Origin of the sequence: Micromonospora globosa (genome assembly GCF_000717585.1) — a bacterium.
In the GTDB taxonomy this organism is placed as follows: Bacteria; Actinomycetota; Actinomycetes; order Mycobacteriales; family Micromonosporaceae; genus Micromonospora; species Micromonospora aurantiaca.
In genome coordinates, this window is sequence record NZ_JNZR01000030.1 from 1 (window position 1) to 57,154 (window position 57,154).

The 57,154-nt window shown below is 73.3% G+C and carries 50 protein-coding genes and 1 pseudogene (1 of these 51 cut by a window edge); 33 read left to right on the plus strand and 18 right to left on the minus strand.

All coding sequences use genetic code 11. The features are described 5' to 3' along the window. The 5 genes and pseudogenes from IF06_RS0124585 to IF06_RS0124605 all read left to right on the plus strand — a co-directional run. Positions 1-398, plus strand: a 398-nt coding sequence (locus IF06_RS0124585; RefSeq protein ID WP_030273834.1) for an oligopeptide/dipeptide ABC transporter ATP-binding protein, incomplete at its 5' end; no start/stop codon positions are given. Positions 399-429: 31 nt separating this feature from the next. Next, positions 430-1,317: pseudogene (locus tag IF06_RS0124590) on the plus strand (ABC transporter ATP-binding protein); the annotation flags it as partial. Beyond that, positions 1,314-2,321 (plus strand): ABC transporter permease, encoded by a 1,008-nt coding sequence (locus IF06_RS0124595; protein ID WP_013288443.1) that lies wholly within the window; start codon positions 1,314-1,316, stop codon positions 2,319-2,321. The pseudogene IF06_RS0124590 and the gene IF06_RS0124595, both read left to right, overlap by 4 nt. An 11-nt stretch (positions 2,322-2,332) precedes the next feature. Further along, entirely contained in the window at positions 2,333-3,319 is a 987-nt protein-coding gene (locus IF06_RS0124600) for an ABC transporter permease (RefSeq protein ID WP_013288442.1), read from the plus strand. Between the two features lie 108 nt (positions 3,320-3,427). Then, positions 3,428-5,170, plus strand: a complete 1,743-nt coding sequence (locus IF06_RS0124605; RefSeq protein ID WP_013288441.1) for an ABC transporter substrate-binding protein — start codon at positions 3,428-3,430, stop codon at positions 5,168-5,170. Between the two features lie 88 nt (positions 5,171-5,258). Here the strand turns inward: IF06_RS0124605 and IF06_RS0124610 are convergent, their stop codons facing one another. Then, entirely contained in the window at positions 5,259-7,403 is a 2,145-nt protein-coding gene (locus IF06_RS0124610) for a S9 family peptidase (RefSeq protein ID WP_030273838.1), read from the minus strand. An 85-nt stretch (positions 7,404-7,488) separates the two neighbouring features. On the opposite strand from IF06_RS0124610, the gene mshB reads away from it, so the two are divergent. The 3 genes from mshB to IF06_RS0124625 all read left to right on the plus strand — a co-directional run bounded on the left by mshB (position 7,489) and on the right by IF06_RS0124625 (position 9,454). Next, positions 7,489-8,412 carry an N-acetyl-1-D-myo-inositol-2-amino-2-deoxy-alpha-D-glucopyranoside deacetylase gene (gene mshB, locus IF06_RS0124615; RefSeq protein WP_176921719.1) on the plus strand — a complete coding sequence of 308 codons (924 nt, stop codon included), beginning with the start codon at positions 7,489-7,491 and terminating at the stop codon, positions 8,410-8,412. 17 nt (positions 8,413-8,429) lie between these two features. Beyond that, complete coding sequence (locus IF06_RS0124620; RefSeq protein WP_412535472.1) at positions 8,430-8,903, plus strand: hypothetical protein; 474 nt, start codon at positions 8,430-8,432, stop codon at positions 8,901-8,903. Positions 8,904-8,989: 86 nt separating this feature from the next. After that, on the plus strand, positions 8,990-9,454 hold the full coding sequence (locus tag IF06_RS0124625; RefSeq protein ID WP_013288437.1) for a hypothetical protein: 465 nt from the start codon (positions 8,990-8,992) through the stop codon (positions 9,452-9,454). Positions 9,455-9,466: 12 nt separating this feature from the next. Here IF06_RS0124625 and IF06_RS0124630 read toward each other — a convergent pair whose 3' ends face one another. After that, a complete protein-coding gene (locus tag IF06_RS0124630) occupies positions 9,467-10,477 on the minus strand; it encodes a GNAT family N-acetyltransferase (protein WP_013475232.1) in 1,011 nt (336 codons plus the stop codon). Positions 10,478-10,556: 79 nt separating this feature from the next. Here IF06_RS0124630 and fdxA point away from each other — a divergent pair, with 79 nt between their 5' ends. The 5 genes from fdxA to IF06_RS0124655 are packed head-to-tail and all read left to right on the plus strand — an operon-like array spanning position 10,557 to position 14,304. Continuing rightward, complete coding sequence (fdxA, locus tag IF06_RS0124635; protein WP_007464872.1) at positions 10,557-10,883, plus strand: ferredoxin; 327 nt, start codon at positions 10,557-10,559, stop codon at positions 10,881-10,883. Then, the gene (gene dapC, locus IF06_RS0124640; RefSeq protein ID WP_013288435.1) at positions 10,880-11,989 is read left to right on the plus strand and encodes a succinyldiaminopimelate transaminase; all 1,110 of its coding nucleotides are present in this window, start codon (positions 10,880-10,882) and stop codon (positions 11,987-11,989) included. The genes fdxA and dapC overlap by 4 nt, the downstream gene beginning before the upstream one ends. Position 11,990: 1 nt before the next feature. Further along, on the plus strand, positions 11,991-13,007 hold the full coding sequence (locus IF06_RS0124645) for a prephenate dehydrogenase (protein WP_030273844.1): 1,017 nt from the start codon (positions 11,991-11,993) through the stop codon (positions 13,005-13,007). A gap of 5 nt (positions 13,008-13,012) precedes the next feature. Continuing rightward, positions 13,013-13,657 (plus strand): SIMPL domain-containing protein, encoded by a 645-nt coding sequence (locus tag IF06_RS0124650; RefSeq protein ID WP_013288433.1) that lies wholly within the window; start codon positions 13,013-13,015, stop codon positions 13,655-13,657. After that, on the plus strand, positions 13,657-14,304 hold the full coding sequence (locus tag IF06_RS0124655; RefSeq protein ID WP_030273846.1) for a nucleoside/nucleotide kinase family protein: 648 nt from the start codon (positions 13,657-13,659) through the stop codon (positions 14,302-14,304). Before IF06_RS0124650 ends, IF06_RS0124655 begins: the two co-directional genes overlap by 1 nt. Before the next feature lie 47 nt (positions 14,305-14,351). Here IF06_RS0124655 and IF06_RS0124660 read toward each other — a convergent pair whose 3' ends face one another. Further along, positions 14,352-16,937 (minus strand): hypothetical protein, encoded by a 2,586-nt coding sequence (locus tag IF06_RS0124660; protein ID WP_030273848.1) that lies wholly within the window; start codon positions 16,935-16,937, stop codon positions 14,352-14,354. An 83-nt stretch (positions 16,938-17,020) separates the two neighbouring features. After that, complete coding sequence (locus IF06_RS0124665; RefSeq protein ID WP_030273850.1) at positions 17,021-17,587, minus strand: sugar O-acetyltransferase; 567 nt, start codon at positions 17,585-17,587, stop codon at positions 17,021-17,023. 161 nt (positions 17,588-17,748) lie between these two features. On the opposite strand from IF06_RS0124665, the gene IF06_RS0124670 reads away from it, so the two are divergent. Next, complete coding sequence (locus IF06_RS0124670) at positions 17,749-21,078, plus strand: S8 family serine peptidase (protein ID WP_198039685.1); 3,330 nt, start codon at positions 17,749-17,751, stop codon at positions 21,076-21,078. A gap of 57 nt (positions 21,079-21,135) precedes the next feature. Here IF06_RS0124670 and dapD read toward each other — a convergent pair whose 3' ends face one another. Continuing rightward, positions 21,136-22,095 (minus strand): 2,3,4,5-tetrahydropyridine-2,6-dicarboxylate N-succinyltransferase, encoded by a 960-nt coding sequence (dapD, locus tag IF06_RS0124675; RefSeq protein ID WP_013288428.1) that lies wholly within the window; start codon positions 22,093-22,095, stop codon positions 21,136-21,138. Between the two features lie 102 nt (positions 22,096-22,197). Here dapD and dapE point away from each other — a divergent pair, with 102 nt between their 5' ends. Next, entirely contained in the window at positions 22,198-23,271 is a 1,074-nt protein-coding gene (dapE, locus tag IF06_RS0124680) for a succinyl-diaminopimelate desuccinylase (protein WP_030273854.1), read from the plus strand. A 48-nt stretch (positions 23,272-23,319) separates the two neighbouring features. On the opposite strand, the gene IF06_RS34025 is transcribed toward dapE, so the two are convergent. Further along, complete coding sequence (locus tag IF06_RS34025) at positions 23,320-23,481, minus strand: hypothetical protein (protein WP_013288426.1); 162 nt, start codon at positions 23,479-23,481, stop codon at positions 23,320-23,322. Between the two features lie 173 nt (positions 23,482-23,654). On the opposite strand from IF06_RS34025, the gene IF06_RS0124690 reads away from it, so the two are divergent. The 7 genes from IF06_RS0124690 (at position 23,655) to IF06_RS0124720 (ending at position 34,642) form a co-directional block, all read left to right on the plus strand. Then, positions 23,655-24,518 (plus strand): TIGR00730 family Rossman fold protein, encoded by an 864-nt coding sequence (locus IF06_RS0124690; RefSeq protein WP_013475238.1) that lies wholly within the window; start codon positions 23,655-23,657, stop codon positions 24,516-24,518. A 3-nt stretch (positions 24,519-24,521) separates the two neighbouring features. Continuing rightward, positions 24,522-25,067 carry a TIGR00730 family Rossman fold protein gene (locus tag IF06_RS0124695; RefSeq protein WP_013288424.1) on the plus strand — a complete coding sequence of 182 codons (546 nt, stop codon included), beginning with the start codon at positions 24,522-24,524 and terminating at the stop codon, positions 25,065-25,067. A gap of 243 nt (positions 25,068-25,310) precedes the next feature. Continuing rightward, the gene (locus IF06_RS0124700; RefSeq protein ID WP_084588847.1) at positions 25,311-29,015 is read left to right on the plus strand and encodes an ATP-dependent helicase; all 3,705 of its coding nucleotides are present in this window, start codon (positions 25,311-25,313) and stop codon (positions 29,013-29,015) included. Further along, positions 29,012-32,416, plus strand: coding sequence for an ATP-dependent helicase (locus IF06_RS0124705; RefSeq protein ID WP_013288422.1), 3,405 nt, complete (start codon positions 29,012-29,014; stop codon positions 32,414-32,416). Before IF06_RS0124700 ends, IF06_RS0124705 begins: the two co-directional genes overlap by 4 nt. A 204-nt stretch (positions 32,417-32,620) precedes the next feature. Next, the gene (gene cspE, locus IF06_RS0124710; RefSeq protein ID WP_013288421.1) at positions 32,621-32,824 is read left to right on the plus strand and encodes a cold-shock protein; all 204 of its coding nucleotides are present in this window, start codon (positions 32,621-32,623) and stop codon (positions 32,822-32,824) included. Between the two features lie 178 nt (positions 32,825-33,002). Beyond that, a complete protein-coding gene (locus tag IF06_RS0124715) occupies positions 33,003-34,256 on the plus strand; it encodes a DEAD/DEAH box helicase (protein WP_013288420.1) in 1,254 nt (417 codons plus the stop codon). Positions 34,257-34,456: 200 nt separating this feature from the next. Then, positions 34,457-34,642, plus strand: coding sequence for a hypothetical protein (locus IF06_RS0124720; protein WP_013288419.1), 186 nt, complete (start codon positions 34,457-34,459; stop codon positions 34,640-34,642). A 174-nt stretch (positions 34,643-34,816) separates the two neighbouring features. Here the strand turns inward: IF06_RS0124720 and IF06_RS0124725 are convergent, their stop codons facing one another. Genes IF06_RS0124725 through IF06_RS0124740 form a run of 4 tightly spaced genes read right to left on the minus strand, consistent with a single transcriptional unit; the run spans position 34,817 to position 37,976 of the window. Continuing rightward, complete coding sequence (locus tag IF06_RS0124725; RefSeq protein WP_030273860.1) at positions 34,817-35,260, minus strand: RrF2 family transcriptional regulator; 444 nt, start codon at positions 35,258-35,260, stop codon at positions 34,817-34,819. Positions 35,261-35,264: 4 nt separating this feature from the next. Next, positions 35,265-36,149: an ABC transporter permease gene (locus IF06_RS0124730; RefSeq protein WP_013288417.1), complete on the minus strand. Its 885-nt coding sequence runs from the start codon at positions 36,147-36,149 to the stop codon at positions 35,265-35,267. Then, the gene (locus IF06_RS0124735; RefSeq protein ID WP_030273862.1) at positions 36,139-36,918 is read right to left on the minus strand and encodes an ABC transporter ATP-binding protein; all 780 of its coding nucleotides are present in this window, start codon (positions 36,916-36,918) and stop codon (positions 36,139-36,141) included. The genes IF06_RS0124730 and IF06_RS0124735 overlap by 11 nt, the downstream gene beginning before the upstream one ends. Next, positions 36,915-37,976, minus strand: coding sequence for an ABC transporter substrate-binding protein (locus IF06_RS0124740; RefSeq protein WP_030273864.1), 1,062 nt, complete (start codon positions 37,974-37,976; stop codon positions 36,915-36,917). The genes IF06_RS0124735 and IF06_RS0124740 overlap by 4 nt, the downstream gene beginning before the upstream one ends. A 148-nt stretch (positions 37,977-38,124) precedes the next feature. Between IF06_RS0124740 and IF06_RS0124745 the strand changes: the two genes are divergently transcribed. The 3 genes from IF06_RS0124745 to nudC are packed head-to-tail and all read left to right on the plus strand — an operon-like array spanning position 38,125 to position 41,704. Further along, a complete protein-coding gene (locus IF06_RS0124745; RefSeq protein ID WP_030273866.1) occupies positions 38,125-39,435 on the plus strand; it encodes a M16 family metallopeptidase in 1,311 nt (436 codons plus the stop codon). Continuing rightward, positions 39,432-40,760 carry a M16 family metallopeptidase gene (locus IF06_RS0124750; protein ID WP_013288413.1) on the plus strand — a complete coding sequence of 443 codons (1,329 nt, stop codon included), beginning with the start codon at positions 39,432-39,434 and terminating at the stop codon, positions 40,758-40,760. Before IF06_RS0124745 ends, IF06_RS0124750 begins: the two co-directional genes overlap by 4 nt. Further along, positions 40,757-41,704: an NAD(+) diphosphatase gene (nudC, locus tag IF06_RS0124755; RefSeq protein ID WP_030273869.1), complete on the plus strand. Its 948-nt coding sequence runs from the start codon at positions 40,757-40,759 to the stop codon at positions 41,702-41,704. Before IF06_RS0124750 ends, nudC begins: the two co-directional genes overlap by 4 nt. Before the next feature lie 842 nt (positions 41,705-42,546). Here the strand turns inward: nudC and IF06_RS0124760 are convergent. From IF06_RS0124760 to IF06_RS0124770, 3 genes are all read right to left on the minus strand, one after another. Continuing rightward, positions 42,547-42,816, minus strand: coding sequence for a hypothetical protein (locus IF06_RS0124760; RefSeq protein WP_013288411.1), 270 nt, complete (start codon positions 42,814-42,816; stop codon positions 42,547-42,549). 196 nt (positions 42,817-43,012) lie between these two features. Further along, a complete protein-coding gene (locus IF06_RS0124765) occupies positions 43,013-43,252 on the minus strand; it encodes a DUF397 domain-containing protein (RefSeq protein ID WP_013288410.1) in 240 nt (79 codons plus the stop codon). A 71-nt stretch (positions 43,253-43,323) separates the two neighbouring features. After that, positions 43,324-44,304, minus strand: a complete 981-nt coding sequence (locus tag IF06_RS0124770) for a helix-turn-helix domain-containing protein (RefSeq protein WP_013288409.1) — start codon at positions 44,302-44,304, stop codon at positions 43,324-43,326. 203 nt (positions 44,305-44,507) lie between these two features. On the opposite strand from IF06_RS0124770, the gene IF06_RS0124775 reads away from it, so the two are divergent. Further along, positions 44,508-45,761 (plus strand): MFS transporter, encoded by a 1,254-nt coding sequence (locus IF06_RS0124775; protein ID WP_030273871.1) that lies wholly within the window; start codon positions 44,508-44,510, stop codon positions 45,759-45,761. A gap of 57 nt (positions 45,762-45,818) precedes the next feature. Here the strand turns inward: IF06_RS0124775 and IF06_RS0124780 are convergent, their stop codons facing one another. Continuing rightward, complete coding sequence (locus tag IF06_RS0124780) at positions 45,819-46,061, minus strand: mycoredoxin (RefSeq protein ID WP_013288407.1); 243 nt, start codon at positions 46,059-46,061, stop codon at positions 45,819-45,821. A gap of 91 nt (positions 46,062-46,152) precedes the next feature. Here IF06_RS0124780 and IF06_RS0124785 point away from each other — a divergent pair, with 91 nt between their 5' ends. From IF06_RS0124785 to IF06_RS0124790, 3 genes are all read left to right on the plus strand, one after another. Next, on the plus strand, positions 46,153-48,276 hold the full coding sequence (locus IF06_RS0124785; protein ID WP_013288406.1) for an ATP-dependent DNA helicase UvrD2: 2,124 nt from the start codon (positions 46,153-46,155) through the stop codon (positions 48,274-48,276). 129 nt (positions 48,277-48,405) lie between these two features. Continuing rightward, positions 48,406-48,660, plus strand: coding sequence for a hypothetical protein (locus IF06_RS33225; protein WP_013288405.1), 255 nt, complete (start codon positions 48,406-48,408; stop codon positions 48,658-48,660). 133 nt (positions 48,661-48,793) lie between these two features. Beyond that, complete coding sequence (locus IF06_RS0124790; protein WP_013288404.1) at positions 48,794-49,159, plus strand: WhiB family transcriptional regulator; 366 nt, start codon at positions 48,794-48,796, stop codon at positions 49,157-49,159. 322 nt (positions 49,160-49,481) lie between these two features. Here the strand turns inward: IF06_RS0124790 and IF06_RS0124795 are convergent, their stop codons facing one another. From IF06_RS0124795 to IF06_RS33690, 3 genes are all read right to left on the minus strand, one after another. After that, positions 49,482-50,828: an ABC1 kinase family protein gene (locus tag IF06_RS0124795; protein ID WP_013288403.1), complete on the minus strand. Its 1,347-nt coding sequence runs from the start codon at positions 50,826-50,828 to the stop codon at positions 49,482-49,484. Between the two features lie 10 nt (positions 50,829-50,838). Then, on the minus strand, positions 50,839-51,951 hold the full coding sequence (locus IF06_RS0124800; protein ID WP_141722597.1) for a hypothetical protein: 1,113 nt from the start codon (positions 51,949-51,951) through the stop codon (positions 50,839-50,841). A 178-nt stretch (positions 51,952-52,129) separates the two neighbouring features. Further along, the gene (locus IF06_RS33690; RefSeq protein ID WP_007464795.1) at positions 52,130-52,297 is read right to left on the minus strand and encodes a DUF5679 domain-containing protein; all 168 of its coding nucleotides are present in this window, start codon (positions 52,295-52,297) and stop codon (positions 52,130-52,132) included. A 473-nt stretch (positions 52,298-52,770) separates the two neighbouring features. Between IF06_RS33690 and IF06_RS0124810 the strand changes: the two genes are divergently transcribed. Together IF06_RS0124810 and IF06_RS0124815 are read left to right on the plus strand one after the other, a co-directional pair. Further along, the gene (locus tag IF06_RS0124810; protein ID WP_013288401.1) at positions 52,771-53,292 is read left to right on the plus strand and encodes a M48 family metallopeptidase; all 522 of its coding nucleotides are present in this window, start codon (positions 52,771-52,773) and stop codon (positions 53,290-53,292) included. A gap of 112 nt (positions 53,293-53,404) precedes the next feature. Further along, on the plus strand, positions 53,405-54,040 hold the full coding sequence (locus tag IF06_RS0124815) for a hypothetical protein (RefSeq protein ID WP_030273874.1): 636 nt from the start codon (positions 53,405-53,407) through the stop codon (positions 54,038-54,040). 222 nt (positions 54,041-54,262) lie between these two features. Here IF06_RS0124815 and IF06_RS0124820 read toward each other — a convergent pair whose 3' ends face one another. Further along, complete coding sequence (locus tag IF06_RS0124820) at positions 54,263-55,534, minus strand: zinc-dependent metalloprotease (protein WP_082171395.1); 1,272 nt, start codon at positions 55,532-55,534, stop codon at positions 54,263-54,265. Between the two features lie 115 nt (positions 55,535-55,649). On the opposite strand from IF06_RS0124820, the gene IF06_RS0124825 reads away from it, so the two are divergent. Together IF06_RS0124825 and IF06_RS0124830 are read left to right on the plus strand one after the other, a co-directional pair. Further along, on the plus strand, positions 55,650-56,663 hold the full coding sequence (locus tag IF06_RS0124825) for a PDZ domain-containing protein (RefSeq protein ID WP_030273878.1): 1,014 nt from the start codon (positions 55,650-55,652) through the stop codon (positions 56,661-56,663). Between the two features lie 127 nt (positions 56,664-56,790). Then, positions 56,791-57,154, plus strand: partial view of a UPF0182 family protein gene (locus IF06_RS0124830; RefSeq protein ID WP_232236766.1) — the 5' portion only. It continues 2,627 nt past the right edge of the window; only the first 364 of its 2,991 coding nucleotides appear in the window; the start codon lies at positions 56,791-56,793; its stop codon lies off the right edge, out of view.

Sequence of the window (57,154 nt, forward strand, 5' to 3'; positions counted from 1 at the left end):
CGCATGACCTGGGTGTGGTCAGTCAGGTGGCTGATGACGTGTTGGTGATGTATGCGGGCCGGGCGGTGGAGCACGGGAGTGTGGAGCGGGTGTTGCGGGCGCCGCAGCATCCGTACACGTGGGGGTTGTTGTCGAGTGTGCCGTCGTTGCACGGTGACGCGGACGCGGACCTGCTGCCGATTCCGGGTAACCCGCCCAGTCTGATCAACCTGCCGTCGGGGTGTGCGTTTCATCCGCGGTGCCGGTGGGCCGACGTGAACGGCGACCGGTCGCGCGCCGAGGTTCCGGAGCTGGTTCCGGCGGGGGCGGCAGGGCATCTGGTGGCGTGTCATCTGTCGGCGGGGGATCGGGAGCGGATCTACCGCGACGAGGTAGCCCAGGTGGGGGTGGCCCGATGAGTACCGAGACCGAGCCGCTGCTGTCGGTGCCAGCACGGGTGCGGTGCGGGCGGTGGACGGGTTGGACTTCGACGTGCGGCCGGGCGAGACCCTCGGGCTGGTGGGGGAGTCGGGGTGTGGGAAGACCACGACCGGGCGGATGCTGGTCCGGCTGTTGGAGCCCACCGCCGGGTCGATCACCTTCGCGGGGCGGGACATCACCCACGCGGGGCGTGGTGAGCTGCGCGGGTTGCGGCAGGACCTGCAGATCATCTTCCAGGACCCGTACGCGTCGTTGAACCCCGGCGGCGTCAAGAAACGCGTCCAGGAGCTGCTGGAACTCGTGGGCCTGAATCCGGAGCACTACAACAGGTACCCGCACGAGTTCTCCGGCGGGCAACGCCAGCGCATCGGCATCGCCCGCGCCCTCGCCCTCAAACCGAAGCTGATCGTGGCCGACGAACCCGTCTCCGCCCTCGACGTCTCCATCCAGGCGCAGGTCATCAACCTGCTCCGCAGCCTGCAACAAGATCTCGACCTGGCGTTCGTGTTCATCGCCCACGACCTCGCCGTCGTCCGGCACTTCTGCCACCGCGTCGCCGTCATGTACCTCGGCAAGATCGTCGAGATCGGCGACCGCGACACCATCTACACCCGCCCCCAGCACCCCTACACCCGGGCGTTGCTGTCGGCGATCCCCGACGTCACCACCCTCGGCCCCGCCGGACGCATCCGCCTCACCGGCGACGTGCCCACCCCACTCAACCCGCCGTCGGGCTGCCGCTTCCGCACCCGCTGCTGGAAAGCCACCGACCGGTGCGCCACCGAAGAACCCGCCCTGACCACCCGCGACGACGGCAGACAGCTCGCCGCCTGCCACTACCCGGAGAGCGGACCGGTCGGCGTGCCGACCGGCGAACCCGTGGAGGTGTCCCAATGAGCCTGTCGCCGGTCGAGGGCGTCGCGCTCGCCGAGATCGAGTCGCCCGGCGAGGGCGACGAGAGCGGCAAGAAGGAGTTCGTCGGCCGGTCACCCGGCCAGCTCGCCCTCGCGCGGCTCAAGCGGGACCGCACCGCGCTGATCAGCGGCGGCCTGCTGGCGTTCTTCGTGCTCGTCGCGCTCGCCGTGCCGCTCATCGAGGCGCTGTACGGGGTGGGGCCGAAGGAGCAGTTCCAGAGCCGCCTCGACGGCTACGGCATGCCGTTGGGCTACGCCGGCGGCGTGACCGGTGAGCACTGGTTCGGCCTGGAACCCGGTCTCGGCCGGGACATCTTCATCCGGATGGTGCACGGGCTGCGGACGTCGCTGTTCATCGCGTTCGCGGCGGCCGTGCTGACCGCGGTGATCGGTGTGACGCTCGGGACGCTCGCCGGTTACCTGGGCGGCTGGCTGGACACGGTGATCAACTGGATCACCGACCTGACCCTGGCCATGCCGTTCCTGATCATCGCGCTGGCCCTGATGCCGACCGTCGCGCTGCGCTTCTACGGACAGCGCGAGGCCGTGCCGGCGTACTTCCAGATCGGTGTGCTCATCGCGATCTTCGCCCTGTTCGGCTGGACCGGTACGGCCCGGCTGGTCCGGGGTCAGATCATCGCGCTGCGCGAACGCGAGTTCGTGGAGGCGGCGCGGGCCAGCGGTGCGGGCCTCGGGCACATGCTGTTCCGCCAGTTGCTGCCGAACGCCTGGGCGCCGATCCTGGTCGCTTTCTCGCTGGCGGTGCCGCAGTACATCACCAGCGAGGCCGCGTTGTCGTTCATCGGCGTCGGCCTCACCGACGAGACGCCGAGCTTCGGCCGCATGATCTACCGCAGTCTCGACTACCTGCAGACCGACCCGGCGTACGTCTTCTTCCCGGGCATCACCATCTTCGCGCTCGTGTTCGCCTTCAACCTCTTCGGTGACGCGCTGCGCGACGCGCTCGACCCGAAGTCGTCCCGGTAGGAGGCCGGCCCATGACGCGATTCCTCATCCGCCGGCTGCTGTCCGCCGCGCTCACGCTGTTCGCGGTGAGCGTGCTCAGCTTCCTGATGTTCTTCGCGCTACCCCGCGACCCGGTCACCGGCATGTGCCCGAAGAACTGCAACCCGGAGCGACTGGAGCGGGTCCGCCAGGAGCTGGGCCTGCGTGACCCGCTGATCAGCCAGTACGCCGGCTACATGAAGGGCATCTTCACCGGCCGGGACCTGGGCAGCGCCCAGGGCGGCCGGTGCGACGCCCCCTGCCTCGGCTGGTCGTACGTGTCGAACGAGGCGGTCTCCGACACCATCGCCCGGGTGCTGCCGGTGACGCTGAGCATCGTCATCCCGGCGGCGATCCTGTGGCTGCTGCTCGGCGTCGGCCTGGGCATGCTCTCGGCGCTGCGCCGGGGCAGCTGGCTGGACCGGGCGGCGATCGGCTTCTCGCTCACCGGCGCCTCGTTGCAGCTCTACTTCGTCGGCGCGGTGCTGCTCATCGTCTTCGTCTACAACCTGCGCCTGCTGCCGGTGCCGAGCTACACCTCGTTGTTCGACAATCCGTTGAAGTGGACGAGCGGGCTGGTGCTGGCGTGGGTGGCGCTGGCGTTCCTCTTCTCCGCGATCTACGCGCGACTGTCCCGGGCGCAGATGCTGGAGACACTCTCGGAGGACTTCGTCCGGACCGCGCGGGCGAAGGGCCTGGCCAAACGCAAGGTGTACGGCCGGCACGCGCTGCGCGCCGCGATCACACCGGTGGTGACGATCGCCGGTCTGGACGTGGGCGGGGCGCTGGGCGGCACGGTGATCACCGAGACGACATTCGGTCTGAACGGGATGGGGCGTACCGCTGTCGACGCGGTCCGCTCGGGCGACCTGCCGACGATCATGGCGACCGTGCTGATCGCGGCGGTCTTCGTGGTGCTGGCGAACGTGGTGGTGGACCTGCTCTACGCGGTGATCGACCCGCGGGTACGGCTCGGCTGAACCGCGACGAAATTTATCGACAACTGTTATCCAACTCGTAGCTTTTCTTCTTTACGATCCTCGGGACGTCGGCGGATGCGCTCGGCGCACGGGTGGAGGAGGTAGGACATGCGACCACGCGCAGCGGCCGCCGCTGGCGGCGCCATCGCACTGGTTGTGGCACTCGGTGCCTGCTCGGAGAACACGGGCGAAGGCACCAAGGTGGACGGCAACCGGCAGCAGACCGGGGTCATCGCGACCGACCCCAAGGACTCGCAGGGACCGGCCGCCGAGATCGACGGCGCGGCCAAGGGCGGGACGTTCACCATCATCCGGGAGACCCCCATCTCCCACCTGGACCCGCAGCGGACGTACTCGTTCGCCGGTCTGATGGCCAACCCGCTCTTCGCCCGCTACCTGACCACCTGGAAGGACGACGGCAAGGGTGGCCTGGTCCTCGTGGGTGACCTGGCCGAGACCCCGGGCAAGAACGTCAACAACGACTGCAAGGTCTGGGAATTCACCATCAAGGACGGGGTGAAGTTCGAGGACGGCAGCCCGATCACCTCGAAGGAGATCGCGTACGGCATCGCCCGCTCCTTCGACCCGGACCTCACCGGCGGCCCCACCTACATCCAGGAGTGGCTGGCCGACACCGCGCAGTACGACACCAAGTGGGACTTCAAGAAGAACAAGACGTCGCTGCCGCCGGGCCTGACCACGCCGGACGACAAGACGCTGCGCTTCGAGTTCGCCAAGCCGCGCTGCGACCTGCCGTTCGCGGTCTCGCTGCCCACCACGGCGCCGCTCAAGCCGGAGAAGGACACCGGGGTCAACCTGGACCAGAAGCCGTTCTCGTCCGGCCCGTACAAGATCGCGAAGAACCAGGTCGGGGTGCAGCTCACGCTCGACCGCAACCCGAACTGGGACGCGAAGACCGACCCGGTGCGGCACCAGTACCCGGACCAGTTCGTGTGGAGCTTCGGGCCGACCGCCGACGCCGCCAACAACCGGGTGATCGCGGACAACGGCGCCGACCAGAGCGCGCTGGCGTTCAACTCGGTGCCTGCCTCGCTCGTGGCCAAGGTCGCCGGTGACCCGGCGCTGAAGTCCCGCACGCTGCTGTCCCCGACCCCGAGCGCCAACCAGCTCGTGATCAACACCCAGCGGGTCAAGGACCTGAAGATCCGCCAGGCGCTCAACTACGCGATCGACCGCGAGGGCCTGGTCAAGGCGCTCGGCGGCCAGACCGTAGCGCAGCCGATCACCACGCTGATGCCGCCGTCGACCATCGGCTACAAGGCGTACGACGCGTACCCGGCCGGCGCCAACGGCAACGTGGAGAAGGCCAAGGAGCTGCTCGGCGGCCAGACGCCCGAGCTGGTCCTCGGCGTCGCCGACAACACGACCGAGCAGGCGGAGGCGGTCCAGCTCAAGGGCAACCTGGAGCGCGCCGGCTTCAAGATCACCGTCCGGAACATCCCGGACGACGCGAAGCTGGACGAGGTCAAGAAGAAGAACAACCCCTGGGACCTGTACATCGGTAACTGGGCGGCGGACTGGCCGAGCGGCGCGTCGATCCTGCCGGTGCTCTACGACGGCCGGACCATCAAGGCCGAGGGCAACAGCAACCAGTCGTACTTCAACGACGACGCGATCAACGCCGAGATGGACCGGATCCTGGCGCTGCCGCCGTCCGAGCAGGGCCCGGAGTGGGGCAAGCTCGACGAGCGGATCATGAAGGAGCACGCTCCTGTGGTGCCGCTCTACGTGGACGTGGCGTACAACGTGCACGGCTCCAAGGCGGGCGGGGTGTTCATCTCCTCCGTGTTCGGCTACCCGAACTTCGTCAACGCGTACGTCAAGCAGTAGCCCGTAGGTGAAGGAAGGGCCCCTTGTTAACGCCTCGCGTTAACAAGGGGCCCTTCCTCTACCGCAGGCGTTAAAAGGGGGCCCTTCCTTACAAGTAGCGGCGGAGGAAGTCGAGCTCCAGCCGGAGCAGGCGCTCGGACACGCCGCCGGCGGCCAGGTGGCTCGCGCCGGTCAGCGGCAGCACCGCGTGCGGGCGGCCCGTCGCCAGCAGCGCCGCGGACAGCCGCAGCGTGTGCGCGGCCAGCACGTTGTCGTCGGCCAGGCCGTGCACCAGCAGCATCGGCCGGGCCTGCGCCGGATCGCCGAGCGGCTCTGCGGCCAGCTCGACCAGCGAGTGGTGGGCGTACACGTCCATCCCGTCGTCCGGCATGCCCAGGTAGCGCTCGCTGTACGCCGTGTCGTACAGCGCCCAGTCGGTGACCGGCGCGCCGACGATCGCGCACTTGAACAACTCCGGGTGCCGCAGCACCGCGAGCCCGGCCAGCCAGCCGCCGAACGACCAGCCGCGCACCGCCACCCGTCCCAGGTCCAGATCCGGGTGCTTGTCGGCGAGCGCGGTGAGCGCGTCCACCTGGTCGGTGAGGATCACGTCGGCGACCCGCCTGTGGATCGCCTTCTCGAACGACGGCGCGATGCCCGGCGTACCCCGGTTGTCGATGGTGACCACCGCGAAGCCCTGCTCGGCCCACCACTGCCGTTCCAGCCAGACGCTGCGGGCCGCGACCACCTCCTGGTGGCCGGGGCCGCCGTACACGTCCAGCAGCACCGGCAGCCGGGTGCCCTTGACGTGCTCGGCCGGGTAGAGCACCGCGCTGGGCAGCCGCCGGTCGGTCACCCGGACCATCGTCGGCCGCGGCGCGTACGAGCAGGTGGCGGCGAACGAGCGCAGTTCACCGACCTCGCGGTCGCCGTGCCACACCCGCCAGCGGACGCCGGCGTGCTCCAGCGAGGCGATGCCCACCGCCAGCGTCGACCCGCCGATCGAGGCGGTGTGCCAGCCCGGGTCGCTGCCCATCCGGCGGGCGTCCATGCCGCCGCCGATCGTGGTGCGCACCCGGTAGAGGTGACGCTGGCTCGGTTCGCCCTCGCTCGCCTCCACCAGCAGGTCGGCCGCCGCGTTCGGGCCGTTCGGCAGCCGCCCGACCACCCGCCGCACGTACAGCGACGGCGGGGTGAGCAGCGTGCCGTCGGCGAACAGGCAACGCGCGTCGTACCCGTCGTGGGCCAGCTCGCCGCCGACCAGGACCCGCCCGTCGGGCAGGTGCGCCGGGGTGCCGGGGATCGGCTCCACCCAGCGCGGGTCGGCCAGCTCGGCGTGCACCTGCGTCTCCCCGGTGCGCGGGTCCACCGCGAGCACCAGGCCGTGCTGCTGCGAGCGGCGCAGCACGGTGATCAGCGGCCCGCCCTCGGTCCAGTCCACCGAACTCAGGTACGGATAGGTCTCGCGGTCCCAGTGCACGTCGACCCAGCCGCCGTCGAGGTCGAGCAGGTGCAGGCTCACCTCCGCGTTCGGCCCACCCGCCACGGGGTACGCGAGCGACGTCGGCGGGCTCGCCGGGTCGGCCGGGTCGTGCAGGTACCAGCGTTCCAGGCGTGATTCGTCGACCCGGGCGGCCAGCACGCTGCGCCCGTCCGGCGCCCACCAGTAGCCCCGGTAGCGGTGGAACTCCTCGGCCGCGATGTGCTCGGCCAGACCCCAGGTGACGCCGCTGTCCTCACCGGCGAGCAGGTTGTCCGTACCGTCCGGCTCCACCACCCGCAACTGACCCCGGCGCACCCCGTCGGCGGCGTCGGTGACGTACGCCAGCCGCTCACCGGCCGGGTCGGGCCGCGGGTCGATCACCGGCCCGATCGCTGCCACCTCGATCACGTCGCCGTGCACCAGGTCGGCCCGGAACAGCCGCCCGGCCAGCGCGAACGCGGCGACCCGGCCGGCCGAGTCCAGCGCGTACGAGCCGATGCCGCCGGAGCTGAGCCGCAACCGCTCGCGCAGCGCCCGTTCCCCGGGAGCGAGGCGGGCCGGCTCGGCGTCCGTGCCCAGCAGCACCGCCGGGTCCGCGACCAGTCGTTCCTCGCCGCTGTCGACGTCGAGCAGCCAGAGCGCGTCGGCCGGGTCCTCCGGTCCCGCGGAACGCAGGAAGATCACCCGGGCGCCGTCGCCCGCGACGGTGACGGCACGCGGCGCCCCGTGGCTGAACCGACGGGTACGGGCGGCCAGCTCGGGAAAGTCCACGCCTGCAGAGTAGGCGGGCGCCGGAGGTGATGTGGCCGACCTGGGCGGACGCATCACCGTCGAGCGGGCAGGACCGCCGGTTAGAGTGACGGGCGTGACGACCCTGCCCGACCGACGCCTTCTGCTGGTCCACGCGCATCCCGACGACGAGTCGATCGGCACCGGCGCGACGATGGCGCACTACGCCGCCACCGGCGCCCACGTCACGCTCGTGACCTGCACGCTGGGCGAGGAGGGCGAGATCCACGTCCCGGCCCTGGCGCAGCTCTGCGCGGCCGAGGCGGACCAGCTCGGCGGCTACCGGATCGGCGAGCTGGCGGCCGCCTGCGCCGTGCTCGGCGTGACCGACCACCGGTTCCTCGGCGGTGCGGGCCGTTACCGTGACTCCGGCATGATGGGCCTGGCCACCAACGAGCACCCCCGGGCGTTCTGGCAGGCCGACCTGGACACCGCCGCCGGGTACCTGGTGGAGGTCATCCGCGAGGTCCGTCCCCAGGTTCTCGTCACGTACGACCCGGACGGCTTCTACGGCCACCCCGACCACATCCAGGCGCACCGGGTGGCGATGCGGGCGGTGGAGCTGGCCGCGGCCGAGGGGATCGCCCCGGCGAAGGTCTACTGGACGGCGATGCCGCGCAGCGTGCTCGACGCGGGCCTGGAGACGTTCACCGAGTCGTCGGACAATCCGTTCGCCGGCATCGAGAGCGCCGACGAGCTGCCGTTCGGCACGCCGGACGCGGAGATCGCCGCCCGGATCGACGGCACCGACCAGCACGCCGCCAAGGAGGCGGCGATGCGCGCCCACGCCACCCAGATCCCGGCGAACTCCTGGCTCTACTCGATCGCCGGCAACTTCGGCGGCGAGTTCATGGGCGTCGAGTACTTCACGCTCGCGGTCGGCGAGAAGGGGCCGGGCGCCGGCCCGTACGGCTGGGAGGACGACCTCTTCGCCGGCATCGCCCTGGACGGTACGCAGCGGTCCCCGGTCGCGGCGGCCGGTCTCCGGTGACGCTGCCGGCCGTACCCGTGTCGACCCTTCCCGAGCAGCCGCCGACGGCCGCCACGCCGAGCCCGGCGGAGCGGGTGCTCGACCGCGCGCTGCGGGTGGCCGGCGGCGTCGTGACGGTCTGGGCCGGCGTCCTGCTGGCGCTGCTCGACCTGATCTTCGCGACCTGGGCCTGGGAGACCGTGCAGGGCCGCTCCGGCGGGCTGCGGGCGCTTCTCGGTGTCGGCCTGGTGGCGGCCGGCGTCGTCGCGGTGGTGGCGACGACTGTGCTGCTGGGCCGGTTCGCCCACCGGTCGACGGGTACGCGCTGGGCGGTGGCGCTCGGCGCGCTGCCGTGGTTCCTGGTGATCGTGGTGGGTGGGTTCCGGACCGTCGAGGGCGATCTGGCGCTCGCCGGTGACAACGTGCTCGGCCTCGCGTTGATCGTGGCCGGCGCGGTCACGTTCGCGGTGCTGGGCTTCCGGCACCTGGTGACGCCGCCCGACGCACGGTGAGGTGCTGACGCCGCACAGCTCGCGGTGGTAGACATTCCTGCCAGGAGGCCCGCCGAGGGAGCGGGCGGTACGGCGGGAGGCGTGCGATGGGTCAGCGGTGGCGTGCGGTAGGCGTGCTGGCGGCCGCGTTGTTCGGGGTGAACGTGGTGGCCCGGCTGGTCATCAAACTCGCGTTCCCGGACGACGACACCGCCTCCGGCCGCGTCTCGCTCGCCATGTTCCTGGTCATCGGCCTGATCCTGGCGGGCACCGCGTTCCGGTGGGGCGCCGACCGGCCGCTGGGCCGCTGGGCCGGCGACCTGGCCGCCGCGGTCGCGGTCGCGCTGGCGCTCACCGTGTTCGTCGGTCCGCTGCTGGTCGGGGAGAACCCGTTCGGCGGCGGCGCGGGCCTGTTCTTCGCCCAGATCTGGCTCTATCTCGCGGCCACCGCGGCGGGCGTGCTGGTCGGCTACCTGATCCTGACCGCGCTGGGCCGGGACTACCGGTCCCGCCAGCTCAAGCGGTACGCCGAGATGAAGCGCACCCGGCCCCGCAGGATCGTCCGGCGCTGACCGGAGCGCCGCTCAGGCCGCCGGGGCGACCCGGGTCAGGTAGGTGTGGTGGGTGGTGAAGCCGAGCCCGCGGTAGAGCGCCACAGCGGCGCTGTTGCTCTGTTCGACCTGGAGGAACGCGTGGGTGGCGCCCTCGGCGGCGCCCCAGCCGGCCAGGGCGCGTACGACAGTGGCGGCGAGCCCTCGACGGCGTGCCTCCGGCACCGTCTCGAGCAGGCTGACGCCGAGCCAGCGGCCTGCGCCGGTCACCGTGCCCCGCCCGACCGCGAGCAGCCGGCCGTCCTCGCGCAGTTCGGCGAAGCGGACCCGGGGCGTCCCGGTGAGCACCTGCCGGGCGGCGTCCGGCAGCCCGCCCTTGCGGCCTGCGGCGATCACCAGCCAGTCGTCGGCGGGCGCGTCCGTCAGCGTCACCGGCGGCACATCGGCGGGGGCGTCGGCGGGGGCGTCGGTCGGCAGCGGGGTGGAGGTCGGCAGCGGAACAGCGGGCGGCACGGTCAGGGTGCGCAGCGGGACGGTCTGGACCAGCACCGGGGGCCGGGACGTCCAGCCGCGTGCGTCCAGCTCCGCGCCGACCGGGGCGGCCAGCGGCAGCGGGGTGTTCACCAGGGCGGACCCGCCGCGCTCGGCGTACCAGCGCTGCACCGCGTCCAGCGCGGCGGGCAGCGGGCGGTCCGGGTCGCCGACGGGTAGCGCGCTGTTCGCCCGCCCGGTCCAGCCGTCGGCCCAGCGCAGCCGCCAGTCGCCGAGCCGTCCGCGTACCGGTGCGGGCCACGCCTCGTCGGCGGCCAGCTCCAGCGCGACCACGGCGGCGGCGGTGGGCCGCCGGGCCGGTGGCACCCGCTTTGCCCGGTGCACCTCGGCCACCGGTACGCGCAGCGGCCCGGCGTCGGTGGACAGAGTGATGTGGGTCTCGCTCAGCTCCACGAGCTCGCCGAGCGCGTCGGAGAACAGCGTGCGGCCCTCGCGAATCCCCACAATCCGGCGGACCACGATCCGGTGTCCCACGTCCTGCTGTCGGAGCACGATCGACCCCCTCCCCGGCGAGATACTAGGCTCTTACCGTTGCGGTTGATCGCGACGAGTCTTGCGGAGGAGAAGACCGGTGACCTACATCATCGCCGAGCCGTGCGTGGATGTGCTCGACAAGGCATGCATCGAGGAGTGCCCGGTCGACTGCATCTACGAGGGCAACCGGATGCTCTACATCCACCCCGACGAGTGCGTCGACTGTGGTGCCTGTGAGCCGGTCTGCCCGGTGGAAGCGATCTTCTACGAGGACGACGTCCCGGAGCAGTGGAAGGACTACACCGGGGCCAACTACGAGTTCTTCGAGGACCTGGGCTCGCCCGGTGGCGCCTCGAAGATCGGCAAGGTGGAGAAGGACGCCACCTTCGTCGCCGCGCAGCCGCCGCGCGGCGAGGGCCACTGAACCGGCGCACGCCGGTCTCGGCACGGCTGCCCGACTTCACCTGGGACACCCTGGACGCCGCGGCCGCCACGGCCGCGGCGCACCCGGACGGTCTCATCAACCTGTCGATGGGCACGCCGGTCGACCCGGTGCCAGACCTGATCCGGCAGGCCCTGGCCGACGCGTCCAACGCACCGGGCTACCCGCTGACCGCCGGTACGCCCGCCCTGCGGAACGCGATCGCGGGCTGGGTCGCGCGGGCCTGCGGCGCGGGCGTCGACGGCCTGGGTGTGCTGCCGACGATCGGCTCCAAGGAGCTGGTGGCCGGGCTGCCCACCCTGCTCGGGCTCGGCCCCGGTGACGTGGTCGTGGTGCCGTCGGTGGCCTACCCGACCTACGAGGACGGGGCCCGGCTGGCTGGCGCGACGACTGTACGCACCGACTCGCTGACCGCGCTGGGCCCGGATCCCCGGGTCCGCCTGGTCTGGGTCAACTCGCCGGGCAACCCGACCGGCCGCGTGCTGCCCGCCGCCCACCTGCGCAAGGTGGTCGAGTGGGCGCGTGAGCGCGGTGCGGTGGTCGCCAGCGACGAGTGCTACCTGCCGCTGGGCTGGGACGCCGAGCCCGTCTCGGTGCTCTCGCCCGAGGTGTGCGGTGGCTCGTACGACAGTGTGCTGGCGGTGCACTCGCTGTCCAAGCGCTCCAACCTGGCCGGCTACCGGGCCGGGTTCGTCGCGGGCGATCCGGCGCTGGTGGCCGAGCTGCTCAAGATCCGTAAGCACGCGGGCCTGATCGTGCCCGCCCCGGTGCAGGCCGCCATGGTGGCCGCGCTCGGCGACCAGGAGCACGCCGACGCCCAGCGCGAGCGCTACCGCGTCCGGCGGGAGAAGCTGCGCGAGGCGTTCACCGCCGCGGGTTTCACAGTCGAGCACTCGGAGGCCGGGCTCTACCTCTGGCTCACCCGGGACGAGGACTGCTGGGAGACCGTGGACCGGCTGGCCCGCCGGGGCATCCTGGTGGCCGCCGGTGTCTTCTACGGCCCGGCCGGCGCCCGGCACGTCCGGGTGGCCCTCACCGAGTCCGACGAGCACGTGGACGCGGTGGCCGGGCGGCTCGCCGGGGCCTGACGTGGCGGGCGGGCTGGCGCGGGCAGCGGTGGTCGGCACCGGGCTGATCGGCGGTTCGGTGCTGCTGCGGCTGCGCGACGCCGGGCTCGACGTCGCCGGCTGGGATCCCGATCCGGCGGCCCGCCGGCAGGTACGCGACCGGGGCGTCGACGTGCCCGACACGGTCGAGGAGGCGGTCACCGGCCGGGACGTGGTGTTCCTCTGCGGCCCGCTGCCCACGCTGCCGGCGACACTGGCCCGGGTCGCCGCCGTGACCGACGACGACTGCGTGCTCACCGACGTGGGCAGCGTCAAGGCCGAGGTGAGCACCGCCGCCACCGTTCAGGGGCTCGGGCACCGCTTCGTGCCGGGCCATCCGATGGCCGGCGCGGACCGGGCCGGCGCGGCCGCGGCCGGCCCGGACCTGCTCGACGGCGCCGCCTGGGTGCTCTGCCCGGGGCCGACCGGCCTGGGCGCGTTCCGGCGGCTGGCAGTGCTGCTGGTGGACGTCTTCCACGCCCGGGTGGTGCCCATGTCCGCCCCGGAGCACGACGGCGCCGCCGCGCTCGCCTCGCACGTACCGCACGTGCTGGCGGGCGCGCTGGCCGGCACCGTGCACCGGTCGGCGTTGCGGGACGCGGTGCTGACGCTCGCCGCCGGCAGCTTCTCCGACGGCACCCGGGTCGCCGGCGGGCCACCTGAGCGGACCGCGAACATGCTGCTCGGCAACCGGGACCGCGTGCTCGCCGAGCTGGACGCGCTCGGCGCGTTCCTGAACGAGCTGACCGAGGCGCTGCGCGACGGCGACGCCGGTGCGCTGGCCGACCGGTTCGCCGAGGGGCGGGACGTCCGCTCCACGCTGCGGGCACGCGTGTTCAGCGCGCACCGGCGGGAGTTCCCGGCGGTTGCCGACCACGCGGGCGAGCTGGCGTACCTGCGGGAGCTGGGCGCGGCGGGCGGCCACCTGAGCGAGGTGCGGGAGGCGGCCGGCGCGGTCACCTACATGGGGCACCTGCCGGCCACCCCGCCGTTAGGCTGAGCGGCATGGCTGACGCACCGGTCGTGGCGGTACGCGGTGAGGCGTACCGGGAGGTGGCTCCCGAGCTGGCCCGGTTCACCGTGACAGCGGTGGCGCGGGACCGGGACCGGGAGACCACACTGACCCGGCTGGCCGAACGGGCCGCCGCGGTGCGCGCGTTGCTCGACGCGGCCGGGCCCGTGGTGGAGCGCCGGGAGACCGGCCAGGTCCACGTCTGGCCGGTGACGAAGCGCGCCGGCGAGCGGGTGGTGGCCTACCAGGGCAGCGTGAGCACCACAGTGACGACCACCGACTTCACCGCGCTCGGTGACCTGATGCTCCGCCTGGCCGACCAGGAGCAGGTCGAGGTGGCCGGGCCGGTGTGGTCGCTGCGTCCGGACAGCCCGGCCTACCGGGAGGCGCGGCAGGCCGCGATCGCCGACGCGCTGGTCCGGGCCCGGGAGTACGCCGAGGCGCTCGGCGCCCAGGTGATCGCGTTGCGCGAGCTGTCCGACACCGGGATGAGCGCCGGGCCGCCGATGATGATGGTCGGGGCGGCGTACTCGCGCTCCGGCGAGCCGGAGCGCGAGCTGGAGCTGGACCCGGCGCCGCAGCCGGTGCAGGCGGCGGTCGAGGCGCGGTTCACCATCAGCGAGCCGGTGCTGGGCTGATGCCACAGGCGGAGGTGCTCGGGCTCGACGAACTCGTCGCCCGGGCGCGCGCGCTGGCCGAGGACGGCCCGCGTCAGCTGCTCGGCATCGCGGGCGCGCCCGGCGCGGGCAAGTCCACGCTGGCGGAACGGATCGTGGCCGCGCTCGGCCCGGTCGCCCGGCTGGTCCCGATGGACGGCTTCCACCTGGCCGGGTCGGCGCTGGCGCGGCTCGGCCGGGCCGACCGCAAGGGCGCGCCGGACACGTTCGACGTCAACGGCTTCGTCTCCACGCTACGCCGGTTGCGCCGGGTGGAACCGACGTCGGTGTGGGCGCCGGAGTTCCGCCGCGACCTGGAGGAACCGGTCGCCGGGGCGATCGAGGTGCCGCCCGAGGTGCGCCTGGTGGTCACCGAGGGCAACTACCTGCTGCTGCGGGACGACCCGTGGGAGGAGGTGCGCACGCTCGTACACCAGATCTGGTTCCTGGACCTGGACGCGGAGCTGCGGCTGCGCCGGCTCACCGCGCGCCACGAGGCGTACGGGAAGTCGCCGGAGCAGGCCCGCGCGTGGGCTCTGGGCAGCGACGAGGAGAACGCCCGGCGGGTCGCGGGCACGGCCGGGCACGCCGACCTGGTGGTACGCCTGGCCGACCCGCCGCAGGCGTGACGCCGGGCCGGGGCGCCGGTCCGTCGCGGGCGGGAGGCCGGGCGAGGTCAGCCGGTCCGCTGCCGGGGTGACGGCACGGTGCGGCGCAGCAGCCTGGACACCACCGCCCGCTCGCGGGTGAACTCCACCGCCTCCGGGTAGCCGCTGTGGCTGCGGATGGGCGGGTCGGCCACCTCGCCGCCGGACGGGTGCAGCGCCTCCGGGTCGGCCACCGGCACGTCCCGCTGACCGGCGCTGACCTGCCAGCCCAGCGGGTCGGTGTCCCGCCAGAAGTTCGTCCAGGCCACGTGCCCGCCGGGCCAGGTGAGCGCGCCGGCCAGCGCCCGCAGCCGTTCCGGCCCGAAGTAGGACGGGAAGACCCGTCCGTAGAGCCGGGTGAGCTGGCAGCCGTAGGAGAAGAACCAGGTCCGTCGCCGCCACCGGCGGGGCAGTTGCAGCAGTACCGCGGCGCAGATGACGGTGCCCTGGCTGTGCCCGGAGAGGATGACGCCGTCCATCCGGTCGCCGTGGTGCGGCGGCAGCGCCAGCAGCCCCGCGACCCGGGTCTGGAGTTCCGGTACGGCGCGTTCGGCGTAGCTGGGCGGCGCGAGCGGATGCGCGGCCCGGGGCCAGAACGTGCACACGTCCCAGATCACGCCGACCGAGCGGCGTACCGAGTCGGTGCGGTAGACGAGCAGCCCGAGCGCCGCCATCACCACCGGCAGCCAGCCGAGGAGCGTGTCGCCGCGCTCGGCGGTCCAGTGGATGGCGGTCTGCCAGCCGGACGGGGACAGCGGGCTGGGCCGTTCGCCGGACAGCGCGGCGGCGCAGCAGAGGGTGACAAGGATCGCGCAGAACGCGGCGTAGCAGCCCACGAGCCGCACGGCGTGCTCGCCGACCAGCCGGTGCAGTGCCCGGTAGGTGCTGACGTCGCGGCAGCGCCGCAGGTCGTGCGCGGACAGGCCGGGCGTGGCGGCCAGCCCGGCGTACTCGACCCGGCGCAGCCGGTGCAGCAGGACGACGGCCCGGATCAGCAGCGCGATCAGCGCGGCCAGGCCGATCGCGCAGGCCAGCCCGGCCCAGAAGACGGCCAGTGGCGGCACGACCCGGCTCGGGCCGCTCGGCTCGGCCGACGCGTCGAGCCGGTCGCTGACCCAGTAGAGCAGCCCGGCGCAGTACGCCACCGCCATCATCCAGCCGAACCCGGCGATGACCGCCGGGGCGCAGCCGTGCCAGGCGAGATCGGTGTACGCGCCGAGCGGCTGGGTCGGCACCGCCGGCCGCAGACGGGGCAGGAACAGTCCGGCGGTGGCCAGCGCGACGGCCGGGCCGACCAGCATCCAGGTGTGCAGTTCGTCCGGTGCGGCGGGCAGCACGGGCAGGCCGCGTTCGATCCATGTCGCGCCGAGCGGCAGCAGCAGCATCCCGGTGGCGGGTCCGATCAGCGCCCGGCGGCCGGAGCGGTTCGCCGCGGCGATGGCGAGCAGCAACAGCACCTGGTACGCGACGAGCCAGGCGATCGCGGTGTCGTACCCGGGCAGTGACCGGTCGGCGCGACAGCCGGCGGTGTCCGGTTGCGCCGCGCACCCGTCCGGCGGCCGGTACGCCGACAGCGGCTGCCCGGCCGCCCCGTCGGGGAGCAGCAGCAGGACGAACGCCCCGACCAGTCCGAGCGCGGTGAGCGTCGCGACCGCCGCGCTCCACCGGCCGAGCGGGGTGGCGCCCTGCCGTCGGCTCAGCCAGGGCCGGGCGACCGCTACCACGGCGATCACCACCACGGCGGCGAGCAGCGCCACGGTGGGCCAGGCGACGGCGGCCCGTACGCCGCGCGGCGGATCCATGATCAGCACCGCGGCGACCGGTACGGCTGCGGCGCTGACGGCGCCGGTGCACAGGTGCAGCACGGCGGCCCGGCGCAGTTGCCCTTCCCCGTTCCAGAACGTCGGGTCCTGGAGCGGGTTCTGCGGGGGCTCGCGCGGGTTCGGTCGTTCGACCGGCTCACCATTCTCCCGGGCCGGCGCGTGGTGGTGCGGGTCGGCGGGCATCTGCGCCTCGTACTGGTAGGTGCGGAAGGCGACGAGCCCGATCGCGGCCAGCACGAGCAGCGGCAGCAGCAGCCCCAGCGCGAGCGCCCGGGTGCCCTCGCGCCACCAGGAGTCGCCGAGGAACTCCCACGGGCCGGGGAGCCGGCCGAGGCAGGCCGCGTCCACGCACTGCCAGCCGACCAGGTCCACTCCGACACCGGTCACTGTGACGACGAGCGTGCAGGTCAGGCTCAGGCAGAACAGGCGGATCAACCAGGCGGTGATGCCGGACCGGCTGGCCCAGCGTTCCTGGTCCGGGTCGGGCGGGATGCCGGCGCGGGCGTGCAGCGCGACGTTCGCCAGCGCGAAAGGGAGCATCAGCGTCCACAGCGCCCGTTCCACGTCCCGCCGGGTCCGCGCGCCGGAGGTCAACTGCCCCCAGCTGTACGCCTCGACCGTGATCGGGTCGTCCCGGCCGGCGGTGCTGGACCGGTAGAAGCCGGTGGTCTGACCGCCGGCGACCAGTGTTGGTTGCGCACCGTCACCGTTGACACCGGCGGTCAGGCCGAGCAGCTGATCCGGCGGGGTGTTGGAGACCCCATGCACCCGCAGTTCGAGGACCCGTTCCATTGTGCCTCCCGGTAAACGCACTACTACCCAGAGTGCGTGACCGGACGGGAATCCGCATCCGCTGGAACGGTTGTTCCCGCAGCTCAGGACGGTTGGCCCAGGTTCCTGATCGGGCGAGCGGGGTTACCCACCGCCACCACGTTGGCCGGTAGGTCGTGGGTGACCACCGCGCCGGCGCCGACCACCGTGTTCTCGCCGATGGTCACCCCGGCCAGCACGATCACGCCCCCGCCGAGCCAGACGTTGTCACCGATGGTGATGGGCTGGGCCGACTCCCACTTGGCCCGGCGCGCCTCCGGCTCCACCGGGTGGGTGGCGGTGAGCAGCTGCACGTTCGGTCCGATCTGGACGTCCGCGCCGATGGTGATGCGGGCGACGTCGAGGAGGACCGCGTTGAAGTTGACGAAGGTGCGCGGGCCGATGTGCGTCTGGAAGCCGTAGTCGCAGTACAGCGGCGGCCGGACCCAGGCGTCGTCGCCGAGCGAGCCGAGCAGTTCGCGCAGCGCGGCGAGGCGGCCCGCCGGGTCGTCGGCGGAGCTGCGGTTGAAGCGTTCGCCGAGCCGGGCCGCGCGCTCCAGATCGGCGATGATCGCGGGGTCGTCGGCGATGTACTGCTCGCCGGCCAGCATCCGGTCCTTCATGGAGGTCATTGTTCGATCGTCCCGGCCCGCCCGGGACCGGGGCGGCGGTTCCGTCGGATCGGCGACTTCCCGATGCATACGCGGTATGCAATCCTGATACCCGCGTCGATGTGTCTCTCATCGATGAAACGTCCGACGAAGGAGGAAGGTTGCTCCGGAACCGCAGAAAGATGACGGCGCTCGGCCTCGGCCTGGCGCTGGCGCTCGGCCTGCCGGTGCCCGCGCTGGCCGCCGCGCCCACCGCGCCGACCGGCCCGTCCGCCCCTACCGGCCCGTCCGCCCAGCCCGGCGCCGGCCCGGTCACCGTCACCCTGATCACCGGCGACCGGGTCACAGTCGCCTCGGGCGGCCGCGCCGCGGTACGCCCCGGCGCCGGCCGCGCCGGCATCCAGTTCCTGGTCGGGCGGGAGCGCGACCGGCTCACCGTGCTGCCGCAGGACGCGCTCCCGCTGGTCCGCGCCGGCAAGCTCGACCGGCGCCTGTTCGACGTGAGCGGGCTGATCGAGGCCGGGTACGACGACGCGCGGCGCGGCAGCGTACCGCTGCTCGTGACGTACCGGCCGGGGGTGGCCCGGCGGACGGCGGCCCCGCTCGCCGGCGCGCGGGTGACCCGCGACCTGCCGGCGATCGCCGGCGCGGCCGTCGTCGCCGACAAGGGCGACACCGGCGCGCTCTGGAAGGCGGTGAGCGCCGACCGCTCCGGCGCCCGGCTCGACGCGGCGGGGGGTGTCGACCGGATCTGGCTCGACGGCCGGCGGCGGCTGACACTCGACCACAGCGTGCCGCAGATCGGCGCGCCGACCGCGTGGGCCGCCGGCTGGACCGGTAAGGGCGTGCGGGTCGCGGTGCTCGACACCGGCGTCGACCTCAGCCACCCGGACCTGGCCGGCAAGGTCGCCGAGTCGCGCAACTTCACCGAGGAGGCGGACCCGGACGACATCGTCGGACACGGCACGCACGTGGCCTCCACCATCGCCGGCAGCGGCGCCGCCTCGGGCGGGAAGTACCGGGGCGTGGCGCCGGACGCCACGCTGCTGTCCGGGAAGGTCTGTGAGGTCTACGGCTGCACCGAGTCGGCCATCCTGGCCGGCATGCAGTGGGCCGCGGCCGAGCAGCACGCCACCGTGGTCAACATGAGCCTCAGCGGCGGCGACACCCCGGAGGTGGACCCGCTGGAGCAGGCGGTCGGTACGCTCACCGAGCAGCACGGGACGCTGTTCGTGATCTCCGCCGGCAACGACGGCGCCGACGGTTCGGTCGGCTCGCCGGCCACCGCCGACGCCGCGCTCGCGGTCGGCGCTGTGGACCGGGACGACGTGCTCGCCGACTTCTCCAGCCGCGGTCCCCGGGTCGGCGACGGGGCGATCAAGCCGGACATCACCGCGCCGGGTGTGGAGATCGTGGCCGCGCGGGCCGCGCACGGCCAGATCGGCGACCCGGTGGGGGACCGGTACGCCTCGCTGTCCGGCACGTCGATGGCCGCCCCGCACGTGGCCGGCGCGGTCGCGCTGCTCGCCCAGCAGCACCCCGGCTGGACGCCCGAGCGCTACAAGGCGACGCTGATGGCCTCGGCGAAGCCGCACCCGGAGCAGACCGCGTTCCAGCAGGGTGCGGGCCGGGTCGACGTCGCCCGCGCGATCACCCAGCAGGTGACGAGCGAACCGGCGTCCGTCTCGTTCGGCGTGGCGGCCTGGCCGCACACCGACGACAAGCCGGTCAGCCGGACCGTCATCTACCGCAACGGCGGGACCGCCCCGCTCACGCTGGACCTGAGCACCGAGTTCACCGGACCGGGCGGGCGGACCGCGCCGGCCGGCATGCTCACCCTCAGCACCTCGCGGCTCACCGTTCCGGCGGGCGACAGCGCCCAGGTGACAGTGGTGATCGACACCCGGCTCGGCGGCGCCGACGGCTACTGGACCGGCCGCCTGCTCGCCCGCGCCGGCGACGCGGTGGTGGTGACCCCGCTCGCTGTCGACCGCGAGGTGGAGAGCTACGACCTGACCGTGACCCACCGCAACCGCTCCGGTGCCCTGACCGACGGGTACTACACCGTCCTGCTCGGGCTCGACGACGGCACCTACCGGGACGTCTACGGCGCCGGCGGTGAGACCCGGATCCGGGTGCCGAAGGGCCGGTACGGCGTACAGAGCCTGATCTTCGTCGACGGTGACCAGGGCTGGTCGGAGGTCTCCTTCCTCGCCCAGCCGGAACTGGTGGTGGCCGGGAACCAGCGGCTCGCGCTGGACGCCCGGCGGGCGAAGCCGATCCGCACCACGGTGCCGCAGCGCGGCGCGGCGCCACTGCTGATCGACCTCACAGCGGCCTGGGGATTCGGCGACTACTACAACAGCTTCGGGCTGTGGACCGACAGGTTCGAGGGCCTCTACTCGGCCCAGATCGGCCGTACCGTCTCCGACAAGGTCTTCGTCGGCGCGCTCGCCAGCCAGTGGGTCGAGCCGACAGCGCCCGAGCGCAGCCCGTACTTCTACGGCCTGAACGACCTGTTCCCGGGCCGGTTCCCGACCGGCTTCGTCCGGCACTACCGGCCGGCCGACCTGGCCACCGTCACGAACCGGTTCGCCGCCGGCTACGCCGGGATGGACAACGAACTGGTCGTCTACGCGGAGCGCGACTACAACATGGGCGGCTCGGCGATCGTCCTGCCCGTCCAGGTGCCGGGCAAGCGGATCGACCACCTCAGCGTCACCCGGACCCGCTGGAGCGCCGAGCTGGCCTTCGGTGAGCGGGCCGAGGAGGGCTGGCTGGAGCCGCGGGCGGCGCTGGAACGAGTGCCGACCCGCTATCAGGCCGGGCACAGCTACCGCGACGAGTGGAACAAGGCCCCGTTCGGCCCGTCCTTCCCGCAGCCGCAGTGGCCGGAGCAGGGCATCACCCGTACCGGCGACACCGTCATCGTCTCGCTGCCGGTGCACAGCGACGCGGCCGGGCACCCGGGCGGCTCGCTCAACGACACCGAGCACACCCGGCTCTACCGCAACGGCAAGCTTGTCGACGAGTCGCCCTACCCGGGTTACGGCGAGTTCACAGTGCCGCCGGGAACGGCGAACTACCGGCTGGAGACCAGTGCGACGCGCGGCTTCACCGACCTGAGCACCGAGGTCACGGCGAGCTGGACGTTCCGCTCCAAGCGGGTACCGGGCGACGTGCCGGCCCGGCTGCCGGCCATGGCGGTCCGGTTCACCCCGCCGCTGGCGGCGGACAGCTCGGCCCCGGCGGGCCGGACGTTCACCGTGCCGGTGACGGTGCAGCGTCAGCCCGGCGCGCCGTCCGGCCGGGTCGTGGCGCTCACCGTCGACGTCTCCTACGACGGTGGCAAGACCTGGCAGAAGGCGGCGCTGAAGAAGCAGGGCGGGGCGTGGACGGCCACCGTCCGGCACCCGGCCGGCCCGGGGTACGCGTCGCTGCGGGCCACCGCCCGTGACGACGCCGGCAACACCGTGACCCAGCGGATCATCCAGGCGTACCGCCTGCGGTGAGCCGGCCGTCCGGGTCCGCGCGGCGGTCGCCGTCGCGGACCCGGACGGGGGTACGGCTCAGTCGTTGGCGTGCAGCGCGGCGTTGAGCGCGATGCCCTGGCCGGTGCGGGGCTTCGCCTCCAGCGCGCCGGTCACCGAGTTGCGCCAGAACAGCAGCCCGTCGACGCCGGACAGCTCGCGGGCCTTGACCGTCCGGCCGTCCGGCAGGGTGATCTTCGAGGCGGCGGTGATGTAGCAGCCCGCCTCCACCACGCAGTCGTCGCCGAGCGTGATGCCGACACCGGCGTTCGCGCCGACCAGGCTCCGCTCACCGATGCGCACCTTCTCGGTCCCGCCGCCGGAGAGCGTGCCCATGATCGAGGCGCCGCCGCCGATGTCGGAACCGTCGCCGACAACCACACCCTGCACGATGCGGCCCTCGACCATCGAGGTGCCGAGCGTGCCGGCGTTGAAGTTGACGAAGCCCTCGTGCATCACGGTGGTGCCGGACGACAGGTACGCGCCCAGCCGGACCCGGTCCGCGTCCGCGATCCGCACCCCCGACGGCACCACGTAGTCGGTCATCCGGGGGAACTTGTCCACCCCGTACACGGACAGGTGGCGGCCGGCGGCCCGCTCGATGACACGCAGCTCGTCCACCCGCTCCGGCGGGCACGGCCCGGCCGACGTCCAGGCCACGTTCGCCAGCTTGCCGAAGATGCCGTCGAGGTTCAGCTCGTTGGGCCGCACCAGGCGGTGGGAGAGCAGGTGCAACCGCAGGTACGCGTCGGCGGCGTCCTTGATCGGGTCGTCCAGCGAGCCGATCACAGTGGTCACCTCGACAGTGCGCAACCCGGGCAGCGCCCGCTCCCCGATCGCGCCCGGAGGCAGGTCGAGCACGTCGGCCCGGTCCTCGCCGGGCACCAGAGGCAGCTCGCCCAGACCCAGCTTGCCGGTCGGGTACCAGGTGTCGAGCACCTGGTCCTGCGCGGTGACGGTGGCCAGGCCGATGCCCCAGGCGGATGGTGCGGACGTCACTGTGTCACCTCTCGTTCCGGCGGCGGCGTCCGCCGCTGCTCGCGGCCGGGGGCGCGGCACGTGTCCCTCGCGCCCACCGAGGATGACGGTACCGTGCGAGACATGCAGAACCCGTTGACCCCCGAGGTCCTGGCCGATCCGGTGGCGCTGACCCGCGCCCTGGTCGACATCGAGTCGGTATCCCTCAACGAGAAGGCCATCGCCGACTGCGTCGAGGAGGTGCTGCGCGGTGTGCCGCACCTGACCACCTACCGGCACTCGAACACCGTCATGGCCCGGACCGACCTGGGTCGGGCGCAGCGCGTGGTGCTCGCCGGCCATCTGGACACCGTTCCGCTCAACGGCAACTTCCCCTCGACCATGCGTGGCGACCTGATGTACGGCTGCGGCACCTCCGACATGAAGTCCGGGGTCGCCTTCGCGCTGCACCTGGCGGTGACGCTGCCCGACCCGCGCTACGACGTCACGTACTTCTTCTACGAGGCCGAGGAGATCGAGTCGAAGTACAACGGCCTCACCCTGGTCGCGCAGAGCCACCCCGAGTGGCTGGAGGCCGACTTCGCGGTGCTGCTGGAGCCGACGTACGGGATCGTCGAGGCGGGCTGTCAGGGCACCATGCGGGCGGTGGTCACCACGCACGGCGAGCGGGCCCACGCGGCGCGCTCCTGGCACGGCGTCAACGCCATCCACGGCGCGAGCGAGGTGCTGCGGCGGCTGACCACGTACGAGGCCCGCCGGGTGACGATCGAGGGCTGCGACTACCGCGAGGGTCTCAACGCGGTGCGGATCACCGGCGGGGTGGCCGGCAACGTCATCCCGGACCGCTGCGAGATCGAGATCAACTACCGGTACGCCCCGGACCGCGACCCGGCGGGCGCCGAGGCGCACCTGCGCGAGGTCTTCGCCGGCTTCGAGCTGGAGGTCACCGACGCGGCGGCCGGTGCGCCGCCCGGACTGGAGAGCCCGGCGGCGCAGGAGTTCCTGGCGGCGGTCGGTGCGGCGCCGATCGGCAAGCTGGGCTGGACGGACGTGGCGCGGTTCGCGGCCATGGGCATTCCGGCGCTGAACTTCGGCCCCGGCGACCCGAACCTGGCGCACCACAAGGACGAGCACGTCGAACTGACCAAGATCCGGGACGGCGCGGCGACGCTGCACCGCTGGCTGGCCCCGGCCTGACGCGCTGCGATCCCGGGGTCCGCGCCCGCCTCGCGGACCCCGGGACCGTCAGACGGTCGTCGTCAGGGGTGCTTCCGCCTCGCCGGTCTCGCCGGTCAGGTCGGACCGGTGGGTCTCCATCATCCGGGCGCGGCGGCGCTCGGCCACCACGTCACGGATCCGCCGCTGCATCTGACGGCGGATCCGGATCATCTCGCTGTTACTGATCAACGCTGGCTCCTCCCCCGAAGGCGCGTCGCCCGGGGTATACCGGGTATGTGAATAGTAAGACGTACGTGCGACCGAATTAGTTGCCCGGATCCCAAAGATTTCTTCGGCTCCCGGGCCTGCGCGCCCCGCCGGAGCCGCTCTACTACGGTGACCCCATGGGCGAGAGCAGCGGAATGTCGGCCGGGCGCGGCCAGCGGGGGGAGCGGCACCGGGGAGAACGGCATCGCGGCGCGGTGACGCTGCGCAACCGGGCGATTCCGACGAGTACGGCCGACCAGCGGCTGCTCGACTCCCGGGGACGCAGCGACTGGAAGACCAAGGACGCCTGGCGCGCGCTGCGGATCCTGTCCGAGTTCGTCGAGGGCTTCGACACCCTCGCCGACCTGCCCCCGGCGGTGAGCGTGTTCGGCTCCGCCCGCAGCAAGCCGGACAGCCCCGAGTGCCGGATGGCCGAGGAACTGGGCGGCGCGCTGGCCCGGGCCGGGTACGCGGTGATCACCGGCGGCGGTCCCGGCGTGATGGAGGCCGCCAACCGGGGCGCCGGTGAGGCCGGTGGCCTCTCCGTCGGGCTCGGCATCGAGCTGCCGTTCGAACAGGGCCTCAACGACTGGGTCGACCTGGCCATCGACTTCCGCTACTTCTTCGCCCGCAAGACCATGTTCGTCAAGTACGCCCAGGCGTTCGTGGTGCTGCCCGGCGGCTTCGGCACCCTGGACGAGCTGTTCGAGGCGCTCACCCTGGTGCAGACCGGCAAGGTGACCCGCTTCCCGGTCGTGCTGATGGGCACCGACTACTGGCAGGGCCTGCTCGACTGGCTGCGCGGCACCATGGCCACCGAGGGCAAGATCGGTCCGGCCGACCTCGACCTGATCCGCCTCACCGACGACGTCAACGAGGCGGTCCGGCACATCGTGGAGGCCGAGGCCGTGCTCTCCGCCGAGCAGGAAGCGGTCCGCGAGGAGGCGGTCGCCCGGGTGGCCGCCGACCAGCGCGCGGCCGCCGAGGCCGCCCCCGAGGGCCCGGCGGGACGGAGCTGACCCGTGGCCAACGTCTGTGTCTTCTGCGCGTCCTCCCGTACCCTCGACGCCCGCTGGCTGGCGCTCGCCACCGAGACCGGTGAGGAACTGGCCCGGCGCGGCCACACCTTGGTCAGCGGCGGCGGCTGCGTCGGGATGATGGGCGCCGTGGTGCAGGGCGCGCGGGCGGCCGGCGGTCGCACCGTCGGCGTCATCCCGCAGTCCCTGGTCGACCTGGAGGTCGCCGACCTGGACTCCGACGAGCTGCTGGTCACCGACAGCCTGGCCAGCCGCAAGACGCTGATGGACGAGAAGTCCGACGCGTTCGTGGCGCTGCCCGGCGGGCTCGGCACGCTCGACGAGCTGTTCGAGGTCTGGACCACCGCCACCCTGGCCCTGCACGCCAAGCCGATGGTGATCGTCGACGTCGACGGCTTCTACCGGCCGCTGCTCGACTGGATCCGCGGGCTCGGTGAGCAGCGGTTCCTCAAGCCGGCCGCGCTGGACCTGCTGCTGGTCGCCGACAGCGTCCCCGCCGCCCTGGACCTGATAGACACCCGCCTGACCTGACCCACCCCGCCCGCCCGGTCGGCCCGTCCTTGTTCACCACCGTTTCGGCGGGCTTGATCGACACCATTTCGGGGAGGTGGTGGTGTCCGGGCGTGTGTGATGTGGCCATTTCCCCGAGGTGGTGTTGATCTAGGGGTGTGTGGCAGAGCCGGGCAGTGGTGCACGCTGCGGGCAGGTGAGCTGGTGACGGCCGGGACGGCGGTCGGTTTCCGGGTGTCGTACCGGCGTGGTGGGATGTCGGTGATGCAGGCGTACCGGTTGGTGCGCCGGCCCGGCGGCGCGGAGGCGGGGGTCACCCACGACGCCGGGGCGGGGCAGGGGGTGGGTCGGCCCGGTGGGCCGGCTGATGCGGAGCCGCGATCCGGGGGGTCGGCGGGCGATGCCGCACACCCGGAGCCCATCACGCCGCCCGCCGACGCCACGACTCCCGCGACACCCGGCACCGGCACACGCGGAGCTGCCCCACCCGCCACCACGCCGGATGCGGGGGGCGAAGAAGCGCGGACTGGCGACGAGACCCGGGAGACCGGGGCCGGGCAGGGCCTGAGCCGTGTGCGTGCGGTGGACCCGGTGCAGGCCGAGGTGATCGCGCACACCGACGGGCCGATGCTCGTCGTGGGCGGCCCTGGCACCGGCAAGACGACGACGCTCGTCGAGGCGGTCGCGGCCCGCGTGGCCGAGGGTGTCGACCCGGAGCGGATCCTCGTGCTCACCTTCGGCCGGCGCGGCGCCACCGAACTGCGCCACCGGATCGAGGCGCGCATCGCCGAGGGCGGGCACCGGGTGATCCGTGAGCCGCTGGTGCGCACGTTCCCGGCGTACGCCTTCGGGCTGCTGCGCCGCGCGGCTGCCGAACGCGGTGAGCCCTCGCCCCGGCTGCTCACCGGCCCCGAGCAGGACCTGATCATTCGTGAGCTGCTCGACGTGGTGGGGGAGGAACCCGGCGACGACCCGGTCGGCTGGCCGGAGGACCTGCGCCCCGCGCTGCGTACCCGGGCGTTCGCCCAGCAGCTCCGCGACCTGCTGATGCGTGCCGCGGAGCGCGGCGTCGGCCCGGTCGAGCTGGCCCGGCTGGGCGAGAAGCTGGGCCGCGCCGACTGGCCGGCCGCCGCGCGCTTCCTGCGGGAGTACGTCGCCGTGCTCGCCCTGCGGGACGTGAGCAACCGGGGCTCGGTGGCGTACGACCCGGCGGAACTGGTGCGCGCCGCCACCGGCATGTTGCTCGACGACCCCGAGCTGCTCGCCGCCGAGCGTCGTCGCCTGACCCACGTGTACGTCGACGAGCTGGCCGACACCGACCCGGCCCAGCTCGACCTGCTCGCCGTGGTGGCCGGAGGCGGCCGGTCCCTCGTCGCGTTTGCCGACCCGGACTCGTCCACGTACGCGTTCCGCGGCGCCGACCCGGCGGGCGTCACCACGTTCCCGCACCGCTTCCGCACCGCCTCCGGTGCTCCGGCGGCGCAGGTCACGCTGACCACCTCGTACCGGGCCGGGCCGGAACTGCTGGCGGCGACCGCCCGGCTGGCCCGGCGGCTGCGCGGCCCGGCGGGGCACCGGCGGCTGCGCCCGCTTCCCGGCGTGCCCGCCGGAACGGTGGAGGTACGGACGTTCCGGTCCGCCACCAGCGAGTCGGCGTGGCTGGCGCACGCCCTGCGCGAGGCGCACCTGCTCGACGGCGTGCCGTGGTCCCGGATGGCGGTGCTGGTCCGCTCCACCGGCCGGCAACTGCCGTCGCTGCGGCGCGCGCTGCACACGGCCGGTGTGCCGACCGTCGTGCACGGCGAGGACCTGCCGCTGCACCTCCAGCCGGCGGTCGCCCCGCTGCTGCTCCTGCTGCGCTGCGCGCTCGAACCCGACCGGCTGGACGAGGAGGCGGCGGTCGCGCTGCTGCACTCCCCGCTGGGCGGGGCCGACCCGCTGGCCGAACGGCGGCTGCGCCAGGGGTTGCGGGCGCTGGCGCTGGCCGGCGGCGACCGCCGTCCCTCCGGCGAGCTGCTGGTGGAGGCACTTCGCGACCCGGCCGAACTGGCCACCATCGAGCGTCGCTGGGCGGCCCCCGCGCAGGCCGTGGCGCACCTGCTCGCGACCGCCCGGGAGACGGCCGGCCGGCCCGGCGCCACTGTCGAGGACGTGCTCTGGGCGGTGTGGCGGGAGAGCGGGCTGGCCGAACGCTGGGCCGGGGCGATCACCCGGGGACGCGCGGCCACCGGCGAGCACGAGACCGCCCAGCGCTGGCGGGCCGAGGCCGCCGACCGTGATCTGGACGCCGTTCTCGTCCTCTTCGACGCGGCGGCCCGGTTCACCGACCGGTTGCCCGGCGCGCGTACCGAGGTGTTCCTCGACCACGTCCTCGGGCAGGAGCTGCCCGCCGACACGCTCGCCGCCGCCGCCGACCGGGGCGACGCGGTACGCCTGCTCACCGCGCACGCCGCCAAGGGTCTGGAGTGGGATCTGGTCGCGGTGGCCGGGGTGCAGGAGGGCGTCTGGCCGGACCTGCGCCTGCGCGGCAGCCTGCTCGGCTCGGAGCGGCTCGTCGACGTGCTCGCCGGTCGCGCCGACGGCGCCGGGCTGCGGGCCAGCCTGGTCGGGCAGACGTCGGCGTTGCTGGACGAGGAGCGGCGGCTGTTCCACGTGGCGATCAGCCGGGCGCGGCGGCGGCTGCTGGTCACCGCCGTGGCGTCCGCCGCGGTCGGCGGGGACGACCACGAGGAGCAGCCGAGCCGATTCCTGCACGAACTGGCCGCCGCCGACCCACCCGCCACCGGCGGAGGCGGCGCCGCCCCGACCGGCCCGAACCCGACCGGCCCGGCTCCGAACGGCCCGAACCCGAACGGCCCGAACCCGACCGGGAACGGACCGACACGTACGGCCATGCGCGGGGGCATCGTGGACGGGCCGGTGCCGCACGGGGACGAGCATCCGCAGGACGGGCCGCCCGCGGCGCTCCCGGTCACCCTGCCGCCGCGTGGGCTCACCCTGTCCGCGCTGGTGGCGGAGCTGCGTACCGCAGTCACCGACCCGGCGACGCCGATCACCCGGCGGCACGCGGCGGCGGGTGAGCTGGCGCGGCTGGCCGCCGCCGGGGTGCCCGGCGCGCATCCGGACGACTGGTGGGGGCTGCGCGGCCTGTCCGACGACCGGCCGCTCGTCGACGAGGGCGAGCCGGTACGGGTCACCCCGTCGGCGATGGAGAGCGCGTTGCGGTGCAGCCTGCGCTGGCTGCTGGAACGGCACGGCGGCAGCGGCCCGGCCAGCGCCGCGCAGGGCGTGGGCAACCTGGTGCACGCCGCCGCGATGCTGGCCGAGGATGCCAGCGTCGACCGGGAGGCGCTGCTGGAGTACGTGGCCGCCCGGTTCGACGCGATCGAGCTGGCCGCCCGGTGGATGGCCGGCCCGGAGCGGCAGCGCGCCGAGGCGATGGTGGACAAGCTGCTGCGCTGGCTGGCCGGCAACCCGCGCCGGCTGCTCGCGATCGAGCACGAGTTCGCGGTCCGCCTCGACGACCCGTCCCGTCCGATCGAGCTGACCGGCCGGGTCGACCGGCTGGAGGTCGACGACGAGGGGCGGCTCGTGGTGATCGACCTGAAGACCGGCAAGTCGACGGCTGTCACCGAGCGGGAGGTGGCCGAGCATCCGCAGCTCGGCGCGTACCAGGCAGCGGTGGAGGCGGGCGGGTTCACCGAGTTCGGCGAGGAACCGGGCGGGGCCGCGCTGGTGCAGCTCGGCACCGGCGCGCGGGACGCCAAGGAGCAGACGCAGGCCGCGGCCGGGGAGGGCCCGGAGGCCGGTTGGGCCACCGCGCTGGTGCGCCGTACCGCAGACACGATGGCCGCCTCGACGTTCGCCGCAGTGGCCAACTCCAAGTGCCGGGTCTGCCCGGTACGCACCAGCTGCCCGGTGTCCGGCCAGGGCCGCCAGGTGGTCGAGCCGCCACCGGAGAACTCATGACTGTTCAGCCGGCGCTGTTCGGCGCCTCCGCCACGCCCGCGCCGCGCACCGCCGACGCGGGGCCCCGCTACACGCCCGTCGAGCTGGCCCGGCTGCTGCGGCTGCCGGCGCCCACCCGGGAGCAGGCCGCGATCATCGCCGCGCCGGTGGAGCCGCTGCTGGTGGTCGCGGGCGCCGGCTCGGGCAAGACCGAGACGATGGCCGCGCGGGTGATGTGGCTGGTCGCCAACTCCTACGTACGCCCCGAGCACATCCTCGGCCTCACCTTCACCCGCAAGGCGGCCGGCGAGCTGGCGCACCGGGTCCGCACCCGGCTCGACCAGCTCATCCGGCGGCTCGGCCGGCAGGGGCGGGATCCGCACGACGACCCGCTGGCGGGCGAGCCGACCGTGTCCACGTACCACTCGTACGCCGGGCGGATCGTCACCGAGCACGGGTTGCGCGCCGGGTACGAGCCGACCACCCGGCTGCTCACCGAGGCGTCCCGCTGGCAGCTCGTCGACCTGCTGGTGCGCAACTACGACGGCGACATGTCCGAGGTGGACCGGATGCCGTCGACCATCACCGACGCCGTGCTGGCGCTCGCCGGTGAGCTGGACGAGCACCTGGTCGACCCGGACGAGCTGGCCGCCTGGACCGGCCGGTTCTTCGCCGACGTGCAGTCCCGGCCGGGCCGGGTCTACGCCGACGTCCGCAAGGCGCTCCAGCTCCAGCGGACCCGGCTGAAGCTGCTGCCGCTCGTGCGCGCGTACGCCCGGCGCAAGGACGACTTCGAGGCGATGGACTTCGCCGACCAGCTCGCCCGCGCGGCCCGGGTGGCCCGCGACCATCCCGGCGTCGGGGTGATCGAGCGGGACCGGTTCCGGGTGGTGCTGCTCGACGAGTACCAGGACACCAGCCACGCCCAGGTGGTGCTGCTCAACGCGCTGTTCGGCGGCGGCCACCCGGTCACCGCGGTCGGCGACCCCTGCCAGTCCATCTACGGCTGGCGCGGGGCCAGCGCCGGCACGCTCGACCGGTTCCCGGCCGAGTTCGCCCGCACCGACGGCAGCCCCGCCGACGTGCTCAGCCTGACCACGAGCTGGCGCAACCGGCCGGAGATCCTCGGCGTCGCCAACACGCTGTCGGTGCCGCTGCGGGCGGCCGGCGCGCGGGTGCCGGAACTGCACGCCGCGCTCAGCGTCCGCGACCCGATCCCGCACCGCACGCCGGGCGGGCAGGCCGGCGGCACCGTGCACTGCGCGCTGCTGGAGACGTACGCCGACGAGGCCGACTGGATCGCGGACAGCGTGCTGGCGGCCTGGCGGGGCGCGGCCGGGATGCCCGGCGCGCTGCCCGAGCACATCCCGGCCGACCGCCGCCCGACCACTGCGGTGCTGGTGCGGCTGCGCAGCCAGATCCCGGCGATCGAGGCGGCGTTGCGTGCCCGCGGACTGCCGGTCGACGTGGTCGGCCTGGGTGGGCTGCTGGACACCCCTGAGGTACGGGACGTGGTGTGCACGCTGCGCGTGCTCGCCGACCCGACCGACGGGGCGGCGCTGCTGCGGCTGCTGACAGGCGCGCGCTGGCGGATCGGCCCGCGTGATCTGGTCGCCCTGCACCGCCGGGCCCGCGCCATCGCCCGCAGCCGCCGGGAGCTCACCGGCGACGAGGGCCCGGAGATCACCGTGGACGCGCTGGACGAGGCGACGCTCGTGGAGGCGCTGGCGGACCTGGGGCCGGCGCAGGCGTACTCGGCCGAGGGCTACGCGCGGCTGCGCTCGTACGGGATGGAGCTGGCGCTGCTGCGCTACCGGCTGGACCAGTCCCTGCCGGAGCTGATCGCGGACATCGAGCGGACCATCGGGCTCGACGTCGAGGTGGCGGTCCGGGCCGGCCGGGACGGCGCGGGCGACGCCGGGCTGGCCCGCGCGCACCTGGACGCGCTCGGCGACGTGGCGGCCCGGTTCAGCGGCGAGACGCCCGGCGCCACGCTGGCCGGTTTCCTCGCCTACCTGGCCGCCGCCGAGGACGAGGAGCGCGGGCTGGCGCCCGGCGAGGTCGAGGTGGTGGCCGGCGCGGTGCAGGTGCTCACCGCGCACGCCGCGAAGGGCCTGGAGTGGGACGTGGTGGCGGTGGCGGGGATGACCCGGGGCGTCTGGCCGGGGCCGGTCCGCAACTCCGACCACTGGCTGGGCGGGCTGGGCGTGTTGCCGTTCCCGTTGCGCGGCGACGCGGACGGGCTGCCCGAGCTGGCCCTGCCGGAGGCGGAGGACCAGCGCGGCGTGGCCCGTGCGCTGACCGACTTCACCGACGCCTGGCGGGCGCACGACGAGCGGGAGGAGCGCCGGCTGGCGTACGTGGCGGTGACCCGCCCGCGTCGGCTGCTGCTCTGCTCCGGCTACTGGTGGGGGGAGGGGACCAAGCGGTTCCGCGGCCCGTCGGTGTTCCTGCGGGAGGTGCACGACGCCTGCCTGGCGGGCGGGGACGGGCACGTGGTGGACGCGTGGACGCCGGAGCCGGCCGGGGACGCGGTGAACCCGACCACCGAGACGGTGCTGCGGGCCGAGTGGCCGGCCGACCCGCTGGGCACCCGCCGCCCGGCGCTGACCGAGGCGGCGGCGCTGGTCCGCCGCCACCTGGCCGACCCGGAGACGGCCCGTCGCGAGGCGGCAGTGCTCGCCACCACGGGAGCGGCGGACGACGCCGAGGTGGCCCGCTGGCGGCGCGAGGCCGATCTCCTGCTCGCCGAGCGGGCGGAGCTGGCCCGGCAGGCCGAGGCGGTCGAGGTCGAACTACCCGGCCAGCTCTCGGTGACCCAGCTCGTGGCGTTGCGCCGCGACCCGGAGGCGCTGGCCCGTACGCTGCGCCGCCCGATGCCGACCGAACCGAACCCGTACGCCCGGCGCGGCACCGCGTTCCACGCCTGGCTGGAGCAGCGCTTCGGCACCGACCGGCTACTCGACGTGGACGAGCTGCCCGGCGCGGCGGACGAGGACGCGGCCCCGGACGAGGCGCTGGCCGAGTTGCAGGAGCGCTTCCTGGCCGGCGAGTGGGCCGACCGGGTGCCGGTGGAGGTGGAGGTGCCGTTCGCCACTGTCATCGCCGGGGTGGTGATCAGGGGGCGGATGGACGCCGTGTTCGCCCGCCCGGGTGGGCGCTACGACGTGGTCGACTGGAAGACCGGGCGGCAGCCGGCCGGCCGGGAGGCCGACGCGGCGGCGGTGCAGCTGGCTGTGTACCGGCTGGCCTGGGCGGAACTGGCCGGGGTGCCGGTGGACCGGGTCGGCGCCGCGTTCCACTACGTGCGGGACTCCGCCACCGTCCGCCCGGCCGATCTGCTCGACGCGGAGGGACTGGCCGCCTTGGTGGCCGCCGTGCCGGAAATCCCGGGGGATCTCCCGGAGCGCGCGAATCCGTGATACGTTGGCTGGGTTGCAGTTTTGGTTTCCAGAGACTCTGTGTGCGCCTGGCGGATTGTGGCCCCAGGCGCTCTTTGTTGTGTCCGGAGTTCTCCGGGCGGGGCGACCAGCAGCGACAGGCACGCCGCGTATTCCACGCGCGGGGTGCTCCTCTCCGGCCCGCAACACGTGCGGGCCGACCGTTCCGTCAAGGAGACGAAACACATGGCAATTGGCACCGTCAAGTGGTTCAACGCTGACAAGGGCTTCGGCTTCATCACCCCGGACGACGGCGGCGCCGACGTCTTCGCCCACTTCTCGGCGATCCAGACCTCCGGCTACCGGAGCCTGGACGAGAACCAGCGGGTCGAGTTCGAGGTGACCCAGGGCCAGAAGGGCCCGCAGGCGGAGAACATCCGCCCGCTCTGATCTTCGGATCAACCGGCACCACCATCGCGCCCTCTCGGGCGTGGTGCACGGGCCGGCCCGCCTCTGCCGGGCCGGCCCGTCCCTTTCGGTTCGTGCTTGTGACCACCGGCGACGCCGGTGACGCGCCGCTGTCCGGCGCCCTTCCTCGACACGTGCCGCGTCGAGGAAGGCTTTCCGCATGACCACCACCCTGCCCACGTTCGCCGCCACCGGCCTGGCCCCGGCGCTCGTCTCCGAGCTGGCCGCGCAGGGCATCTCCGCGCCGTTCCCGATCCAGGCGGCGACGATCCCGGACTCGCTGGCCGGCCGCGACGTGCTCGGCCGGGGCCGTACCGGCTCCGGCAAGACGCTCGCGTTCGGGCTGCCGCTGCTGCACCGTACGGCCGGCCGCCGGGCCCGACCGGGCCGCCCGCTCGCGCTGGTGCTCGTACCCACCCGTGAACTGGCCGCGCAGGTCACCGAAGCGCTCGCCCCGTACGCCGCCACGCTCGGCCTGCGCTGCGCCACAGTGGTCGGCGGGCTCTCGCTGACCCGGCAGGCGGCCGCGCTGCGCGCCGGTGCCGAGGTGCTGGTGGCCACGCCGGGCCGGCTGCACGACCTGATCGACCGCGGGGACGCCCGGCTGGACCAGGTGACCATCACCGTGCTGGACGAGGCGGACCAGATGGCCGACATGGGCTTCCTGCCGCAGGTGACGAAGCTGCTGGAGCAGGTCGCGCCGGGCGGGCAGCGGATGCTGTTCTCGGCCACGCTCGACCGCGGCGTGGACCGGCTGGTCCGCCGGTTCCTCACCGACCCGGTGACGCACTCCGTCGACCCGGGCACCGCCACCGTCACCGCGATGACGCACCACGTGCTGCACCTGGACGCGGAGGACAAGCCGGCCGCGCTGGCGCACATCGCCGCCCGCGAGGGCCGCACCATCGTCTTCATCGCCACCAAGCACCGCGCCGACCGGGTGGCCCGCCAGCTGCTCGCCAAGGGCGTACGCGCGGCGGCGCTGCACGGTGGCAAGTCGCAGCCGCAGCGCACCCGCATCCTGGAGCAGTTCCGCACCGGCCAGGTCACCGCGCTGGTGGCCACCGACGTGGCGGCCCGGGGCATCCACGTCGACGGGCTGGACCTGGTCGTCAACGCCGACCCGCCCACCGAGGCCAAGGACTACCTGCACCGGGGCGGCCGGACCGCCCGGGCCGGGGAGTCGGGCACTGTGGTCACGCTCGTGCTGCCGGACCAGCGCCGCGACGTCGCCCGGCTGATGACCACCGCGGGCATCAACCCCAAGACCACGCGGGTACGCGCCGGCGACAGCGAGCTGAGCCGGCTCACCGGCGCCCGGGAGCCGTCCGGCGTGCCGGTGACCATCACCGCGCCCGCCGCCGCGCATCCCGCCCCGGGAACCCGTCCTCGCCGGCGCCCGCGCCGCCGCTGACCGCGGCCTGCGCCTGACCGGCTCGCTTCCGAGCGGGCCGCTTCCGAGCGGGCCGCTTCCGAGCGGGCGGAGAGTTCGCTCCTGAGTCGGGAATCAGTCGATGTTCGGTCGGCTGCCCGACTGTGCGACCGGAACCCGACGGTGATGCTGCTGCGCGGGGGACCGGTCGGGGGGTCGGCCGGACGCGGAGGGAGCGGTTCATGGCGGGGGAAGCCGGATCGGGCGGAGCGCGGGAAGTGGTGCTGGTGCTCGCGGTGGCGGGGGCCGGCCTGGCGCTCGCCGCGGTGGCCGCGTTCGGGCCGTGGCAGCCGTCCGACGGCGGCTCGCCGGATCGCGGCGCCGCCCGCAGCTTCACGCCCGGGATGCGCGCCCCGCACACTCAGTAGCCGCCCAGGGCGGACGATGCCGAGATACCGATATGACCCTCAGGCATAAATATGCCCCAGAGTCATATCGGCCGGGAGTCATGCCTCTGCGGCCGACGACCGGCCGGGCGCGTCGCCCTGGGCTTCCGCACAGCGATCATGCGGTCCCGCCGTCGGCCCCGTGACGGACGCGCGTCAGGGCGCCGTGGCCCGGTCGCTCAGCAGATCGGCGAGTGTGGTCCGGTCCACGACCAGGGCGATCGCGCCGTCCACCGCCAGCCACACGTCCCGCAGGCCGGTGGCCACACCGTGGTAGCCGGCCCGGTCGGCGGGAATGCCCCGGACGCTCGTGATCGCGCCGCCTACCGCGCGCAGCACGTCGCCCACGCTGATCTCGTCCGGAGGGCGGGTCAGCGCGTACCCGCCCTCGGTGCCGCGGTGGCTGTGCAGCAGTCCGGCCCGCCGCAGGTCGAGCAGGATCCCCTGAAGGAAGCTGAGCGGGATGTCCTGGCTCTCGGCCAGGCTCGCCGCCTTGACCAGCTCGCCGCCGCCGGCCGCCGGGTCGCCTGTGGTGACGGCGGCGTCGGCGACGGCGAGCATGGCCCGGAGCGCGTAGTCGGCGCGCGCGGAGATGTACACGACGTCAGTTGCCGGCCTGGTCCAGCACGCCCCAGCGGCGGCGGATCGCCTTGTCGGCGGCCCCGAACGCGGTGTCCACGAGCAGGCCCACGACCAGGATGACGATCATGATGGCCATCAGGCGGGGTGCCTCGCTCAGCTCGCGTGCGTACGTGAGCTGAGCGCCGATCGAGGTGCGGGTGGCGATGACCACCAGCAGCTCACCGGCCATCAGGCTGCGCCAGGCGAACGCCCAGCCCTGCTTGAGCCCGGCCACGATGGCGGGGAGCGCGGCCGGCGCGATCACGTACCGGTAGAGGTTGAGCCCACGGGCGCCGAGGTTGCGGCCGGCCCGGACCAGCAGCGGCGGCACGTAGTCCACGCCGTGGATGACGCCGTTGGCGACCGACGGCGCGGCGCCGAGCACCACCACGAAGAAGATCGCCTGCTCGCTGAGCTGGAACAGCAGGATGGCCAGCGGAAACCAGGCGATCGACGGCATGGTCTGCAACGCGGTGATCATCGAGCCGAGCGCGGCCCGGAGCACCTTGACCCGGGCCACGCCCAGGCCGAGCAGCAGGCCGACCGCGACCGCGGCGGCGAACCCGACCGCCGCGCGCCGGGCGGTGGTGGCGAGGCCCTCCCAGAGCGCCGAGCTGAGCAGGTAGTCCCCGAGGTCGCCGAAGACCACCGCCGGGCCGGGCAGCGCCCACGGCTCCTTCCATCCGGACCAGACCACCGCCTGCCAGACGGCGACGGCCAGCGCGAGCGCGGCGAACTTGGGCCAGGTGGCCGACCACAGGCGGCGTACCCGGGACGGGCCCTTCTCCCGGCCGGCGATCTCCAGCGCGTCGAGTCCGGAGATCTCCGCGTCCGTACGCGCCGACCCGGTGAGGGTGTCACTGGCCATGCCGGCCCACCTCCTTGCGCAGCCGGTCGGTGACCTCGGCGGCGATGGCCGAGACCTCCGGCGAGTCGATCCGCCGGGGGCGCGGCACGGCGACCTCGGTGGAGTAGATGATCCGGCCGGGCCGGCTGGAGAGCAGCACGATGCGGTCGGCGAGCCGGGCCGCCTCGCGCACGTTGTGCGTGACGAACAGGACGGTGAGCTTGCGCTCGGTCCAGATCCGCTCCAGCTCGTCGTGCAGGATGTCGCGGGCCATCGCGTCCAGCGCGCCGAACGGCTCGTCCATCAGCAGCACCGGCGTCTCCAGCGCGAGCGTGCGGGCCAGCGCGACCCGCTGCCGCATGCCGCCGGAGAGCTGGTGCGGCCGCTTGCGGCCGAACTCGGACAGGTGGACCGTGCGCAGCAGCTCGGCCACCCGCTCCTTGCGCTGGTCGCGGGGGAGTCCGCGCAGCTTCAGCGGCACCTCGATGTTGCCCTCGACGGTCAGCCACGGGAACAGCGCCGGCTCCTGGAACATCAGTCCCGGGTTGACGCCCTCGCCCAGCTCGATCGCGCCGCCGCTGGCCCGGTCCAGTCCGGCGACCAGGTTGAGCAGCGTGCTCTTGCCGCAGCCGGACGCGCCGACCATGCAGACGAACTCGCCCGGCGCGATGTCCAGCGACAGCCCGTCCAGCGCCAGGACCGCCTGCTCGCCCTGGCCGTACACCTTGGTCACGCCGCGCAGCGCGACCGAGCCGGTCGCGCTGCGCGGGGTCGTGCTCGTCGACGTCACGGCTGGCTGACCTCGGCCTTGCCCTGCGTCTTGAGCACCTCGTTGAGGTACTTCAGGTCGTAGAGGCCGTTCAGGTCGACCGGCTGGGTGAGCCCGACCGCGACCGCGTGGTCCAGGCCGGTCTTCAGCGACGACGGGATCGGGTCGTTGGTGAACTCCAGCGTCGGCCAGGCCTGCTTGATCAGCTTGAGGTCGAGCGGCTTGCCGGTGATCTTGCCGATGTGGTCGGAGATGGCCTGCTGCGCCTCGTCCGGCTTGGTGTTGACGAACTCGTTCGCCGCGACCTGGCCCTCGACCAGCTTCTTCACCACGTCCGGGTGCGCCTTGAGGAACTTGGTGCTGACCAGCAGGTTGGTGATGACGAACTTCTTGTCCGGCCAGAGGTCACGCTCGTCGACGAGCACCTTGCCGCCGGCGTTCACCAGCCGGGAGACGAACGGCTCGGGCACCCAGGCGCCGTCGATGGCGCCGCTGCCGAACGTCTCGACCGTCTGCGCGTTCTCCTGCGGCACGATCTTGACGTCGCCGCCGCCCTCCTTGGTGGTCTCCAGGCCCTTCTCCTTGAGCCAGAAGCGCAGCGCCACGTCCTGGGTGTTGCCGAGCTGCGGGGTGGCGATCTTCTTGCCGCGCAGCTGCTCCACCGAGGTGATGCCGGGCTTGACCACGAGCGCGACGCCGCCGGACGCGGCGCCGGAGATGACCCGGACCGCCTCGCCCTTGGACTTGGAGAAGGCGTTCACTGTCGGGTTCGGGCCGATGTACGTGGCGTCGAGCGCGCCGGAGAAGACGGCCTCGATGGCGGCCGGGCCGGCGTTGAACGTCTTGGTGTCCAGCTCGACGTCGCTGCCGAGCTTCTCCTTGAAGATCCCCTTCTCGACGCCGACCACAGCCGGGGCGTGCGTGATGTTGGGAAAGTAGCCGAGGCGCAGCGTCACCGGGCCGGAACCGGCGGCGGCGTCGCTGTCCTCGCCGCAGGCGGCGGTGGTGCCGAGCGTGGCCGCGCCGAGGGCGGCCAGGGCCGCCAGGGTGGCCAGGCGGCGCAGGGGAAGCCGTCTCATCGAATGTCCAATCCGCAGTATTCCTATTTAGTTGGTAGGAAGAGTGGGGCAAGCGGCCGCCGGCGTCAAGTCCCGTCCCGCGACAGTCCACCGTTCGGCCAGGGCACACCGGCGGTAGAGCCGGTACCGAGGCGCTAGTGTCGATCTCGTGCCGACGCGGAGAGCGAAGATCCCAGCGACGAAGTACCCGGTCGAACGGTTCACCCTCGACAACGGCCTGCGCGTGGTGCTCACGCCGGACCGCAGCGCCCCGGTCATCGGGGTCGCTGTGGTCTACGACGTCGGCATCCGCTCCGAGCCCGAGGGACGCACCGGGTTCGCCCACCTCTTCGAGCACCTGATGTTCCAGGGCTCGGAGAACCTGGAGAAGCTGGCCCACTTCCGGCACGTCCAGGGCGCGGGCGGGACGTTCAACGGCTCCACCCACCTGGACTACACCGACTACTTCGAGACGCTGCCCGCCAACGCACTGGAACGGGCGCTGTTCCTGGAGGCCGACCGGATGCGCGGCCCCCGGCTGACCGAGGAGAACCTGCGCAACCAGGTGGACGTGGTGAAGGAGGAGATCCGGGTCAACGTGCTGAACCGGCCGTACGGCGGGTTCCCCTGGCTGACGCTGCCCCCGGTGATGTTCGACACCTTCCCCAACGCGCACGACGGCTACGGCTCCTTCGTCGACCTGGAGTCGGCCACCGTGTCCGACGCCGCCGACTTCTTCCGCCGCTACTACGCCAGCGGCAACGCGGTGCTCGCGGTCAGCGGCGACATCGACGTGGCCGAGGCGACCACGCTCATCGAGCGGCACTTCGGGGACGTGCCGGCCCGGCCCGCCCCGCAGCGGCCCGACTTCGCCGAGCCCGACCTGACCGCCGAGCGGCGCAGCACGTACACCGACGCGCTGGCCCCGCTCCCGGCGGTGGCCGGCGCGTGGCGGGTGCCCGACCCGATCAGTGACTTCGCCAGCTACCTGCCCTACGTGGTGCTGGCCGAGGTGCTCACCGACGGCGACGCCTCCCGGCTGGTCGAGCGGCTGGTGCAGCGCGACCGGTCGGTCACCGGCCTCGGCGGGTACCTCGGCTTCATGGGCGACCCGTTCGACGTGCGCGACCCCACCGCGCTGCTGCTCCAGGCCCACCTGCCGCCCGGCGGCGACGTGGACAAGGTGCTGCGCACCGTCGACGAGGAACTGGACCGGCTGGCGGCCGACGGGCTGACCGACGGGGAGCTGGCGCGTACCCAGGCCCGGATGGCCACCCACCTGCTGCGCGACACGGACGCGGTGCTCGGCCGCGCGTTGCGGATGGCGGTGCTGGAACAGCAGCGGGGCGAACCCGGCCTGCTCAACGACCTGCCCCGGCTGGTCGGCGAGGTGACCGAGGAACAGGTCCGCGCCGCCGCCGCCACCCTGCGGCCCGAGCGCCGCGCGGCAGTCGAGGTCGTTCCCGGAGGTGCCCGATGACCACCACCACCGTCCGGCCGCTGCCGGCGCTGCGCCCGAACCGCCGGCTCAAGGTGCCCAAGCAGGCCGAGCGCACGCTCCGCAACGGCCTCACCGTGATCGCGGTACGCCGCTCCTCCGTACCGCTCGTCGAGCTGCGACTGTGGATGCCGTTCGGGCGCACCCACCTGGCCCGCGGCGCGATGCTGGCGCAGACCATGCTCTCCGGCACCGAGGCGCACAGCGCCACCGAGCTGGCGGCCGAGTTGCAGAAGGTCGGCGGCGGGCTGACCGCCGGTCTCGACCCGGACCGGCTGATGCTCTCCGGCGCGGGCCTGGTCACCGGCCTGGACCGGATGCTGGAGCTGCTCGCCGAGGTGCTCACCGGTGCGACCTACCCCGCGGACTGGGTCGAGACCGAGCGGGACCGGCTGGTCGACCGCATCCAGGTCGCCCAGAGCCAGCCGTCGCACCTGGCCCGGACCGCGCTGCTCAAGCGGGTGTACGGCCGGCACCCGTACGCGGTGCAGACGCCCGACCCGGACCAGGTGCGGGCGGTCCGCCCGGCCGCGTTGCGGCGGCTGCACGCCGAGCGGGTGCATCCGGCCGGCGCGGTGCTGGTGCTCGTCGGCGACGTGGCGCCGGACCGGGCGCTGGACGCGGCCGAGCAGGCGTTGTCCGGGTGGCGCGGTGACGGCCACGTCGCCGAACTGCCTCCCGCGCCGCCGCTGGAACCCGGACCGCTGCTGCTCGTCGACCGGCCCGGATCGGTGCAGTCCTCGGTACGACTCGCGCTGCCGGCCGTGCCCCGCACCCACCCGGACCACGCCGCGCTGCAGCTCGCCAACCTGATCTTCGGCGGCTACTTCTCCTCCCGCTGGGTGGAGAACATCCGCGAGGACAAGGGCTATACGTACGGGCCGCACTCGCTCGTGGAGCACTCGGTGGCCGGCTCGCTGCTCGTCGCCGGCGCCGAGGTGGCCACCGAGGTGACAGCGGCGGCCCTGGTGGAGACGAACTACGAGCTGGGCCGCCTGGCGACGGTGCCGCCGAAGGCCGACGAGCTGGAGCAGGCCCGCCAGTACGCGCTCGGCACGCTCCAGCTCGGCATGTCCACCCAGGCCGGTCTCGCGTCGCTGACCAGCGCGTACGCCGGCAACGGGCTGCGGCTGGACTTCCTCGCCGAGCACGCCGCCCGGCTGGCCGCCGCGACGGTGGACGACGTGGCCGAGGTGGCCGCCCGCTACCTGGCCCCGGCCCGCGCGGTCACAGTCGTGCTCGGCGACGCCGAACGGGTGGCCGACTCGCTCGCCGCGCTGACACCGGTGCGTACGGAATCGGCATGAGCGGCGAATCCGACCCGCCGCTGGCCCGGTCGACGCTCGACCGGGCCGCGCACCGGCGTACCGATCCCGCCTGGCTGACCGAGGCGTGGGAACGGGCCCGGGTGCTGGTGCTGGATTCCACCGCCGAGGGGCGGGCGCTGGTCCGGGGCGCGTCTACCCCGCCGGAGCTGGTCCTGGTCGGCCCCGGTGAGCTGCCCGAGGTGCCCCGGTCGGTGCCGATGTTCCTCGGCGTCGAGCCGGACGGCGTACCCGTGTTCGCGGTGGACGGGCCGCTGCCGGCGCTGCCGGACACCCGCCCGGCTCACCTGCGCGAGGTCGGCCACCTGATGACCGACCGGGACGCGGGCCTGTTCACCACCGCGCTGGCGCTGCTCAACTGGCACCTGCGGCACGGCTACTCGTCGACGACCGGCAAGGCGACGAGCGCCGACGAGGCCGGCTGGTCGCGGATCGACCCGGACGGCGGCCGGGTCTGGCCGCGTACCGATCCGGCCATGATCGTGCTGGTACACGACGGTGTGGACGGCCCGGACGGCCGTTGCCTGCTCGGCAACAACGCGGCTTGGCCGCGCACCCCGGGACAGCGCCGCTACTCCTGCCTGGCCGGATACGTCGAGCCCGGCGAGTCGGCCGAGGCCGCCGTGCTGCGCGAGGTCCGCGAGGAGGTGGGCGTCCCGGTCGAGGAGATCGCGTACGTGGGCAGCCAGTCCTGGCCGTTCCCCGGCTCGCTGATGCTCGGCTTCCTGGCACGTGCCGACGCGGACGCGCCGATCCGGGTCGACCTGGCCGAGATCGCGCACGCGCGGTGGTTCACCCGCCGGGAGATCGGCGCGGCGCTGGCGGGCGAGCCGGTGCCGGTGGGCGGGGGAGACCGGCTGGTCCTGCCGCCGCCGTCGTCGATCGCGTTGTTCCTGGTGCACCGCTGGCTCGACGGCCACTGCTGACCCGGCCCGGCCCTCGTCGGGTTGCCGTGTTTCGGTCGATGCGGCGGCGCCGGTTCGGGGATGTGGCGTGGTCGAGGCCGGTGGGATACAGCCACCTCCCCGAGCTGGCGGGGTGGGGTGGGTGGGATGCCGCCACTTCGCCGAGCTGGCGGGTCGGCCGGGTTTCGGCGGTTGCGCTTCCGCGCCGCCCGGGTTCGACCTGTCGCTGCGGGTCGCCGAACTGACCGCCACCGGGGGGTGCGTGCGGCGGGACTCGCGGTCGGGTTGGCGGGTTTCGGCTGGTGGGTGGCACCAGCTCGGGGAAGTGGTGTGGTCCAGACCGGTGGGATACAGCCACCTCCCCGAACTGGCGAGGTGGGCTGGTGGGATACCGCCACTTCGCCGAACTGGCGAGCTCGCCGGGGTCGGGTTGGCGGGTTCGGCTGTCGGGGCGGCGCCAGTTCGGGGAAATGGCGTGGTCGAGGTCAGTCGGTCACCACCACTTCGCCGAGCTGGTGGGTCGGCCGGGTTTCGGTGGTCGTGCCACCGCCGGGTGAGTGCGGCGGGACTCGCGGTCGGGTTGGCGGGTTTCGGCTGGTGGGTGGCACCAGCTCGGGGAAATGGTGTGGTCGAGGGCGGTGGGATACAGCCACCTCCCCGAACTGGCGAGGCCGGGCGGACCTGGGCCGGGCGGACCTGGGCCGGGCGGACCTGGGCCGGGTGGAACGGGGGTGGGGCGCGGCCCCGACCCGGACCGTCGTTGCCGCGACGGTCGCGGGCCGGGAACACGTGCCGTCGAGGCCGGGTGAGGCGGGTGAACGGCGGGGGAGGCCGGTCCGGCCACGACGGACGTCAGCGTCCGGTCATCCACCGTCCCAGCGGTACGGGTGCCCGGGAGCGGATTCCTCGATCGGCAGCACCTTGACCCGGTGCCGGCCTGTGCGTACCGCACCGACGGCGGACAGTGCGCGGGCGAGCAGGAGCGCGGCGTCCCGGTCCTCGGCGTGGACGACCTGGCGGCGGGGCTCCGGCGTGCTCGTCTCGTCCCGCAGGCGGCCCCCGCCGGCCCAGGCGGCGGCGATGTCGGCGTCGGCGGCGGTACGGATCTCGGTGCGGACGATCAGGAACCGCATGGTGTCCCCCGGACAATCGGCGGTTACACGCTGGAACTTCCACGTCACTCCCGCGTCATGTTACGCCGATGTGACAGCCCGGCAAGGGGAACGCGCCAGCTCGACCGATCGGGGGATCCCAGGTCAGCACCGTTGTCGGGGGTGGACGCGCGAAGGGCCGCCGGCGCACGCCGACGGCCCTCCGGGGTTCGCCGGATCAGTCCAGATCGAACTGACCGCTCTTCGTTCCGGCGAGGAAGCCGAGCCATCCGGCCCGGTCGAACAGCAGGACCGGTCCGCTCGGGTCCTTGCTGTCCCGCAGCGCCACTGTGGCCGGCCCGGAGCCGAGCGGCGCGACCTCCACGCAGTTGGAGGTCTGGCTGCGGGTGCTCTTGCGCCAGGCGGCGCCGGCGAGCCGTCCCGAGCGGGCGGTCGTGCTGGTGTGGATCTCGTTCATGGTGCTTGCTCCTGGTGAGGTGCTCCGATGGGTCCGAGCGACGCCGGAGCGCGGGCGGTGTCCGTGCCGGATCACCGTTCCGTGGTGAGGCGCCCCGAGTCCCGGCGTCGCTGGGCCGGCGCCGTTGCCGGCCCGTACGCCACCGTGGACTCGACTGCCGTGCCGGTCAGCCGTCCCGTCGCCTCGATCAACCAGGAGAGGGTGTCCGATGCGGAGAGCGCCGACGAGCATAGCCACTCGAACACCACTTTATAGCGATTTAGGGTGTTTACCTCGGTCGACATGACGTCGGTGAACCCACCTTCGATGGCGAGTGTCTCCGGATCGAGGGGATCGGCGAACCGGTAGACCGAGAACGCGGTCGGCGGAAGGTACCAGTCACCGACCCGGGTGTCCCGCAGCAGCAGGCGCAGCGTCACGTTCGGCAGCAGCGCCATCTCGCACAGGTGGACGAGCTGCTCGTGCAGCACCTCCGGTGGCCCGGCACGGCGGCCGAGCGCCGCCTCCTCCAGCACCGCCGTGTAGCGGGGCACGTCGGGGGAGCGGGTCAGCAGCGACTGGCGGGCCTGCCGCGCGCGTACCTCGGTCTCGGGATCCTCGGTCTCCGGGTCGCCGGCCTCGGCGGCGACCTGCGCGGCGGACATGATCCGGTGCCGGGCGTACCCGGGCGTCTGCAGCAGCCCCGGCACCAGCACCGGGTTGTACTCGGAGATCTCCGCGCAACCCGCCTCCAGTTCGGCGAAGGCGCGCTGCTGCTGGGTCATCACCGGGAAGTTGCGCAGCCAGCCGCGCATGTCGCCGGCCTCGTGGGTGATCCCGGTCAGTTCCGCGCGCTGCTCCTCGTCGGCGCCGTAGAGCGTCAGCAACACGTCCACGTCGTCCGGGTCGGGACGGCTGCGGCCGTTCTCCAGACGGGACAACTTGGATGCGGAGGCCCAGCCGATCCGCTCGATGACCTGGTCACCGGTCAGACCGGCCTGTTCGCGGAGCCGACGCAGCTCGATGCCGAGTCGACGACGGCGCAGAATCGGGCCTGGTACGGCAGGAGGCACGGCGTCCTCTTTCCCGTCGACCGTCGCTTGACGCGACGGTAACTGTATGAAATTCGCCCCCCACGGTCAGTATGGACGGCGCGACCGGCGTCGGAGGTTCCGGCAAGGGCGTGTCACGAGACAAAAAGAGGACCGTGGAGGGTGTCTTCACCAGCGCCCGCCCCCGACGCGCCCTGGTGGCGCACCCCTGCCGGAGGGAACCGATGCGCACCGTCCTGCGCCGCCCCGACTTCCGTCTCCTGTTCGCCGCGCTCGTCGCGAGCATGGCGGCGGAGTCGGTCCTGCTGCTCGCCCTGGCCGTCTGGGTCAAGGATCTGACCGGTTCGGACAGCATGGCCGGGGCGACCATCTTCGCGGTCATCGCGCCGATGACGCTCGCCCCGCTGGTCGGCTGGGTGGTCGACCGCTACCGGAGGCGTCAGTTCTTCATCGCCGCCAACCTGGTCGCGGCAGTGCTGCTCGGTCCGCTGCTCACGGTCCGGGACCGGTCCGACGTCTGGGTGATCTACGTGGTCGCCGCGCTCTACGGACTGTCGTACATCACGCTCACCGCCGTGCTCAACGGACTGATCCGGCATCTGGTTCCGCCCGATCTGCTCGCCGACGCGAACGGGCTGCTCCAGACCGTCCGGCAGGGTCTGCGGCTGATCGGGCCGCTGGCCGGGGCCGGTGTCTACGCCGCAGTCGGCGGCTGGCTGCTGGTCCTGCTGGCCATGACCGGCTTCCTCGTCGCGGCGGCGGTGGTCGGGCGGCTGCGCGTGGAGGAGAGCACGCCGTCGCGGCCGGGTCGGCGCGGGCCGTCCGAACTGGGCGCGGGGCTGCGGCACCTGACCGGCGAGCCGGCGCTGCGCCGGGCGCTGCTCGGGTACGGGCTCGGCTCGCTGGTGATGGGCTTCACCGAGTCGCTGATCTTCGCGTACGTCGATCTGGGCCTGCACCGCGACGCCGCGTTCGTCGGCGTGCTGGTCATGGTGCAGGGCGTCGGCGGGCTGGTCGGCGGCCTGTTCTCGGCCGCCGTGGTCCGCCGGTTCGGCGAGGTCGGCGCGCTCGCCGCGGGCGTGACGTTCTTCGGGCCGGCCGCGCTGGCGCTCGCGTACCCCCGGTTGTGGCTCGGGGTGGTGGCGCTGCTGCTGGCCGGCCTCTCGCTGCCGCTGACCATGGTGGGGTTGAACACGCTGATCCAGCGGCGGACGCCGCCGCGGCTGCTGGGCCGGGTCACCGCCGCGTCCGAGGCGCTGGTCAGCGGCCCGCAGGCGCTCTCCATCGGCACCGGCGCGCTGCTCGTCGGCGTGTTCGACTACCGGCTGCTGTTCGCACTCGTCGGTGCGGTCACCACGGCGGCCGGCCTCTACCTGTGGCGGGGGCGCGGGCTGACCATGCCGGTCGCCGGACCGGTGCGGATCCCGGCGCCCCGGAAGCCGGCCGACGACGGGGTGCTCAGCCGCGGTGGTTCCTGAACGACGGCGAGCGGCCGCACCCGGATCGGGTGCGGCCGCTCGTGCGTCGCGGGCGGATCAGCCGGGCAGCGCGGCCAGGTGCTGCTTGACCTGGGTGATCGAAGGGTTGGTCAGGGCGCTGCCGTCGGCGAAGCGCAGCGTCGGGACGGTCTGGTTACCGCCGTTGACGCCCATCACGAAGTCCGCGGCCGTCGGGTCCTGCTCGATGTCGACCACCTCGTACGCGATGCCCTCCCGGTCGAGCTGCGACTTCAGCCGGTGGCAGTAGCCGCACCACGGGGTGGAATACATCGTCAGCATGGTCTGGTCCTCCAAGGGGTGGCTCGCGCCCGGTCCGATCAGGCCAGGCTAACCGCTGCAACGTCACACGATGCTGGGATGATTCCCTGCTGTGGGCGTTCACTCAGCGGCGGAACGGGTGCTGGCCGGGCTGGATCCGGAGCAGCGCTCCGCGGTGACCGCTCCGGCCGGTCCGGTCTGCATCCTGGCCGGCGCCGGCACCGGCAAGACCCGGGCGGTGACCTCGCGGATCGCGTACCGGGCGCTGACCGGGGACATCGCCGGCCGGCATGTGCTGGCGGTCACGTTCACCGCCCGCGCCGCCGCCGAGATGCGCAGCCGGCTCGGCGTGCTCGGGGTGCAGGGGGTGCAGGCGCGCACGTTCCACGCCGCGGCGCTGCGGCAGGTCCGCTACTTCGCGCCCCGGCTGCTGGCCGGGCGGGCCATGCCGGAGCTGCTGGACAGCAAGGTGCGGGTGGTCACGCTCGCCGCCGCCAAGGTCGGCCTGCGCGCCGACCGGGCCGCCGCGCGGGACCTGTCCGCCGAGATCGAGTGGGCCAAGTCGTCGCTGGTCGAGCCCGGGGAGTACGTCGTCGCAGCGGCCAAGGCGCTGCGCGAGACGCCGTACGAGCCGGCCCGGGTGGCCGACGTGTTCGACGCGTACGAGCGGCTCAAGCGCGGCAACGGGGTGATCGACTTCGAGGACATGCTGCGCGCCGCGGTCTGGGGCATCGAGGAGCACCCGGACGTGGCCGAGCAGGTGCGCAACCAGTACCGGCACTTCGTGGTCGACGAGTACCAGGACGTCAACCCGCTCCAGCAGCGGCTGCTGGAGGCGTGGCTGGGCGGCCGGGACGACCTCACAGTGGTCGGCGACGCCAGCCAGACCATCTACTCGTTCACCGGCGCCACCTCGTCGTACCTGGTCGACTTCCCCCGCCTGCACCGCGGCGCGACAGTCGTCCGGCTGGTCCGCGACTACCGCTCCACCCCGCAGGTGGTCGGGCTCGCCAACGCGGTGATCTCGCAGGCCCGGGGCACCGAGGCGCGGCTACGGCTGGAGCTGCACGGCCAGCGCCGGCCCGGCCCGGAACCGGAACTGCGGATCTTCACCGACGAGCCGGCCGAGGCGAACGCGGTCGCGGCCCGCTGCCGGGCGCTCGTGGCGGGCGGCACCCCGGCGCGGGAGATCGCGGTGCTGTTCCGCACCAACGCGCAGTCCGAGGCGTACGAGAAGGCGCTCTCCGAGGCCGGGGTGCCGTACGTGCTCCAGGGTGCGGAGCGGTTCTTCGAGCGGCCCGAGGTGCGCCAGGCGATGATCGCGTTGCGCGCCGCCACCCGGTCGGCCGACGCGGGAACCCCGCTGCCGGCCGCCGTGGTCGAGGCGCTCACCGCCGTCGGCTGGGCGCCCGACGCGCCCCCGCCCGGCGGCGCCGCACGGGAGCGGTGGGAGGCGCTCGCCGCGCTGGTCCAGCTCGCCGAGGAGTACGCGGCGCAGGCCGAGGAGGAACCGGGCCTGACCGGGTTCACCGAGGAACTCGCCCGGCGGGCCGCCCAGCAGCACGTGCCCACAGTCGAGGGGGTGACGCTCGCGTCGCTGCACTCAGCGAAAGGGCTGGAGTGGGACGCGGTGTTCCTGGTCGGGCTGGCCGAGGGAACGCTGCCCACCACGTACGCGAAGACCATGGAGCAGGTCGAGGAGGAACGGCGGCTGCTCTACGTCGGGATCACCCGGGCCCGGGAGTGGCTCTGGCTGTCGTACGCCACCGCGCGCTCGCCGGGTGGGCGGGCCCGGCGGCCCTCGCGGTTCCTGCCGCAGCTCGACCGGTCCGGCGGCGGGGAGCGGGCCGGCGGCGGCGGGCCGGCGCGGCGGGCCGAGCGGCGCCGACCGCAGGTGGTCTCGTGCCGGATCTGCGGTGCCACGCTGCTCGCCGGCGCGGACCGCAAACTGGGCCGCTGCCCGACCTGCCCGTCGGACATCGACGAGGAGCTGTACGAGCGGCTGCGCGAGTGGCGGCAGCGGGTGGCGGGCGCGCAGAAGGTGCCGGCGTACGTGGTCTTCACCGACGCCACGCTCACCGCGCTGGCCGAGCGGAAGCCCGGCCGCACCGAGGAACTGGTGGCGATCGCCGGGATCGGGCCCCGAAAAGTCGGGCTTTACGGGGATACGGTGCTCGCCCTGGTGGCGGGCGCCACGGTGGACGAGGTCTGCCCACAGAAAACTTCTGAAAACTAGCCGTAAATCGTTTGCCCTCCCCCGAGGGCTAGGAATAGCCTCATGACACACCTCGCGAGCGGCGCCGTTCTGGCTGCTCAAAGGGGATGAGTCCACGGTCGGCACGAGGAGAGTAGGGAGGTGGCACCAATGAAGATCTTCACCTATGAGCGTCTTGCGGCGATGCCGTCTGCCGTCGCTCCGCTGTCGGCTGTCCGGGTGGCCCTCGCCGCTCGACCGTCGGCTCCGCAGGTGCACCAGGTCCCGGTTCAGGCCGAGCTGAACCTGACCGTTGCGCCGATCGCCGGAGTCGAGGGGACCAGTGGCTTCGCGGGCAAGGGCATCGATGGCGCCAAGAAGCGCACGGATGTCCGCGGTGTTCCACCTCGAGGTAGACCGGTCTGATCCATCAGACCACCGGCTCACCTCGAGGCCGCGGAACCCGCATACCGGGATCCGCGGCCTCAGTTTTTTTGTCCCGCCGAAGTACGTCGGAATGCGATCCACGAGATCGAAGTGAGAGAGAGGTGACCGGAGGATGAGTCTGGCGTTGGCCCCCCTCGACGTGAGCGTCGACGTGGAGGCGAACCTGCCCTGCCGGAAGTTCGACCCCGACCTGTGGTTCTCCGACTCGCCCGCCGAGCTCGAGCTGGCCAAGTCGCTCTGCGGGGACTGCCCGCTGCGCGTCGAGTGCCTGGCCGGGGCGGTGGAGCGAGCCGAGCCCTGGGGCGTCTGGGGCGGCGAGATCTTCGAGCGTGGCGCGGTCGTCCCGCGCAAGCGGCCCCGTGGCCGTCCGCGCAAGGAGGACCTCGCCCGTGACGCGCAGCTCCGGGTCGAGGCGGAGGCGCGACTGGCGGCCAGCGGGCTGTCCGAGTCGCGTAGCTCCGTCCGGCTGGCAGCCTGACAAACCTACGTTCCGAAACCGACCGATGCCGGTGTCCCTCCACCGGCCGACCTGAGAGAGAAACCCTGATGCTGAACCTGCCGAACGGATTCGAGATGCAACTACTCCACGAAGCGTTGTCCAGGGCCCGAATGCGCCGGCCTCAGGCCGGTCGCACCACCACGAGCACTGAGGCAACCCGTTCCGCCCGTACCGTCGCCATGCGGGGTCGCAGCCAGTCGGCCCGCGACCTGGGCGTTCTGTAGAACGATCGCGTGAGGAAGGGGCGGTGACCGACAGGTCACCGCCCCTTCGCCGTGCCCGCGCGCTCGCCGGCTTGCGCTCAGACCACCGGCGCGAAGCCTGGTAGCCAGCGTTCCAGGATCGACCGGTAGGACGCCTTCGCCTCCAACTGGCAGAGCACCCCGATCGAACCCAGCGTGACCCGGTGGATCATCAGGTACGACGGGGGCAGGTTGAGCTGCCGGCTGAGCTGGTAGGCGGGGGAGCGAGGGCTGGCCAGCCGGGTCGCCTCGCCGCGCAGCCAGGCCCGGGTGAAGCGGAACTCCTCCGCGGCGATCGGCTCCAGCATCGGACGCAGGAAGTCGAGCACCGCCGGGGCGTCGATCGACTCGGTGCGGCTGACGAAGCCCTCGGCGCGCAGCCCTTCCACCACCGCGTCGGCGTCCCCGCGCAGCGCCAGTGCTGCGATCCGGCCGATCGGCTCGGGCGTGCCCTGCGGCATCCGGGCCACCGCTCCGAAGTCGATCACGCCGAGCCGGCCGTCCGGGAGCAGCCGGAAGTTGCCCGGGTGCGGGTCGGCGTGCAGCAGCCCGGCCCGCTCCGGCGCGGACAGGTGCAGCTCGGCCATCAGCCGGCCGGCCTCGTTCCGCTGCTCCTCGGTGCCCTCCCGGATGATCTGGGACAGCGGAATGCCTTCCACCCACTCGGTGATCAGCACCCGCGGCGCGGCGTCGAGCACCTCCGGAATGAAGATGTCCGGGTCGTCGGCGTACGCGGCGGCGAACGCCCGCTGCGACTCCGCCTCCAGTTCGTAGTCCAGCTCCTCGGTGATGCGCTCGCGCAGCTCGGCCAGGAGCGGCTTCACGTCCAGCCCCGGCTGGATGGCCCGGAACATGCCGCCGAGCCGGGAGAGCTGCTTGAGGTCGGCGAGCAGGGCGTCACCCGCCCCCGGGTACTGGATCTTCACGGCCACGTCCCGGTGCTGGGGGCCGCCGTTCGGCCCGTACCCCGGGTCGCGCCAGACCGCGCGGTGCACCTGGCCGATGCTCGCCGCGGCGGCCGGGGTGTCGTCGAACTCGACGAACCGGTCGCGCCAGTCCGGGCCGAGCTGCTCGGCGAGCACCTTGTGCACTGTCGCCGCAGGCAACGGCGGCGCGGCCTCCTGGAGCTTGGTCAGCGCCTGCCGGTAGGGCGCGGCGACCTCCTCGGGCAGCGCCGCCTCGAACACCGACAGGGCCTGGCCGAACTTCATCGCCCCGCCCTTGAGCTGCCCGAGCACGCTGAACAACTGCTCGGCGGTGCGCTGCTGGATCTCGGCGGAGATGACGTCGGACGCGAGGCCGGTCACCCGCTTGCCCATGCCGAGGACGGTTCGACCGGCGAACCCGAGCGGCAGGGCGGCGAGTTTGGCGGTGCGGGACACGGCCCGGCGCGGGATGTCGGTCACCCGGCCATTGTTACCGACGCGGGGCCTCCGCTGCTGCCGTGCGGCGGGTAGTGGCCGGGGCCGACCGGATCGGGCGACGCCGGCAGCAACCGCAGGAGGGGTGTGGGGGCCACCGTCGGTAGCGGACGCGACCCGGACCCCGGACCTCCACCGCGCCGCCGAGCGTCTCCGGCTGGGCGCCGTCGAGCTGGGCCAGCACCTCGGCCGTGGCGAAGGCCGCCGCGGCGAGCCCGGTGGCGGCGGCGCAGGCGCGCGCGCCCCGGTCGGCGGCGAGCTGGGCGGCGAGCGCGGGCCAGTCCGGATCCCGGTCGCCGCGGTGCAGGTCGAGGCAGCGCAGGCAGGGGCCGGCGGGCGGGCGGACCAGCGGACCGACCACCGGTACGCCGCCGCGCAGGTCGAGCAGCAGATGGGGCTGACGCCGGCGGGCGTACCCGGTGGCCAGCAGCTCGGCCGGACGGTCGACGCCGAGCTGCACCACCAGGTCCGGCCGGGCCGCCCGGGACGGGCCGGTGACAGTTCCGGGCGCGCATCGTTCCAGCGCCGCGCGTACCGCCGGGGCCAGCGGACGGCCCAGCTCCGCGGCGGTCAGGCCGGTCCCGACCAGGTCACCCGCGCCGACCGGGCCGGCCAGATCGGGTACGACGTGCCCGACCCCGGCCTGGGCCAGCGCGACGGCGACCGCCGCGCCGAGGCGTCCCGTACCGGTGACCAGCACCCGGGCGGCACGGCGGCGGCGCAGCAGCCGGGCCGGTGTGCCGGGCAGGTCGGGCGACGCGAGCGCCAGTGCGGCAGCCTCGGCGGCCAGCCGGTCCCGGGCCGCTCCGGCCAGCTCGCGGGGGAGCAGTGCCTGTGCCGGCACCACCAGCCCGGCGTCCCGGAGCGTGTCGAGCAGGGCGCGTGCTTCCTCGGGCGGGACTCGCGCGGCGCCCGCCCCGGCCAGCACGGCGCGTTCGCTGCGGGTGCCGTCGAGCAGGTCGAGCAGGCGGGCCGTTCCCGGCGAGGACATCTCCAGCAGCACCGCGCGGCCGGGCGGCTCGCCCAGCTGGAGCGTGTGCCGGTCGCGCCAGAGCCGGGTCAGGCCGGGCAGCAGGACGGGACGGACGAGCGGTGTCGGATCGGTCACGCCACTGATCGTGACCGTCTCCACGCGCTCCGTCGCTCGTTGTCCACAGGTGCGGCGAGCCGTGGCCAGCGTTGTCCACAGGATCTCGCCGGTTTTCCACAACCAGCCGGTAACTGTGTCGGCTACACGACGGAGGAGGACGGCCGACGGCCGTCCTCCTCCGTTTCTGCCGTACGGGTCAGACCTTGGCCTTGCCCAGGATGCGGTTCACTGTTGTGCCGCACACCGGGCACTTGCCCTTGGCCATGTTCATGCCGGTCTTCGAGACCTCCACGTGCCCCTCGAAGTCCCGCTTCTCCTTGCACTTCACGCAGTAACCGTTGTAGGTCTGGGCCTGGTCGGCCACGGTAGCCTCCTCGTCTCGTCCGCCGGAGGTGTCCCGGCGGGTCTCCCTGCGGCGGCCCACGCGTGGCACCGGCGCCGGGGGTTCTCCGCGGTCAGTCACCTGACCGTGGTTGGCGGACCCTACCCAGGTCTGGGCGGTTCCATGTCAGCTGTACGCCGACTCTGTGAGCAAGTCGACGTCGAGAGTGTGCATGCCGAGTAACGTCGGATAAGTCAGTTTCGCGCGGACACGCCGGATGAATGCACCCAGATCCGCTTCGCGAGGCCCCCCGACAGTCACCCGTCGTAGATCACTTAACGTGAACAGGGTCGGTCAGGTGATGGTCAGCTACCGTCGCAAAGAATTTTTTCCGGACTCCTGACAATCAACCGCCACTTTCCGGGCGCGTGTCGTCGTGTTGACTCTTGCGGAGTCCTGGTCAGTACGCATTAGCTTTCCATCGTGACAGTCAACCGAGGCTGCGCGGACCGGTAATGGCCGTGACGCGGAAGCCCGTCGTCGAGGTGCGGCGCAGCCAGCGTCGGCGGCGCACGGTGTCCGCGTACCGGGACGGTGAGCGCGTCGTCGTGCTGATCCCCGACCAGTTCTCCCGGGCCGAGGAGAGCGAGTGGGTCGACCGGATGCTCGCCCGGCTCGCCGCCCGCGAGGGACGGCTGGCCCGCTCGGATGCCGAACTGCTCGCCCGCGCCACCCGCCTGATCGATCTCTACCTGCCCGAACACGGGTCGGCCGCCGCGCCGGCCAGCGTCCGCTGGGTGACCAACCAGAACGGCCGCTGGGGCTCCTGTACGCCCGCCGACCGCACCATCCGGATCTCGCACCGGGTCCAGGACATGCCCGACTGGGTGATCGACTACGTGCTGCTGCACGAGCTGGCGCATCTCATCGTGCCCAGTCACAACGCCGACTTCTGGGCGCTGGTCGCCCGCTACCCGAGGTCGGAGCGCGCCCGCGGCTACCTGGAGGGCGTGGCCGCCACCGCCGCCATCCCCTGACCACCGCCCATCGCGGTCGATCATGAAGTTGGCCTGGCGTTTCGTCCGCTTCGTCACCGCCAACCTCATGATCGTGAACGGACGCGGGTGGGGCGGGGGTTAAGGTCGGCGAATGTCGCGACGTGTGGTGGTGGCGCTGCTCGGCCCGGTGACCTGGACGCCGCCCGGAATCGATCCGGCGCGATGGCGTACCGCGCTCGCCGAGGACGTGGTGGACCTGCTCGCCACGCTGAACGAGGTGGAGACCGCGGTGGCGGTCACCAGCCGGGACCGATGGCTGGCCGACGCCGTGGTCTGGCCCGGCACCCAGGTGTACGAGGTGCCCGAGCCCACGCCGAACGCGGTGTTCGCGGCGCTGGCCGGTGACCGGGCGGCCCGCGACGGCGGGGCGACCGGCTACGACCAGGTGGCGGTGGTGGCGGCGGACGCGCCGGACGTGCCCGGTCTGACGCTCGGCAAACTGCTCCGGCCGCTCACCACCCGGCCGGTGGCGGTGGCCCCGGTCGAGGGGAGCGGAACCGGGCTGCTGGGAGTGGCGGCGCGACTGCCCGTACCGGCGTGGCTGCCGGCGCTGGACCTGGACACCACCGCGCCGGCCGAGGTGCGACGGGCGGCACCGAGCCCGGGCGACGTGGCGGTCACCGCCGGCTGGCACCGGATGCGCGGCCCGGCTGACCTGGCCGCACTCGATCCGGCCGTCGAGGGCTGGGAGGCGACGCGCGCCCTGCTGTCCGGCCGCCCCGTCTAGACCTTCCGCCACCCCGCCGCCTCCGCGCCCGCCCTGCCCGCACCGCGCTGCCCGCCCTGCCGCCGATTCGCCGATCTTGGAGTTGTGGCACCTCACAGAAGCCGCACTCGGGACATCCTGGGCGCCACAACTCCAAGATCGACGGTGAGATGGGCGAGGGCGGGGCGGGGAACGCGGACGGGGCCCGCACGGTGAACCGTGCGGGCCCCGCTCGCGTACGCGTCAGTGCTTGTCGTCGTCCTCGCCGGGGGACTTCTCCTCCGGGGCGCCGGGGGCGGAGAAGTCGAAGTTCGCCAGCTCGTCGTCGAGGTCGGTGCTCGTCGTGGCGAACGCCTCCGGGGCGGCGAAGTCGTCGTCGGAGGGCAGCAGGTCCGGGTGGCCCCAGACCGCGTCCCGGCCGGCGATGCCGCGGTGCTCGGTCAGCGCCGCCCACAGCACCGTCGCCTCACGCAGGCGGCGGGGCCGCAGTTCGAGGCCGACCAGCGCGGCGAACGTCTGCTCGGCCGGGCCACCCGCGGCGCGGCGGCGGCGGAACGCCTCGCCGAGGCGTACGACGTTGGGGAGGCGGTCACCGGCGGCGCTGTCGACGACGTGGCAGACCCAGCCCTCGACCAGGGCGAGCACGGTCTCCAGCCGGGCCAGCGACGCCTTCTGCGCGGGCGTGTCCTCGGGCGTGAAGATGCCCTCCAGGGCGATCGCCTGCATCGACTCCGGGTCGGTCGGGTCGACCCGGCCCATCGCCTCCTCGATCGCCTCCCGGTTGACCCGGATGCCCGCGGCGTAGTTCTCCACAGCCGTCAGCACGTGCCCGCGCAGCCACGGCACGTGCTGGAACAACCGCTGGTGGGCGGCCTCGCGCAGGGCCACGTAGAGGCGTACCTCGTCCTCGGGCAGCTCCAGGCCCTCGCCGTACACCTTGATGTTGGCGGGGACGAGCGCGGCGGTGCCGGCGGGGCCGAGCGGCAGGCCGATGTCACCGGCGGAGAGCACCTCGGCGGCGAGCGAGCCGAGCGCCTGGCCGAGCTGGCCGCCGAAGAGGGCGCCGCCGAGCGTGGCGACCATCGACTGCATCGGGCCGAGCTGGGCGCGGGCCTCCGGCGGCACCAGGTCGCCCATCGCGCCGACCATCCGGCTGGCCACCGGGTCGCAGAGCTTGCGCCACACGTCGAGCGTCTTGAAGATCCACTCGTTGCGGTTCCAGGCGACCGAGGTGCGGATGCCGGAGGGCCACGAGGTCGCCGGCTCCAGCCAGAGGTCGGCGATGCGCAGCGCCTCCTCGACCGCGTTGCGTTCGAACGGCGACACCGCCGGGTCGCCGGCGGCGGCGAGCTGGCTGGCGGCTACCTGCCGGGCGAGGTCCCAGTTGACCGGCCCGCTGCCCGGCGCCGAGAGCAGGTGCTGCAACTGCGACATGAACTGCTGCATCGCCGCGGGATCGTTGGGGTCCGGTGGTTGACCACCCGGGAGCGCGAAGCCGAACGGAATATCAGGCACGACGTCTACGGTACGCGGGGCCCGCCGCAGGTCGTGCCACTCGGCGTTGCGCTGAGGGCGAAGTCCGCCGGTCACCGCGCCGGATGGCACGGTACGGATCGGTACGCTCTGGCCCATGAGACGTCGCGGCGTGACCGTCCTCCTCGGTGCCCTGCTCACCGCCCTGCTCAGCGTCGGCGTGCTGAGCGTGCCGCTGCCGTACGTGGTGCTCGGCCCCGGTCCGACGGTGAACACGCTGGGCAGTGAGGACGGCAAGGAGGTCATCCAGGTGACCGGCCGCGCGACGTCCACCTCCGCCGGTCAGCTCCGGCTCACCACTGTCGGTGTGCAGCCGACCGTGCGGCTGCGGTCGGCGCTGGCCGGATGGTTCTCCTCGGACGAGGCGGTGGTGCCGCGGGAGCTGGTCTATCCGCCGGGGGAGTCGCAGGAAGAGGTCGAGAAGCGCAACGCGGAGGACTTCCAGAACTCGCAGACCAGCGCCGAGACGGCGGCGCTGCGCGAGCTGGGCTACCCGATCAAGGTGCTGGTCAAGGCGGTCACGCCGGGCGGCCCGTCGGTCGACGTGCTGCGCCCCGACGACGTGGTCACGTCGGTCGACGGGGTGCCGGTGACGAGCGCGGCCAAGCTCACCGAGCTGATCCGGGCGAAGCCCGCGGGCACCGCGCTGACGATCGGCTACACCCGGGGTGACACACCGGGTACGGCGACGGTGACCAGCCGAGAGCAGGACGGCCGCCCGCGCATCGGTGTGGAGATCGACCAGCAGCAGCCGCACCCGTTCACCCTGAAGATCGACCTGGGTGACATCGGCGGGCCGAGCGCCGGGCTGATGTTCTCGCTCGGCATCATCGACAAGCTGGAGCCCGCCGACCTCACCGGCGGGAAGATCATCGCCGGTACCGGCACCATCGACGACGAGGGTCGCGTCGGTCCGATCGGCGGCATCGCGCAGAAGCTGGTCGGCGCCAAGGACGCGGGCGCGAAGGCGTTCCTGGTGCCCGCCGACAACTGCGCCGAGGCGGTCCGCAACCCGCAGCCGGGACTGCCGCTGCTGAGGGTCGCCACGCTGGGTGAGGCATTGAAGGCACTCGAGACGCTGCGCGCCGGGGGACAGCCGACGCGCTGCTGAGGCGGGCCGGGCGGCGGCCGGCGGGCGGATCGTGACGTGACCTTGACCCGACGTGCTCAGGAACACCCCGTACTCTTGGTGCCTGGTCGGAGCCGATCACATCGAGCGTGCGGAGCCAACAGTGGTCATGCGTAGCAGTCCCTTACCGAGGATGAGCCGGCGCGGACGCGTCACCATCGGTGTCCTGATCGGGGTGTTCATCTTGTTCACCCTCCTCGGGTGGGGCGTCAACGCCTGGACCGACTGGCTCTGGTTCGACGAGGTCCGCTACACCCAGGTCTTCACCGGCGTGCTCGCCACCCGCCTGCTGCTGTTCCTCGTTGTCGGCGTCGGCATGGCGCTGCTCGTCGGCGGCAACCTCTGGCTGGCCCACCGGCTGCGGCCCAAGATGCGTCCGCACTCGGCCGAGCAGGCCACGCTGGAGCGCTACCGGATGCTGCTGAGCCCGCGGCTCGGCACCTGGATCGCGCTCGCCGCCGCCGTCGTCGGGC

Excerpts from the sequence above, each read along its gene's own strand:
- IF06_RS0124595 (WP_013288443.1), top strand. The coding sequence starts at position 1,314 with ATGAGCCTGTCGCCGGTCGAGGGCGTCGCGCTCGCCGAGATCGAGTCG.
- IF06_RS0124600 (WP_013288442.1), top strand. The coding sequence starts at position 2,333 with ATGACGCGATTCCTCATCCGCCGGCTGCTGTCCGCCGCGCTCACGCTG.
- IF06_RS0124605 (WP_013288441.1), top strand. The coding sequence starts at position 3,428 with ATGCGACCACGCGCAGCGGCCGCCGCTGGCGGCGCCATCGCACTGGTT.
- IF06_RS0124625 (WP_013288437.1), top strand. The coding sequence starts at position 8,990 with ATGGGTCAGCGGTGGCGTGCGGTAGGCGTGCTGGCGGCCGCGTTGTTC.
- IF06_RS0124650 (WP_013288433.1), top strand. The coding sequence starts at position 13,013 with ATGGCTGACGCACCGGTCGTGGCGGTACGCGGTGAGGCGTACCGGGAG.
- IF06_RS0124655 (WP_030273846.1), top strand. The coding sequence starts at position 13,657 with ATGCCACAGGCGGAGGTGCTCGGGCTCGACGAACTCGTCGCCCGGGCG.
- IF06_RS0124660 (WP_030273848.1), bottom strand. The coding sequence starts at position 16,937 with ATGGAACGGGTCCTCGAACTGCGGGTGCATGGGGTCTCCAACACCCCG.
- IF06_RS0124665 (WP_030273850.1), bottom strand. The coding sequence starts at position 17,587 with ATGACCTCCATGAAGGACCGGATGCTGGCCGGCGAGCAGTACATCGCC.
- IF06_RS0124670 (WP_198039685.1), top strand. The coding sequence starts at position 17,749 with ATGACGGCGCTCGGCCTCGGCCTGGCGCTGGCGCTCGGCCTGCCGGTG.
- dapE (WP_030273854.1), top strand. The coding sequence starts at position 22,198 with ATGCAGAACCCGTTGACCCCCGAGGTCCTGGCCGATCCGGTGGCGCTG.
- IF06_RS0124690 (WP_013475238.1), top strand. The coding sequence starts at position 23,655 with ATGTCGGCCGGGCGCGGCCAGCGGGGGGAGCGGCACCGGGGAGAACGG.
- IF06_RS0124700 (WP_084588847.1), top strand. The coding sequence starts at position 25,311 with ATGCAGGCGTACCGGTTGGTGCGCCGGCCCGGCGGCGCGGAGGCGGGG.
- IF06_RS0124705 (WP_013288422.1), top strand. The coding sequence starts at position 29,012 with ATGACTGTTCAGCCGGCGCTGTTCGGCGCCTCCGCCACGCCCGCGCCG.
- cspE (WP_013288421.1), top strand. The coding sequence starts at position 32,621 with ATGGCAATTGGCACCGTCAAGTGGTTCAACGCTGACAAGGGCTTCGGC.
- IF06_RS0124715 (WP_013288420.1), top strand. The coding sequence starts at position 33,003 with ATGACCACCACCCTGCCCACGTTCGCCGCCACCGGCCTGGCCCCGGCG.
- IF06_RS0124720 (WP_013288419.1), top strand. The coding sequence starts at position 34,457 with ATGGCGGGGGAAGCCGGATCGGGCGGAGCGCGGGAAGTGGTGCTGGTG.
- IF06_RS0124730 (WP_013288417.1), bottom strand. The coding sequence starts at position 36,149 with ATGGCCAGTGACACCCTCACCGGGTCGGCGCGTACGGACGCGGAGATC.
- IF06_RS0124740 (WP_030273864.1), bottom strand. The coding sequence starts at position 37,976 with ATGAGACGGCTTCCCCTGCGCCGCCTGGCCACCCTGGCGGCCCTGGCC.
- IF06_RS0124750 (WP_013288413.1), top strand. The coding sequence starts at position 39,432 with ATGACCACCACCACCGTCCGGCCGCTGCCGGCGCTGCGCCCGAACCGC.
- nudC (WP_030273869.1), top strand. The coding sequence starts at position 40,757 with ATGAGCGGCGAATCCGACCCGCCGCTGGCCCGGTCGACGCTCGACCGG.
- IF06_RS0124760 (WP_013288411.1), bottom strand. The coding sequence starts at position 42,816 with ATGCGGTTCCTGATCGTCCGCACCGAGATCCGTACCGCCGCCGACGCC.
- IF06_RS0124765 (WP_013288410.1), bottom strand. The coding sequence starts at position 43,252 with ATGAACGAGATCCACACCAGCACGACCGCCCGCTCGGGACGGCTCGCC.
- IF06_RS0124775 (WP_030273871.1), top strand. The coding sequence starts at position 44,508 with ATGCGCACCGTCCTGCGCCGCCCCGACTTCCGTCTCCTGTTCGCCGCG.
- IF06_RS0124780 (WP_013288407.1), bottom strand. The coding sequence starts at position 46,061 with ATGCTGACGATGTATTCCACCCCGTGGTGCGGCTACTGCCACCGGCTG.
- IF06_RS33225 (WP_013288405.1), top strand. The coding sequence starts at position 48,406 with ATGAAGATCTTCACCTATGAGCGTCTTGCGGCGATGCCGTCTGCCGTC.
- IF06_RS0124790 (WP_013288404.1), top strand. The coding sequence starts at position 48,794 with ATGAGTCTGGCGTTGGCCCCCCTCGACGTGAGCGTCGACGTGGAGGCG.
- IF06_RS0124810 (WP_013288401.1), top strand. The coding sequence starts at position 52,771 with ATGGCCGTGACGCGGAAGCCCGTCGTCGAGGTGCGGCGCAGCCAGCGT.
- IF06_RS0124815 (WP_030273874.1), top strand. The coding sequence starts at position 53,405 with ATGTCGCGACGTGTGGTGGTGGCGCTGCTCGGCCCGGTGACCTGGACG.
- IF06_RS0124825 (WP_030273878.1), top strand. The coding sequence starts at position 55,650 with ATGAGACGTCGCGGCGTGACCGTCCTCCTCGGTGCCCTGCTCACCGCC.